Source organism: Enterococcus sp. ARL09-542 (assembly GCF_005234805.1).
Lineage (GTDB): Bacteria > Bacillota > Bacilli > Lactobacillales > Enterococcaceae > Enterococcus_D > Enterococcus_D gallinarum.
Genome location: NZ_QPQX01000007.1, coordinates 57,672 through 115,342 on the forward strand (window position 1 = coordinate 57,672; position 57,671 = coordinate 115,342).

Genomic DNA, 57,671 nt, shown 5'->3' on the forward strand with positions numbered 1-57,671 from the left:
GAAAGAGATTCTTTTACCAGTACTAAGCTATTTTGAGGATGAACATATCGCATTTACTAAGATTCACACAGGAGAAGCAACATTAAACGATGTGTTTCTGGAAATTACCGGTAAAGAATTAAGAGACTAGGAGGGAGATTATGTTTGGACACTTATATCGGTATCGCTTGAACGTTTTAGTTCGTAATAATTCCTTACTATTTTGGACATTGATCTTCCCGATTTTATTAGGGTTGATGTTTTCTGTAGCATTTAGCGAGATTGATCAAGCTGGAACGATCGAGACGATTCCCGTTGGGATTATCAAAGAAGAACAAAATCAGAAAACAAATGAGGGACAACTGACTCAGCAAGTCGCATTTATGAATGTTTTGAAGCAAACAAAATCTGGTGGAGAACCATTGTTTTCACTACAAGAAGTCTCTCCTCAAGAGGCTGAAAAACGATTAGATGCAGGGGATCTTGCTGGATATTATTCCTTTGAACAGTCATCGATCCAATTGGCTATTGCACGTACCGGTCTTTCTCAAACCATTCTAAAAAACATGATGGACCGATTTTTACAAAATACTGACCTGGCCAATAAGTTGGTGGCAATTGACTCTACTTTGACAGAAGACCAGCTCACATCTTTTCTAGTTGGAGAATCTTTTGTTCAGCAAGAAAATCAGACTAGAAACATGAGTATCAAAAGTTTTTATTTCTTTACCTTGGTGGGAATGGCTATTTTGTATGGATTCATGTGGGGGGTCAGAAACGCCCAAGACCAGCAAGCAAATCAGTCATCCAAAGGGATTCGCCTTTCGGTCATCCCTCGAAACCGATTGCTGGTTTTTTCAGCAAATATCCTTGCTGGATTCACGATATTTTTCTTAGAAGTTTTAGTGATTCTAAGTGTTTTTCATTTTATTTATCAAGTCGACTTCGGAAACCGCTGGCAGTGGTTATTCGTCCTATCCGCTTTGGGTGCATTGAATGCATTATTATTAGGGAATTTGGTTGGGAATTTGTTTCCTAATATGGGGCTGGCACAAAAAGAAGGATTGGGTGTGGCTGTTACAATGGCGATGAGTTTTTTTGCTGGTATGATGGGCTCCCAAGACATCAAATACTGGATCGATCTGCACATTCCGGTGCTAGGAAAACTGAATCTTGTCAACTTAATTAGTGAGAGTTTCTATCAGCTCTATTTTTATCGCTCACTAGAGGATTTCTATTTGAATCTTTTCTGGTTAGTAGCCTTTATGGTTATCTTAGCCTTTAGTAATCTAATGTTTGAAAGGAGGGTTCAATATGTCGCTGTATAAAGCCGTTTTGAAAATTTTAAAAGCGAACAAAACAAATTTGTTGATTGCAGTCATTGTAACTGTGATCATCACCTTCTTCTATGCGCAAAATACAGCAGCACCGGATGCAAAATTGGATCGGGGGACAATGACCATTGTTACAGAAGACAACTCCGCATTAAGTAAAGCACTGATTGACTATTTAAAAGAAGAACAAACGGTTGTGGAATTGTCTGATAAGAGCCAAAAATCGATTGATGATGCGCTGTATTTTGGAAAAATCGACTATGTTTTATTTTTGCCTAAAGATTTTACTACGAATATTGAAGCAGGTGTACCGTCAGCAATCGATGCACAATCTCGTCCCGATGCTTTTGCCAAAACATTGATTGAAGGGCAAGTAGATACCTTTTTGTCGACTTATACGGCTTTTTATCATGTAACTGGCAATAGGGAAGAGGCATTGAAAAATACGCAATCTACTTTGGCCGCAAATGGCGAAGTAACGATTAGTCGTGGATACAGTGAACGGATGAACCAGCAATTCGGCAGCTTAGTATTCAATGCACTTGCTTACGGTTTGTTTCTTTCTATTTTTAGTGGCTATGGAGTGGTCAATCTAGTGTTCAATCGGAAAGAAATCCGGAATCGCAATCAAGTATCTCCTTTATCAACACGGCGGTTGAACCGAGCCGTTTCTATTGGTATGTTGGGGTATTCACTGCTTCTGACTAGTTGTTTTACAGCGGGATTACTCCTATTTACTCGTAGCACGTGGTCCGTCATGACCGGCTATCTAGTGATTAATCTTTTGTGTTTTTTCTTGCCAATTGTCACATTTTCAACGTGTGTTACGTCATTTGTCAAAAATAGTGAGGCGTTGAATGGAATTTCGAATGTGTATATTATGGGAAGCTGTTTTTTAGGGGGAGTTTTTGTTTCATCAGATTTTTTACCAGACTTTATTAGTAAGATCGCTTCTTTTACACCGACTTATTGGTTTGTACAAAACAATCAATTGATTGGGAACACCCTCTCAGTGAATGCGGATTTCATTACGAAATTCTGGTTGAACTGCTTGATATTGGTCTTATTTGCCTGTGCCTTTTTGATAATACAGTTCGTTTTGAAAAAAGACAGCCGCTGGTTTAATCAAAAAAGGGTTGCATGAGTCATAAAAAAATGATGCCGCTGACTCAACAGCGGCATCATTTTTCTAATCTCACTATTTCTAACTCCATATCAATTGTTTGGTGGTGGTTATGGTGATATCAAATGGCCGCTTACCCATTTCTTCGCCGTCTTCTTGACCATGCTGTGGTACTGTGGAGACGATTCGGAGCTTATTCGTAGATAAATGATGGAAGTAGCGAGATCTCATTTGTTTCTTGCGGGTTAGTAAGGCTAAAAGCCAAAAAATTTTGAACAAAGCGACTCGCTCAACGAGAACGAAATCGATCTTATCTTCGTTGAGGTTTGCTGTAGGTGCGATCGCCACACCGCCACCGAAGTAGGGGTGATTTGTCGTTGTGCACAAGAAAGCCTTTGTAAAATTCAATTGTTTTCCATTGGTTTCTACCAGAATGGGAAATCCTTTTTGCCGGAACAAGACATTCACTACTGCAGACAAGTAGGCAAATGAACCTAAATTGAACTTGTTTAAGTTTGATTTCGCAGCAGAATGATTTGCTGCGTAAACGATCGATGCATCTAATCCAATACCGATATTGTTGATTGCGAACCCAGTTTCATCTTGGATTTGATCATGATACTTGATGATCGTAACCGATTGAGGAGTAGCGGTCCCAGCGATTTTCCAAAATACTTGCTCTGGTTCCTTAGGTAAACGCATTCCTCTGGCAAAGTCATTCCCTGATCCTGCCGGAATGTAGCCTAGTGGAATATTTTTTTCTGATTCTTGAAGGGAGGAAACTACTTGATGTAAGGTGCCATCGCCACCGATCACCACCAGTAAGGGGTAAAGCATTTCTGAATTTTCTCGATAGATGTCATCCCATGGCAACAATACTTGTGCCAGTAAAGAAGTAGTAAGTTCCTGTTCTTGCCCGGCATATTCTGTATAGTAGAACTGATGGGGAAAACGCCGCTTCTTGACGATTGCTTCAATTTTTTTGGCTACTTTTAGGCCACGTCCACTGCCTGCTTCAGGGTTAACAACAAAATGATAATAATATTTCATACAATAAATGCTCCATCTAATCTAAAATCAATGCTGTTTATTATAGCACGATTGCTGACAAGTTTGGCTAGTGATGCTTAACTATTTTTTGACAAAAAAATAGATTCGACGAAAGGTACGTAACAACAAGCTACTATTTTCGCTGTTGTTTTTGTGATCTAAGGTTCTTATGTCCACTATGATCACATCCGTATTGCTCACATTCGCCGAATCCTATTCAATTAGTAAGGAGTAACTCAAATTCCCACATCCTTTGTCTGTTTTTCTAAGTTGACAACAATTCTTTTCTTGCAGATCCTTCATCGTCTGCTTTACTGGGAATCCTTGCTCCTTACACTTATAGTATAGCACGAAAACGGATAGAAGCAACCGCTTACATGGTCTTTGTCACTATCTTTAGATAAATTTAAAGATATCAAAAGACAGCACTCTTGAACTTATTAGCCATTAAGTCGATGAACAATGAAGGTGTACGATTCCCCTCATAAGCAAACAGGAACTTAGAGGAAAATGAACAATTGAACGATTCACAGACATCAAGTTTACATGAAGTTGGTTTGACGAATAAAGAGACGGATGTCCGTCTCTTTGAGTTCTTTATCCAAGTTTATTCAATATAGCTGATGGAACATCATTAGGCGAGACTTCTTCCCATCCCATTACTCCTTTATGATTATTTACATGTAATACAAGGTATGCATTCTCTTTTAGTGGCTTGTCTCCATAGGAATTAAAAGACACATCTTTTTCATTATTGTCTGATGTATAGCTAGCTAAGTTGTACTGTATCTAAAGTGTTCTCTCCCGCTACCTCTACCAATCGAAACGCGTTCACCTTTCGAAGTTATCTTAGTGTAGTAATCTGTCGTTCCATAAGATTGCTTATACCAGAACCAGCCTCAACCCATCAGAAGAAGGGTTACTACAGTAAAAGATAATAGTTTTTTCATATAAAATCATTCCTTTCGAGGAATAGATTACATCTATGAATAATGAAATAAATCAATCTAAAGGCTGAGAATAAGCAAACAAAATTGTAAGGAGGACAATGAGAATTAGTAGGAGAGGAAGAACAGAATGAATTGCGAGCAAATAAATACTCAATGCTCGTCTTTGGCCTGTTTTGCTGGAAGATTCCTATTCAAAGCAGAACCACCGTTTTAATGGTTATGTATTTAAAATATTCTAGTCATTTCCGGTATCTTTTTTAGCCTCGCTGATAGATAGATCGTTCCTCTTTCTTTTTTGTTGATTTTAACACTTTGCTATTTGACAAGTGGGTTGCTTTAGAAGGAGATTGTACGACCTTGTTACTGAAGAACAGCTTGAGGGAAAATAGGTTTTTAGACTTTCATCCACAAAACATCCACATGAATTCTCCAATTTAATTGGACAATGGAAATCAATAAGAACCAAATCAATAATGTAAGCTTGATAAATCAGTAATCTTCTGTATAATAATTATTTGTGCGTAACGCATCGCGGTTCATCAACCATCCCGCGTAATCAAAACTCGGAGAAAGAAGGGATCAAATGGATAAATCATCCACTTTATCAAACCAGCGGTTGCGAGTTGTCGTCGCGAACGGTTTGATCATGGCACTGTATGTTGCAGTGACAGTCTTAGTCGCCCCAGTGGCTTCTGGTGCCATTCAATTTCGTGTCTCAGAAGGGCTGAATCATCTGGTAGTCTTTAACAGAAAACTGATGTGGGGTGTTTTTGGCGGAGTTGTATTGTACAATTTATTTTTTGGTATGGGAATTTTGGACGTCGTCTTTGGTGGAGGCCAAACCTTGCTTGCATTGTCAGCAACGGCGCTATTGCAGAAGAAAGTTCCGAATGTCTTTGTCCGTTTAGCGCTTAATACGATTTTCTTCTCGTTGAGCATGGTCTTGATTGCAATCATGCTGCATCTGACTCTCGCATTACCATTTTGGGCGACCTTTGGTACAACAGCGCTAAGTGAGTTGATTATCATGACAATCACAGCGCCTATAATGTATATCGTGAATACAGGTGTTCGCTTCGATAAGCGATTTTAATCAATCATTTATTTTTTGCTTTGATGGTTCCCAAAAAACAAATAAAAAAAGATCATCTCTACCAAAACCTACGGTAGAGATGATCTTTTTTGTTATTCTGCATTCAAATCTTCAATTTCAACAACTTTGAAGTTTTTTGCCTCTAACTGATAAATGATCTTATCGCACAGCTCTTTTGACGTATTCGCTGGTAAAGTAATCAATGTCCGACGAATAAATTCATCCTTGCCGATGTCCAATGTGATACAGCTGGCAATACTGCTGTATTTCGCGATGATTTTTGAAATGATCGCTAAATCGCCTTGTGTGCCAGTTGATGCGATAGTCAGCACGTAGCTTCCTTGTTCGACATTCCAAGATTGAGACAGCATATTCAATAATGAACTGTGGGTCAAAATCCCATAGAACTCATTGTTTTCATCTAATACGGCAATGTATGGCAACTCTTTGATCGTGAAAAAGACTTTAAAAAATGAAGAATTGACATAAATAAATTTTGTCGCGTTTTTAAGCAGGTGTGTCACTGGTAATGTCATATCTCCACCATTCGATTTGTGACGATAGATGTGCATTTTATAGATGTTTCCCCGGAAGATTTTGCCGGATTCATCTAAGATCGGTACACAGCGATAGCCAGAATCTTCTAAAATTTCCAAGGCTTCTTCTAAAGTAGCTGTTTCTTTGATCGTAGTTAAGTCGCGTTTTTTGTAAACCATTGTTTTTAGTAACATAACAATTCCCTCCCAAATACCCAATTCACATCTCTATAATACCATAAAATCAGCGGAAACTATATTTTTGCGTGTCAAAATCTAAAATTGACACTTTCACTGAAAAATGGTATTTTTAATTTTGGAAAACTTTGTATAAAGGGGGAGGACATCAGAAATGGCAACAAAAAAAGCAGCTTTGGCTTGTTCTGTCTGCGGATCCCGCAACTATTCGAAATCAGTCAGTGAAGGAAAAAAAGGCGATCGCCTTGAAATTAACAAATTTTGCAAATACTGCAATCAATACACGCTACATCGTGAAACGAAGTAAGGAGGAATCTTGATGAACTTTATGAAAAATGTTTTTGCTGAAATGAAAAATGTTTCTTGGCCATCAAGAAAGCAATTACGCAGAGATACTTTTGTTGTGATCCAAACGACAATTATTTTTGCAGTGATGTTTTTTGTGATGGATACGCTGATTCAAACTGTTTTTGATTTGATTTTGAAATAAATGCTGCTGGATTATCAGCAACTAGTCAAGTAAAACAAATCGTGGTATAATTGATTCGAGGAAAAACTTCGGTGCAACTGAGGTTTTTTTATTTTACAAAAAGATAGGGAGACCGAATACAATGGAATCTTTTGAAAAAAATTGGTATGTCTTGCATACTTACTCCGGCTATGAAAACAAGGTGAAAGCGAACTTGGAATCACGGGCGCAAAGCATGGGGATGGGCGATTACATCTTTCGTGTTGTCGTACCAGAAGAAGTCGAAACGGAAGAAAAGAATGGGAAAAAGAAAGAGATCGTTCACAAAACTTTTCCAGGTTATGTCCTCGTCGAAATGGTCATGACGGATCAATCATGGTATGTTGTTCGTAATACACCAGGAGTGACTGGGTTTGTCGGCTCTCATGGAGCAGGAAGCAAACCAGCTCCGCTTTTACAAGAAGAAATCAACTCTATCTTACGTTCAATCGGTATGAGCACTCGAACAGTTGAATTGGAAGTGGAGATTGGTGAAACAGTTAAAATCATCGAAGGTGCATTCTCTGGATTAGAAGGACAAGTCGCTGAGATCGACGAAGAAAAACAAAAATTAAAAGTCAATATTGATATGTTTGGTCGAGAAACAAGTACAGAATTGGATTTTGAACAAGTAGATAAAATCTAAGTATAAAACTGTAGTGTTTTTTGTCAAAATAAGGTAAAATAAAATTGAAAATTGGTGATAGCGGACCGTTATTGGCCCGCTGTTTTTATCTCACGAAAAGAAAGCGTTTTATAAAAAGGGGGTCCTATGAAGAAAATTCTCGCATCGATTTGTCAACGCCATTTTTTTGATCAACATTTGGAAAAAAGAGGTGTGATTTCCGTACATAATGGTTATAGTTTGTTGTTTGCTTTTAATTTGTTTTTGCTGCTTTCTGCCGTGATCTTTATGGAACCTCAAAAAGTGTTTCGTGAAATGCTTACAATCATGTTCTCGGAAAGCCATTTAGTAACGGATTACGTTGCGCTGACTTCTGTAGGTGGCGCACTGTTCAATGCGTCGATCATGACTTTTGTTGCGATCGCGGTCTGTTACCATTACCGAGTTCCGGTTACTGGAGGAATGATATCAGCCGTCTTCATGGTTACGGGGTATGGTTTGTTTGGCAAAAATCTGTTCAATTTTATTCCAATCTTCTTAGGTGTTCGTCTCTATTCCTATTTAATGAATCAACCCCTCAAAAAATATCTTCTCATTGCTTTGTACGGTTCCTCCGTTTCACCCATCGTTAGTTTTTTTGCATTCAATGACTCACTTCCAGCTTATTTCGGTAGCTTCATCGGTTATTTGATCGGTGTTTTGACTGGATTGATCATGGTTCCTTTAGCACTGCATTTTCAAGCATTATTTAAAAAAGTCAGTATCTATAGTGCCGGCTTTACTTCTGGCATGTTGTGTACGATGGTTGCAGGAATTTGCCGAATGTTTGGTTTTGATATCGAATTGCGAGCAATCGTTTCTAAAGGCTCCAATCTTCCACTGGTTATTATGATGGTGTCGCTGTCTTTATTAATGATTGGCTATGGGTTAGCAATGGCTGTTAAACGCAAGCGGTTGAACATGCGGGCAATATGGTCTCATAGCGGCAAAATCGAATACGATATTTTACGTGAAAGTGGCGTTTATAATACGATGATTAATATGGGGTTAATGGGATTGCTGTTAATGAGTTATGTGAGTATGCTAGGTGTCAATCTCAATGGTCCCATTGCAGGTGCGATGTTTTGTGTCATTGGTTTTTCTGCTTGTGGTGCCCATGTCTTTAACGCGCTGCCCTTATTTGCCGGTGTGCTATTAGCAAATACAATGAATATCTACGCAATGACTGAAACAGTAACCGTTACAGCGGCTATTTTTGCAATGATGCTCTGTGCGGTGACTAATGCTTACGGGTGGAAAGGGGGGATGATCGTGGGATTCATTCATACGTCGATGGTTTTGAATATCGATGTGCTTCATGGTGGATTGAATCTGTACAATAATGGCTTTTCCGGAGGGCTCGTTGCGATGATGATCATTCCATTGCTCGATTTTTTTCACAAATCGCGGACACCTCGATTTTTAAACGGAAGAAACAGTCCGGAGGCAAAGAAAAGGTAACCTACCAAGCAACGAGTAAAGAATGAAGTGTTCTTGAATAAAGAGTAAACATTAGCTATTGCTTGTTTCTTGTTTCAAAAGGGATTATACTAGACCCGATTTGGAGGGACTGTAAATGAAAAAATGGCTATTTCTATGTCTGGTTGTTTTGCTTAGCGGCTGTCAAGCAGCAACTCACTCAAATGTTTCAGCACAAAAAAGTACACAGAAGCCAACGGAGACAACGACTGCTTCGGCAGAAACATCAACCACCGAACCCGTTCAGAAAACGACCACGCCAACACTCTTTATTCATGGTTATCAAGGAGGTCCCGCATCATTTGGAGGGATGATACAGCGTTTTGCCCAAAAAGATTGGGTGAGCAATGAAATGGTTCTAACAATTTCACCAGATGGGACAGTTTCAACGGAAGGAGTGCTTTCTAAAAAAGCTGTAAATCCAACCATTCAGGTCTTGTTCGCTGACAATCAAAATAATGAATGGAATCAAGCAGAATGGATCCGACAAGCGTTGCTTTATCTGAAAAAGGAAGGAATAGAGCAAGTAAATTTAGTCGGACATTCCATGGGGGGAGTTAGTGGTTTTCGCTATCTCACAACATTTGGAGAGCTGAGTGCAGCTGGGGCTGAAGCACTGGATCCCGCATTGCCAAAAGTAGCTAAATTTATAGCGATCGGGGCGCCTTTCAATGAATTTATTGATACGAGTTCACGACAGACTATCACTGATTTAGTGACAAACGGACCAACGGAGGCTTCTCCACGCTACCAGGAATTTCAAGGACTATTGAAGCAAGGGGGGCATCGACTCCCGATTGAGCTGATTGCTGGGCAATTATCTGATGAAGAGCTATCGGACGGCACTGTGCCGACCACAAGTGCCTTGGCGATCAACCATTTATTGGCAGCGAATGGCTATTCTGTGACTGAAAAAATCATTAAAGGATCACAGGCACAGCATAGTCAGCTGCATGAAAATCAAGAAGTAGATGAAGACATTGCTGCTTTTTTATGGGAGAAATAACTGATAGTCGTCAAAAAGCTGTAAGAATAACTTTGATATAAGTTCTATCTGTTTTTTTAGTAGTAGCAAATAGATAAAAATATCCGAATGATCGGAGATCGCTTATTCTTCTCGTGCATAAGTAACGAGGACCTGCAGAGCCGCGGGTGCTATCTAATGATCATTCGGATATGTTATTTGTTGAGACTCTTACATCTTTTAGTGTTCAGCGGCATCTAAAATTTGCGCTTGTAGACGTTGTGCTGTAGGCGTTGTGGCCAACCCGCCCTCGGCTGTTTCTTTAAAAATACTTGGCATTTGCCGTCCTACTTGGTACATCGCGTGGACGACCTCATCCGGAGGAATCACACTTTCGATTCCTGCTAAAGCCATATCAGCAGAAATAAATGCTTGTGAGGAACCGAGAGCATTTCGCTTCACGCAAGGAACTTCGACTAACCCAGCGACAGGATCACAAATCAATCCCATCATATTCTTTAGTGTAATGGCTACTGCTTGAGCAGCTTGATGTCCGCTCCCACCCTTAGCACAGACGAGGGCTGCTGCTGCCATGGCACTGGCAGAACCAACCTCCGCTTGACAACCGCCTTCTGCTCCGGATATCGAAGCATTGTTCGCAATGACTAGTCCGAAGGCTCCGGCAGTAAAGAGGAAATCGATTTGTTGAGAACGAGACAGCTGCAAACGATCGCGAACAGCCATCAGCACACCAGAGACAACACCGGCACTCCCAGCTGTAGGAGTGGCACAAATCAATCCCATTTTGGCATTGACTTCATTGACAGCAATGGCATTTTGAACGGCTTGCAAGATCGTCTCACCACTTAGAAAATCACCAGCCTGTATATAATCATTCATTCGTGTGGCATCGCCACCGGTTAATCCCGTCACAGAGGTCACTCCAGCAACGCCCTCGGCAACGGATTGTTCCATGACCGTCAGGTTTTTGTCCATTAGTGCAATGACTTGCTCGCGAGTGCGCCCTGAGTTTTCGCATTCGACCGCAATCATCATCTCTGCAATCGATGCATAATTTTTGCTTTGAAGAACAAGATCTTCAATCGTATAAAACATGACGAATCCTCCTTTAATCGAAATAAGCCGCACTATAAACGTGGGGCAGTGCTTTGATTTGTTGTGCCAATTGATCATTTCGTTCATCCACTTCAATGATCATAATGGCTTTTTCTCCTTTGGACTCTCGGGTAACAGTCATCGTACCAATATTGATTTGTGCCTCAGAAAGTAGATTCGTGACACGTGCGATCATTCCGGGAACATCTTGATGAACGATGACATAGGTAGGGGTACCTAAAGTCAATGAGATTTTAAAACCATTCAATTCAGAAATTTGTATATTCCCACCGCCGATTGAAATGCCGGTAACGGACATTTTGCGGTCACCTTTTTTTAAAATCATTTTGACCATATTCGGATGTTCGGCTTTTTCGTTTTTCGGAACAAAGAGTACTTCTAGACCTTGCTCATAGGCTAACTTTAATGAGTCAGCAAGGCGCTGATCATCGGGCTCCATTCCTAACAAACCGCCGACAAGTGCAATATCTGTTCCGTGGCCGCGATAAGTTTTCGCGAAGGACTCATACAAAAGGATATCGACACTGTCAGGCTGTTCGCCAAAGATGTGGCGCACGATTTTGCCAATTCGAGCAGCACCTGCGGTATGGGAACTGCTGGGTCCAACCATAATTGGTCCAATAATATCAAAGACACTTCGGTATTTTAAAGGTTCCATTCTATTCACCTCATTTAATTGATGGGAGAAATCCAGATGTAGTTTAGCATAAAATATGGAGAAATAGAGCAATGAGTGGAACTGTATGGGATTTTTTTAATCTTTTTTTTGTTTTACCGATTTTCTCCATAAAAAGCAAAAAAATTCGCCAAGAGTTCTTGCAAATTTCTTTTGAGATGCTATAATATCTCAGTGTGCATTATTCACACGTTTTTTGTGTGCGCACATGATTCACTAAAGTGGGAGGAGAAATATGGATCTCCAATTAACCACATCACGGACTCAAGGAGGTATGTCTCGTGGCAAAAAAAGTAGAAAAAATCGTTAAATTGCAAATTCCTGCAGGTAAAGCAACACCAGCTCCGCCAGTAGGTCCTGCACTAGGTCAAGCGGGTATCAATATCATGGGATTCACAAAAGAATTCAATGCACGTACAGCTGATCAAGCAGGCTTGATCATTCCAGTAGTGATCTCTGTATACGAAGACCGTTCATTCACATTCGTTACAAAAACACCACCAGCAGCAGTATTGTTGAAAAAAGCAGCAAACGTTGAAAAAGGTTCAGGCGAACCAAACAAAAACAAAGTTGCAAAAGTTTCACGCGATCAAGTAAAAGAAATCGCTGAATTGAAAATGGAAGACCTAAACGCAGCTGACGTTGAAGCAGCTATGCGCATGGTTGAAGGAACTGCACGAAGCATGGGGATCACTGTAGAATAATTTTTACAGACCCTAAGGAAGTAGCTTCTCAGTCGGCTCTATATTGAAAAATATGGGACACGTGGGAGGTTCTACCGTTATAACCACATCAAGGAGGAAACAAAATGGCTAAAAAAAGCAAAAAAATGCAAGAAGCATTGAAAAAAGTTGACGCTGCAAAAGCTTATTCAGTTGAAGAAGCAGTAGCTTTGGCAAAAGAAACAAATATTGCAAAATTCGACGCAACGGTTGAAGTTGCTTACAAACTAAATGTCGATCCTAAAAAAGCGGACCAACAAATCCGTGGTGCGGTCGTACTACCAAACGGTACTGGTAAAACACAAACAGTGTTAGTTTTTGCGAAAGGTGAAAAAGCCAAAGAAGCAGAAGCAGCTGGTGCTGATTTCGTTGGAGACGACGACATGGTTCAAAAAATCCAAGGCGGATGGTTCGATTTTGATGTTGTTGTTGCAACACCAGATATGATGGCAACTGTCGGTAAACTTGGTCGTGTTTTAGGTCCTAAAGGTTTAATGCCAAACCCTAAAACTGGTACAGTTACAATGGACGTAACAAAAGCTGTTAACGAAGTAAAAGCTGGTAAAGTGACTTACCGTGTTGACAAAGCTGGTAACGTTCATGTACCAATCGGTAAAGTTTCATTTGAAGATGACAAATTAGTTGAAAACTTCAAAACAATCCACGAAACTTTAGTAAAAGCTAAACCATCTGCAGCGAAAGGTCAATACATGAAAAACATTTCTGTAACGACAACTTTCGGACCTGGTATCCATGTAGATCAAGCTTCTTTCTAATTTGAATAAAAAACAAAACTTTTGTTGACTTGGCTGCCTTATCTATGGTAAGGTAGTCAAGGTTAAAAGTTTAACTGTACCGAAGACAGTAGGTGACGTCAGTCTTAATTTCCTACCGAGGACGTTTATTGAGAAACTTCAATAGTCCCTCTATGTCTACGGTGGCATAGAGTTTTTTTGTTTTTATCTCTTGATAAAGACAAATGAAGACAGAAATGTTTTCTTGAAACTCTTCCATCAAAATCAGGAGGTGAAATTTAAAATGAGTGAAGCAGCTATCGCTAAAAAAGCCGCAATTGTGGATGAAGTGAGTGAAAAATTCAAAGCAGCCGCATCTGTAGTAGTCGTTGACTACCGTGGATTGACTGTTGACGAAGTAACTCGTCTACGTAAACAATTACGCGACGCAAACGTTGAAATGAAAGTTATCAAAAATTCTATCCTTTCACGTGCTGCTGAACAAGCTGGTCTAGAAGGTCTTGGTGAAGTATTCACTGGCCCGACTGCTGTAGCGTTCAGTAACGAAGACGTTGTCGCACCTGCAAAAATCATGAACGATTTTGCTAAAGAGGCTAAAGCATTAGAAATCAAAGGCGGTATCATCGAAGGCAAAGTTTCTTCTTTGGAAGAAATCACAGCATTGGCAAAATTGCCAAACCGCGAAGGACTTCTTTCAATGTTGCTGTCTGTGCTACAAGCACCTATCCGCAACGTGGCTTACGCTGTCAAAGCAGTGGCCGAAAAAGAAGAAGATGCAGCTTAATTGCCGCATAATCACACTATAAACTAAACTATCTAATTAAATGGAGGAAAACAAAATGGCATTGAACATTGAAAACATTGTCGAAGAGCTAAAAGGCGCGACAATCTTAGAATTAAACGACTTAATTAAAGCTATCGAAGAAGAATTTGGCGTATCTGCTGCTGCTCCTGTAGCTGTAGCTGGTGGAGCTGGCGACGCTGGTGCTGCTGAAGAACAAACTGAATTCACTGTAGAATTGACTGCAGCTGGCGACCAAAAAGTTAAAGTTATCAAAGCAGTTCGTGAAGCAACTGGTTTAGGCTTGAAAGAAGCTAAAGCTGTAGTTGACGGAGCTCCTTCAGCAGTTAAAGAAGGCATCTCTAAAGACGAAGCTGAAGCATTGAAAGCTGCTTTAGAAGAAGTTGGCGCTTCAGTAACAGTTAAATAATCATTTTTGATTTTTTTGAGCTAGAATTCCTTTTAAGTAAGGGTTCTAGCTCTTTTTTTGTTTATGATTCTAATTTCAGTTTGAGAAAATGACGCTGTCTTACTATTAGTGATCCGTATTTTTGTTGAGGCGTCGAGGACTTTTTATAAAAAAACAAGCCTAAGACTAGCGCTGAGCGCCGCTGACTTAGGCTTGTTTATTTTTTGCGAAATTGCTGAACAAGAAAAATGAAGATAAAAAAGAATAATGCTTCCCATAAAGTAGTTGTCCAACTAAAGGTACGACTGATCCCAAAAAAAAGATTCCCAATATTGGATACGACCAAATAGATGACCGTAGCAATCAATGAAAAAATTAAGCGTTTTGCCATCATAATTCCCCCTTGCCTTTGATTGTAACAATTGACTGACGAGAGAGCAATTATTTTAAGAAAAGGCTCCTGTCAAAACGAAAAAAAGATGCGCCATTCTTTAATTGTTTTGGGTGCTTTCAGGCGTGAGAGCAAAGAGGGGAGCTCTATAAATTTTTTTGATTTTCCCAATCAGTTCATTGATTAATCAAGAGGAACATCAAAAATCCAGCCAGCTGGAGCCTTGCGCTCACCAAATTGGATACCCGTCAATTCATCGTATAGCGCACGAGTTTTAGGACCGACCTCCGTTTCACTGTAAAACACATGGAAAGACTCTCCATTTTGGATTCCGCCAATAGGTGAAATAACCGCAGCGGTTCCACAAGCGCCTGCTTCAACAAAGCGATCCAGTTGATCCACATACACATCTCCTTCGACAGGTGTTAATCCTAAAGCATGTTCTGCAAGATAAAGGAGAGAATATTTGGTGATACTAGGCAAAATTGATGGCGATTTTGGTGTCACGAATTCATTTTCGGCCGTGATCCCAAAGAAGTTAGCGGACCCCACTTCCTCAATTTTTGTATGTGTTTCAGGGTCTAAATAAATGCAATCTGAAAAATTCCGTTCATGGGCTTCGTATCCTGGTAATAAGCTGGCAGCATAATTTCCGCCTACTTTTGCAGCGCCGGTACCATTTGGTGCTGCACGGTCATAATCTGAAACAATAAAGTTCGTTGGGGCCAGCTCGCCTTTGAAATATGATCCGACCGGCATGCAAAAAATAATAAACAAGTATTCTGGCGCAGGTGCAACGCCGATATTCTCGCCTACACCAATCAATAGCGGCCGTAAATATAGAGTAGCCCCGGTACCGTAAGGCGGTACAAATTCTTGGTTTGCTTTGACCACTTGATTGACCGCATCGAGGAACATCTCTTCGGGAACGAACGGCATACGCAAGCGACGAGCGCTTCGATTCAATCGTTTACTATTCTCATCTGGACGAAACAAGTTGATCCCGCCATCTGGTCGTCGATACGCCTTCAAGCCTTCAAAGCATTGTTGACCGTAATGCAATGCTGGAGAACCTTCATGAATATGCAGAATATTATCTTCAGTCAATGCTCCTTGTTCCCAAGAGCCATTTTTCCATTTTGCGACAAAGCGCCAAGGGGTTTTAATATACGAAAACCCTAAATTTTCCCAATCGATTTGCATAGAGTCACTTCCTTTTTTAATTTTTCCTAGTATAGCATGGAACGCCCATCAAGTCATTATTTTCTGAAAATTCATCGCAATGATTTTCATTTCTAACATCATGATGAAAGCTTATTACTAGAGACTTTATATTCACAGAATTTTTTTTCAAGCCTATCTGGAGCTCTGCAGTTGTTGATAAAAAGGGGGAAGGATTTTGGCAGAACGTCGAGCACTTTAGATTGTATTTACGGAACAGATATGCTTCAATAAGGGTAGAAAAAAATCGATTAGGAGGACTTTCGGTGATCAAAGAAGCGGTTTCTGAAATCCAAGGTGTCCTGGATGCTTATCAGCGACTGGCACCAATCATGATCCATACACCTGCCGCACCAAGCAATATTCTTAGCGCAGAAAAGGCAGGAGAAATTTATCTGAAACTAGAGAATCTGCAGCGTACAGGATCCTTTAAGGCGCGAGGGGCCTACAACAAATTAGCAACATTGACAGAGGAAGAGAAAAAAAGAGGGGTAATTGCTTGTTCAGCAGGTAATCATGCGCAAGGTGTTGCACTAGCAGGCGCCCTGCTAGGGATACATGTACGGATCTTTATGCCGCTTCAAGCAGCGAAGACAAAAATAGAAGCAACGAGAAATTATGGCGCTGAAGTGATCTTAGCAGGAGAGACATTCGACGATACAAAACAAATTACTTTGGAAGCGATGTCACGTAGCGGTGAGGTCTTTGTCTCCCCCTTTGATGATCGAGCGGTAATGGAAGGGCAAGGAACGATTGGGTTAGAGATTTTACAAGATTTGCCTAATGTGGATAATGTCATCGTACCGATCGGTGGAGGCGGCTTGATCGCAGGCATTGCGTTAGCAATCAAACAATTACGCTCGGAAACTAATATTATTGGTGTTCAATCTTATCAAGTACATGGGATGATTTCCTCTATATGGCGACAAGAACTGATAGCCAATCGCAGCAGTAAGACATTGGCAGATGGGTGCGATGTGGCTTTGGCTGGAGAATTGACTTATGAAACGTTGCGCTCGCGCATAGATGAAACCGTTTTAGTTGAAGAGAAAGATATCGAAACTGCCATCCATTATTTGGCTTTAAAAGAAAAAGTGATTGCTGAAGGGGCAGGTGCTCTGAGTACGGCTGCTATCCTAAGCGGACAAATCGATCATTTGCTGAAAGGCAAACGAACAGTCGCAATCGTTTCAGGCGGGAATATCGATTTCTCTGTTTTTAAAGAAATCATTTAAAAAAAGATGATCTCAGACCAACTAGTCGTCTGAAGATCATCTTTTTTAGTCCGTTTTCGATCCAGTTTTCAGAGGAGAAGAAACGTTTACTAAAAACTGCGACCGCCGCCGCCAAATGTTCCGCCGCCGGAAGAATGAGTAGTGGTGCCACCGCCAAAACCGCCGCCGCCATTATTTTTAGGTGGACGTGGGATTCGGCGAGTCGTTACGAAGGAGTTGACCAGACGATCTTCTTTTTGAGTCAATTTGATGCTGGATTTTTCTTGGTAAGGGTATTTGTATCCACCCATTTTTAATTGGTATCTTGATTTGACAATGATGAAAAAAGCAATACTGATCACTGCAGCTACCAATAAGCTAATGCCGATTTCTAAAGGGGTCAGCACTTTATAATAAGTGATCTTGCCTGTCTCACGATCCACATGATAGTGACCGCCGGGAACCCCCGCTTCTACATAGCTGGCTGCATTCTCCAAGTAGACCCGGGCGGCTTGATAGTAATTACCCGCCGTCATCTGATCATAAATATTATCCAACATATCATCAAGACGAGCGTCGTTGATATAATCGAGCATATTTCCTGAGGTGGACACATGAAGATTACGGTTGCCCATATCGATCATCAATGCCGAGCCATTCTGATCATTTCCGATGCGATCGGCGAGAAAACGGTCGGTGGTATATTCAATATCGTCAATTTTGTTATTTGTCGTTGCGATAAAAACTTCACCTTTGATTTTCTCATTCAACTGATCGGCTTGTTCGCTCAAACTCTGGATTTCGGAGGGAGTAAAAAGACCAGCGTTATCAGTAACGGTATTTTCTGCTGCCACGCCAGTGACCGTCGTCAGTAGAAATCCGGCAACCATTAGGAAAAAACAGGAAAATTTTCTCATAGGAAATATCCTCCAATCATCCCTAGAATCGCAATCACAGCAAAAATCGCTGCACTCGTAAATCCTAAGCGTTTGTAACTGATGGGCAAGACACCGCTGACTTTACCGGTTTGGCCATTCATCGCATAATAAAAAGCATTCTTATTCGGATCATCTGCCCGATAAGTGACCAGCCAGACTGGTAGTAGGACGTAATGATTGGTTTCTTTCGTGATCTCAATGTCCCGCTGGGTCCGATTGAAGCTTGTATAACCATTAACGGTACTGCTTAGGAGATTTTCAGCATAACCGGAAAGTTCCTGTTGTACTTCATTCTTAAGTGCTTGATACTCAATGTCGCGTTTTTCTGCTTGAAATCCTGCCAGATACTGGCTGCGAAAGTCAACGGCCTTATCCAATGGGAAAGGCTGGACCCCGGTAACCATTTTTTGTTGGACATTCTTGGATAAAGCGTTTTTGATCAGTTCATTGATACGCATTTTTCCGCGTCTGGAAACAGCAAATTGTTTGTGTTCTGTATATTCGATCTCGCCGACACGCCAAATTCTTAAAGAAGTTCCAGTTCCAGATAGTTGGCCATCTAGTTCGGCATCGATCCTCCAGTAGGGGAAATAAACACCGGTCAATTTTTCAACTTGCGCTTGATCGAAGAAGTCTCTTGGTACGAACCATTTTTTTTGTGCCCATTCCAGAAATTTAGCGGTTGCTTCTTCTTTTTCGATTGCAAAAGGTAAAACTTTGTTAGGTAAGAATTCTCCAGAAAGACGGCCGGAAAGGACGACTGGATTGTGGCAGAAATAACAGTAAGTAGCTGCTGTCGTAGCATCAGTGACGATCTCTGCGCCGCAGTTAGGACAAAGGAACAAGTCCATTTGGGCCGCCTTTTCTTCGGTTTTTTCTGTGATAGCTTCTTTTAGCGCCGGTTCCGTATCATCAGTGATCGGCTGATTTTCCGGCGCAGTCCCATCTGCAAGTTGGGCTTCTTTTTGTTTTTGTTCAAAGGCTGTTACTTCTGCTTCTGTAAAAATACTCAAACAGAAGGGGCAGTGGAATTTTTGATCACCAGGATCAAAGGTTAGCGCACCGCCGCAGTTGGGGCATTTATGCGTAATGACATCCATTTAAGTTCCTCCTTCATTTAGTCTAAAGGAACTCCCTTAAATGGCTTGCCGCAGTTGGGACAGAATTTCGGGATTCCATTTGCTAAATCAATTATTTCACTACATTCTGAACATTTCATTTGTAAACTTGGGGTTCCTGTAGGTTTTGCTGTACCGCAATTGCTGCAGAACTTACCCGTATTGCTTGTTCCACACTGAGGGCAGTCCCAACTATCGCCATTGTTTTGTTTCTGCTGATTTTCTTGGTTTTGCTGGATTTGTTGCTGATTGTTTTGAGCTGCTTGATTCAAGTAACCGCCAGTTGTGTTCATCCCCATGCCCATACCAACAAATCCGGTTGTTGCACCGGCAGCATTACTACCTGCGGATTCCATCCCACGTGCGATCGAACCTTGAACATACCCTTCACGAACATTTGGGTCACCCAACATGGCACCTTGATTACGCATGTTGATCAGTTTCACTGAATCATCCGTATAAGAGATGCTTGCAACAGCGACTGAAACGATTTCCATTCCTCGCAGTTCGCGCCAACTGTCGTCTAAAACCTCACCCATGTATTTGCTTAATTCCATACTTTTTGATGGAACATAGGAGATGCGCTCGCCATCCGCTGACATTTTGTTGATGGCTGTCTGTAAAGCAGTCAGAAACTCTGCTAAATATTGTTCGTTAATGTCATTGATGTCAACTTGTGTTTTATTTTTTGGAATCGCGTTGGTGTAGAATAAGATCGGATCAGTAATTCGCAATGAGTAATTTCCATGGGCTCTTAGGAATAATTCTGCATTATAAAAGTTGTCAAAATAATTTAATGGAGAAGAAGTCCCGAAGCGGATTCCTTTGATTTCTTGCAAATTGATATAGAAAACTTGTTGTTTTTGAGGTGTTACGCCACCAAATTTGAAGCGATTAAACGTTTCAGAGATGGCATCCTTTAAGGAACCGTTGAACATGGAAGGAGCCAAGTCATTTTTGACAGTATAGTAGCCTTCCTCTGCTGTATAATCAATGATTTTTCCACCATCGACCAGCAGCATCATCATATTAGGGTAGACGTGGATTACAGATCCATCTGTTATGACATCCTCCGTTCCTTTTCGGTTCGAACCGCGTTTGTCATTGCGCCGTACCTTCACACCTTTAGTCATCACTGTCGTGTCGCCCATATTGTCAGGTTCGAAGACCTCTAGCCATTGGTCGGCAAGACCTCCGCCAATCGTGCTTGTTGCAGCTTTGATAATACCCATTTTCAGTCCTCCTTACAAATTTTCATCATCCAATGGATGAATGTACATTCATTATACCATAGCTCCGTATTTTCTATGTATTAGACCAAAGTTGTAGAAGTGTAGGCAAAAGTTGAATAAAAAATCGTCTATAAAACAATACTTTTTTCAAAGTATCGTTCTCTAGGATGTGCGGATTTTTATTAAAAGATTGCTCCCTTAAAAAATCATTTCTTTTTCAGCAGATAGGCAACTCAAGGTAGTTTTTTTTGTAAATATTACGTATAATAGATAATAGCGAATTTTGAAAAGAGTGAGGAAAAATATGGCCTATCAAGCATTGTACCGTGTATGGCGATCCCAACGGTTCGAGGATGTCGTTGGACAAAAAGCAATTACGCAAACCTTGAAAAATGCGATCGAGCAAAATCAAATTTCGCATGCTTATTTATTTACCGGTCCTCGGGGAACAGGAAAAACGAGTGCTGCCAAAATCTTTGCAAAAGCAATCAATTGTCCAAACCAAGTCAATGGAGAGCCCTGCAATGAATGCGAGATGTGCCGTTCGATCACAGCTGGTACGCAAGAAGACGTTATCGAAATCGACGCAGCCAGCAACAATGGGGTCGAAGAGATCCGCTTTATCCGAGACCGTGCAAATTATGCACCAACACAAGCTGAATATAAAGTATATATCGTGGATGAAGTTCATATGTTGTCGACCGGCGCCTTCAACGCGTTACTGAAGACGTTAGAAGAACCACGAAAAAATGTAGTGTTTATTTTGGCGACGACAGAGCCGCACAAGATTCCTGCAACGATCATTTCTCGAACGCAACGATTTGATTTTAAGCGAATCAATACGCAAGATATCGTTGATCATCTAAAGACAGTTTTAGACGGCAGTCAAATTGCCTATGAAGAAGAAGCCTTGCAAGTGATCGCACGAGCCGCAGAAGGTGGGATGCGGGATGCGTTAAGTATCGCTGACCAAGCTATTGCCTTTAGTGATGGCAAAGTCACGACTCAAGACGCATTAGAAGTAACCGGCAGTTTGTCTTATGAGATGATGGACCGTTTGATGCAATTTTGCGAAGACCAAGCAGTACCAGATGCATTAGAGACATTGCGCCAGCTGCTGTCTTCGGGCAAAGAAGCACGGCGGTTGTTGGAGAACTTGCTGGTCTATTGTCGTGACTTGCTCTTATATCAGCAGGCACCACAATTATTAGAAGAAAAATCACTGCAGATCACACCAGGCTTCAAAACTTTAGCTCAGGCAGCTACTGCAGATCAAATCTACCATTGGATCACTGTTTTGAATGAGACGCAAAACGAGGTGCGATTTACCAATAATCCGACCATTTATTTGGAAGTAGCAGTTGTTAAACTAGCAAATCAGAGGAGATTGCCAGCTTCAGGAGAAGTTTCGGTGTCGAATCAAGAAGTTCAGCAGCTTCGTCAAGAAATTCAGAAGCTGCAGTCAGAAGTACGAAAACTACAAGAAAACCCATCGGCGGCCAGCAGTGAACCGGTCAATCCACCTGCCAAGAAGACCAAAAATAGCAGCACTTTCCGAGTGCCGAAAGAACGGGTCTTTCAAGTCTTGAAAGAAGCCACAAAAAAAGATCTCGCAAATGTGCGGAACATTTGGGATGATCTGTTGATGTCATTGTCGGTGACACAACGAGCAATGCTCCACGCGAGCGAAGCAAAAGCAGCCAGTGCATCTGGTGTAGTGATTGCCTTTGATTATGAGATTGTCTGTCAACGAGCAGCCAATGACCAAGACTTGCAGCTGACATTGCATAATCAAATTTCACGAATGATATCTGATTATGCACCGCAAGCCGTGTTTATCACGAAAGAAAGCTGGCCAATCTTACGACAAGAATTTATTACTGGCGGACAAACCTTCAATACAGGCGAATTAGATGAAGGGGAAGCTGAACCAGAACCAACTACGGAAGAACCTGAAAATGAAGTCGTCGTTACCAAAGCCCAAGAGCTTTTTGGTGAATTGGCGAGCATCGAAGAAAATTGAGAGAATTGGAGTGAAGAACAATGATGCGAGGCATGGGAAATATGCAAGGCATGATGAAGCAAGTACAAAAAATGCAAAAAGAGATGGTAAAAGAACAAGAAGCCCTAAACAGTAAAGAATTTATCGGCGAGTCAACAAATGGCTATGTGAAGGCAACTTTTACAGGTGATAAAAAATTACGCGATCTTTCGATCGATCAAGCAATCGTCGATCCGGAAGATGTTGACATGTTACAAGATATGCTGATCTTGGCAGTAAATGATGGATTAACTAAAATTGAAAAAGAAACCGAACGGACTATGGGTAAATACACTAAAGGAATCCCCGGTTTATAAAAGGAGAAATGTGGCGTGCAGTATCCAGAACCGATCGCACGATTAATCGACAGCTACATGAAGCTGCCAGGTATCGGACAAAAAACAGCAACTAGATTGGCTTTTTATACGATCGATATGAAAGATGAAGTCGTCAATGAGTTTGCTAAATCACTGTTGAGCGTCAAACGTGATCTGCATTTTTGCAGTATTTGCGGAAACATTACAGAAGGAGATCCCTGTGAGATCTGCAGTGACCCTTCACGAGATAAAGGCACGATCTTAGTAGTAGAAGAACCAAAGGATGTCATGGCGTTAGAAAAAGTCCGTGAGTACCATGGGCTCTATCATGTTTTGCATGGTGTTCTGTCTCCAATGGAAGGTACTGGACCAGAAGATATCAATATTGCTCCTTTGATTCAGCGTCTGCATGATGACCAAGTGAAAGAAGTGATCATTGCTACGAACGCCACGACAGAAGGTGAAGCTACCGCGATCTATCTTTCCCGACTGATCAAACCAGCGGGGATCAAAGTGACGCGGTTGGCTCACGGTTTATCTGTCGGCAGCGATATTGAATATGCGGACGAAGTGACATTGCTTAAAGCAGTGGAAGGAAGACGTGAATTATAAGAAATTGGAGGCAACAAGGGTGAGTGGACTGTTCATAACCATTGAAGGACCAGATGGCGCTGGCAAAACCAGTGTTTTAGAAGAATTATATCCTCGTTTGCAGCTAGAAGCCAAACGAGACATTGTTAAAACGAGAGAACCAGGCGGTGTAAAAATCGCAGAAAAAATTCGGCGGATCATACTGGATCCCAAAAATTCTGAGATGGATGAACGGACTGAAGCATTGCTGTATGCTGCTGCAAGACGCCAACATTTGATCCAAGTGATTTTACCAGCATTGAATGAAGGCAAAATCGTGATCTGTGATCGATTTGTAGATAGTTCTTTAGCTTATCAAGGGGCAGGGCGCCGGATCGGTATTCCTGAGATTGCACGTATCAATGAATTTGCCACCGAAGGCACGGAGCCTGACTTCACTTTGTATTTGGATGTCGATTCGGATACAGGTTTAAGAAGGATTCAAGAGCATCGGGCTCATCAGTTGGATCGCTTGGACGCGGAAGGATTAGAATTTCACCAACGAGTTCGTCATGCTTATTTGAAGCTGGCAGAAGAAAATCCTGTACGCATCCATAAGGTTGATGCTAGAATGGGATTACAAGATGTCGTTGAGACAAGTTTTTCAGCAATCGTTGAAGCATATCCTTCCTACTTCAAAACAATGTGATCGCTGACGACAATAATAAGGAGATGATCTCATGAAATTGATTATGGCAATCGTGCAAGACAAAGACAGCAACCGATTAGCAAATGAATTCATTGATGCCAACATTCGCGCTACGAAACTTTCATCTACCGGCGGATTCTTAAAAGCCGGCAACAGTACATTTATTATTGGTCTTGAGGATGAGCGGGTCCAAGACGCATTGGAACTGATCAAGAAAACCTGTCAGTCTAGAAAACAATATGTTTCCACACCAATGTCGTTAGACATCTCACTTGATGGGCAAGTACCTTATCCAGTGGAAGTAGAAGTTGGCGGTGCAACGGTTTTTGTTCTACCAGTCGATGGCTTCCATCAATACTAAAAAGGAGCAGACCATGGAGGAACTTTTTTTACAAGAATATCAACCTCTGGTTTTTGCCCAACTGAAGAAAAGTGTCGAGCATGGGCGGATTGCCCATGCTTATCTTTTTGAAGGCGATGCAGGAACGGGCAAACATGAGATGAGTTTGTGGCTGGCGAAACGTCTCTTTTGTACGAATGTTCAATCAGATGAACCTTGCGGATCTTGCAGTAATTGTTTGCGGATCGCTCAAGGGGAGCACCCGGACGTACTCATGGTGGAACCAGATGGACAGACGATCAAAGTAGATCAAATTCGTCAATTGCAAGAAGAATTTTCTAAGAGCGGCTTCGAAAGTCGCTTGAAAATCTTTCTTCTTTCTCAATCAGAAAAAATGAATACAAGTGCAGCAAATAGTTTACTGAAATTTTTGGAAGAACCTGTAGGGAATTTCTTAGCGATTTTAGAAACGGAAAGTGTTGGACGGATCTTGCCGACGATCCAGTCCCGTTGTCAAATCATTCATTTTTCACCATTGGCGAAAGAAAAATTGCAGACAAAGCTGCAAAAAGAAGGACTTTCTCAAGAGAGTAGCCGTCTTTTGAGTTACTTGACAAATAGTTATCATAAAGCAGTTGAAATCTCCCAAGAGGAATGGTTTAATGAAACTAAGGATGCTGTTGCACAATGGGTGAAGTATCTCTTGAAGAAAGATCCGCAAGCGTTTATTTTCGTTCAAAAAAAGCTGCTCGCTTTAGCAAAAGAAAAAGAACAGCAGAGAGTTATTTTTTCGATTCTGTTATTTTATTTTCAGGAAGAACGAGACCAGTTATTGGCACAAGGCTTATGGGGAAAAGAGATCAATCTTGCCATCGAAGCTGCCTTGCAAGCCCAAAAGAAACTGCAAGCGAATGTAGCTTTTCAAGGCGTTGCTGAACAATTTTCAGTGAAGATCATCTATGGCATAACAGTACCCTAAAGGGGGAGCAATGTTATGATAGAAGTAGTCGGTGTACGCTTTCGCGCTGCGGGACAAATCTATTTTTATGCGCCTGAGAAGCGAGATTACACGTCGGGGGAACGAGTGATCGTTGAATCACAAGAAGCAAAGTTTATGGCGACCGTCGCGATTCCTAAGCAGTTGATCGATTCGCAAGATTTGCCTTATGACATAAAGCCAATCATTAGACAGGCCACGCCTAAAGATATCGAGAAAGAAAAGAAAAATCGTCAAGATGCTGAAGAAGCGCTGATCATTGGCAAGCAGAAGATTCGAGCGCACAATTTACCTATGAAACTTGTTAGGGCAGAATATACATTTGAGCGGTCAAAGATGCTGTATTATTTTACAGCGGATGGTCGAGTTGATTTCCGCGAACTAGTCAAAGATTTGGCGAGTCATTTTCATACAAGGATCGAGTTGCGACAAATCGGTGTACGAGATGAAGCAAAGGCGATCGGCGGAATTGGTCCATGCGGCCGCAAGCTCTGCTGTTCGACGTTCTTAGGCGATTTTATCCCTGTCTCGATCAAAATGGCCAAAGATCAAGGGCTGTCTTTGAATCCGACGAAAATTTCCGGGTTGTGTGGTCGTTTGATGTGCTGTTTGAAGTATGAGAATGATGAATATGAACAAGCAAAACGAGAATTACCGGATCGCGGCAAAGAAGTTGAGACTCCGGATGGAAAAGGAAAAGTAGTCGGTCTGGATTTATTGCAGCGCATTATCAAAGTCCGTTTGTACGATCGACAAACGCCCATAGACTATGAATATGAAGAACTAGTGACAAAATAAGTAGGTGACCATAATGAGCATGGACAAGCGATCGATTTATGATGGATTGAATCAGTTAGAAAATGAACTGCAAAATTCGTTGAATAACTTAGCAGAGATGAAACAGTCTTTGCAAGAAATCGTTGAAAAAAATACGACGCTAGAATTAGAAAATCAACGTTTACGGGAACATATCCGTGAATTGAATCAAGTGGCCGAAGCGCCCGCAGAATCGGTCAAACAAGAATTGTCCAAATCGCGAATGAATTTGGAAAAGATATACGAAGAAGGATTCCATGTTTGTTATGACTTATATGGATCTAGAAGAGAACATGATGAACCGTGTGCTTTTTGTCTTGAAGTGATCTATCGAGAAAGCGGACGATAATAGGAAATGACCAGCGCAGGTGGCTGGTCTTTTTTTGAAAGTAGGGAAAGTATGCAGAAACAACAAAGCTATAAACAATCGAATGGAACGCTTTATTTAGTGCCGACACCAATCGGAAATTTGGAAGACATGACCGTTCGTTGTGTCAAAATTTTAGGGGAAGCCGATTTGATTGCCAGCGAAGATACTAGGAATACCCAGAAATTATTGAACCATTTTGAAATAACGACACCGCAACGAAGTTTGCATGAACACAATTTCAAGGAACGTGTGCCGCAACTCATCGATCAATTGCTAGCTGGAAAAATAATTGCACAATGTAGTGACGCAGGGATGCCATCGATCAGTGATCCTGGTCATGAATTAGTCAAAGCGTGCATTGCAGCTGATATTCCAGTGATTGCCTTGCCTGGTCCTACAGCAGGATTGACTGCTTTGATCGCTTCTGGTTTGTCTCCGCAGCCCAATCTTTTTTATGGCTTCTTACCTCGAAAAAAGAAGGAGCAAAAAGAAGCATTGGCTGAGCTGGCGAACCAGCCGGCTACGATGATCTTTTATGAATCACCTTACCGCTTGGCAGCGACGATCGAAAATATGATTACTGTTTTTGGTGCAGAACGTTCTGCAGTCATCTGTCGAGAGTTGACAAAAATCCACGAGGAATACTTGCGAGGTTCTTTAAAGGAACTGTTGGACTATCTAGGGGAAAATACAGTCAAAGGAGAGTGCTGCCTTTTGGTTGAGGGATCGACGGACTCTGTCGAAATCGTTTATGATGGAAGCCTTAAAGAGCAAGTAACAGCTCTGATGGAGACCGGGATGTCTTCTAAGGAGGCTATCAAGGAAGTGGCGAAACGCAATCAAGTAAAAAAACAAACGGTCTATCATGCCTATCACTTAGACGCTTAACCGATGCCTGTGCATCGGTTTTTTTGAATAATGAGTTTCATTTTTAGTGGCATGGATGATTGGGTGAAACCGTCACAAAAGGACATGATATACTAGTTTAAAAAGGAGAAAAAGATGAACATACGAGACATGCAAAAAGCGATCTATCAAAACAAAATTGATCATCAATTTAATGTCACCAATATTGAAAAGGAATTTTTGTCATTATATGGTGAAGTGGCTGAAGCTTTTGATGCTTATCGCAAAAAACAAAATGTGGGGGAAGAATTGGCAGATGTAGCCATCTACCTTCTCGGTTTAGCGGAGATCTTATCGATTGATCTAGACGGAGAGATTCAGAAAAAAATGAAAATCAACCAAGCCCGCCGCTATACCAGTTATGGCAATGGGTATGCAAAACGAATCGATGAATGATGGTTCGTCATTCGATTGAACTGACAATGAATTGTTAAAGGAAGTGGGAAACGAAATGACAACCAACTTAAGCATACGTGAGCTAACAGAAAAAGATTTAAAGGAAGCTGTTGAAATGTATATTGCAGTCTTTTCAGCGGAGCCATGGAATGATCAACTGACCGTTCCTCAAATTACAGAATATGTGTCATCCATGATGGCGATGAATACTTATATTGGCTATTTTCTAACGGACTCATTGACCAATGAAAAGATAGGGTACTCGTTAGGCTTTATTAAGCCGTGGTACCAAGGAAAAGAATATGTCATCGATACCTTTTTAATTGCTGGCAAGCATCAAGGGAAAGGTTTCGGCTCTGCTTTTTTAGAAAGGATCAAAGAAGAGTTGGTCAAAAAAGGCATTCCCACGATACTATTAGATACAGAAGAAAAGATCCCAGCTGCCGATTTTTATAAAAAGAATGGCTTTAAGCCTTTGACGGATAATGTGACTTTTTATGCGTCGTTTTGATCGCCATTACCCAAGAAAGCCATCAGTCGAATTGCGAATGTTAGATTTCATAACATATAAAGTGAGCTTTTTTCAGAATAATTGCAAAAATTTAAAAAAACACTAGCGATCTCCTGGATAAGATGGTAGGATATCTAACATAAAAGGGAGTGATTGGAATGGGAACAGGAAATAGTGGGTTTATTTTGGTTTGCAGTGGGATGGTTTTTTTAATGACTCCTGCGCTAGCTTTTTTTTATGGTGGATTGGAAAGGCGAAAAAATATCTTGAATACAATGATGATGGTGATTTGCACCATGGGACTAGCTTCAGTTCTGTGGGTGGCGGCTGGGTATTCGCTTTCTTTCAGTGGTACCGGTGCGTTTATCGGCAACATCGATAAGTTATTTTTCCAGCAAGTTTCCATGACGGACGGAGAAGGGATTCCTGAAGGATTGTTTGCGGCTTTTCAAATGATGTTTGCACTAATCACAACAGCGATCATTACCGGATCAGTCGTAGGACGAATGCGTTTTTCAGCTATTTTCTTATTTATTGGCTGCTGGCTGTTTTTGGTTTACTTTCCGATGGCCCATATGGTTTGGGGTGGCGGCTTCTTAGATGCTATCGGTTCGATTGATTTTGCAGGAGGCAACGTTGTCCATATTAGTTCAGGAATCAGCGGTCTCGTGCTAGCATTAGTCGTGGGTAAGAGACGCGAGTTTCATCAAACGGAGTATCGTCCCCATAATATTCCATTTGTCGTACTAGGTGCAGGGTTGCTATGGTTTGGCTGGTTTGGCTTCAATGCTGGATCAGCATTAGCTGCTGACGGGATCGCCATTCAAGCGTTGTTAACGACCAATACGGCAGCCGCAGCTGCGATGCTCTCCTGGATGTTGATTGAAAAAGTTCTATTAGGGAAGCCAACCATTGTCGGAGCTTGTACCGGAGCTGTCGTGGGTCTGGTAGCAATTACTCCTGGCGCAGGTTTTGTTTCCCTTTGGTCATCCTTTGTGATCGGGGCATTAGTGAGTCCGTTTTGTTATTACTTTATTTCGGTCATCAAGCATCGCTTAGGTCTGGATGACGCTTTGGATGCTTTTGGTTGTCATGGGATTGGCGGAATCTTTGGTGGAATCATGACGGGGATTTTCGCTGATCCTGCTGTCAATCATCAAACTGGGTTGCTCTATGGTGGAACAGAATTGTTCATTGCGCAGATCATTAGTATCGTATTTACGATTCTTTTTGCGGGGGGCATATCTTTTCTATTGATCCATGTGATCAAACGCGTGCTACCGATCCGGGTCACAGAACAAGAAGAAGCTATTGGAATGGATCGCAGTGAACATGATGAAACAGCTTATCCAACGTTCATGGGGCTGGATTCATAGATGGAGGAATGCAGATGAAAAAAGTAGAAGCGATCATTCGACAAGAAAAATTAGAAGAATTAAAGGCAGCTCTTGATCAAATAGATATGGCTGGAATGACGGTGAGTCAAGTATTGGGCTGTGGTAATCAAAAAGGGGTCAAAGAATTTGTTCGGGGACAAGCAGTGATTACGACACTTTTGCCTAAAGTAAAGGCGAGTTTTGTTGTAGAAGATGAAGAGGTTGAAGCAATCATTGAACTGATTTTGTCTATCTGCCATACAGGTGAAGTAGGTGATGGTAAAATTTTTATTTACCAAATCGAAGAAGCAGTACGAATCCGAACCAATGAACGAGGCCCATCGGCGCTGTAAGTCTAGACGTTTTTAACGAATCGAACCAAATTTGAAGTCTTAAATCATAACGGGAAGCAAAAAGAATTTCTGTCTTTTTTACAGGGATTCTTTTTGTTTGCAACAATCGCCGATGCTTAGAATGAGCCTCTTGATAGGGAACTTCTGTTCGTTTATAATAGAGGAGAATGGAGTGGTGAAGATGGCTGAGTTGCGTTTTCCGTTAAAAAACGATACGTCTCGGAAAATCATCCATATCGATATGGATGCCTTTTTTGCATCAGTAGAAGAAAGAGACAATCCTGAATTGGCTAAGCATCCCTTAGTGATTGCCCGCCACCCAAGTGATACTGGGGGTAGAGGTGTCGTCACGACTGCCAATTATAAAGCACGTCAGTATGGGATCCATTCTGCAATGAGTGCGCAAAAAGCCTTTGAATTGTGTCCTCATGCCGTCTTTATACCTGGCAACCATCAGAAATACCGCGAAATTTCTCAGCAAGTCCGAGAGATCTTTGGGCGCTATACCGATGTGATTGAACCGGTTTCTATCGATGAGGCTTATCTGGATGTGACCGTCAACAAGATCAACTGTCCTTCAGCGATCAAAATTGCTCGCATGATCCAGCAAGACATTTGGCAGACGACCCAGCTTACTTGTTCAGCAGGCGTCAGCTACAATAAGTTTTTAGCCAAATTATCTTCGGATTTTCACAAACCCCGGGGGTTGACGGTAGTGATGCCGGAAGATGCCGTGGTCTTTTTAAAAAAATTACCGATTGACAAATTTCATGGTATCGGTAAGAAGACAGTGCCGAGAATGCACGAATTAGGGATTTATAAAGGATCTGACCTTTATGAATGGAGCGAAATGGCATTGATCCAAGAATTTGGAAAAATGGGCTACTCGTTATACCGGAAAGTTCGAGGAATCCATGATTCTCCGGTCAGTGTGACGAGAGAACGCAAATCAGTCGGAAAAGAACATACGTATGGCAATGCGTTAACCACAGAAGATCAAGTCATCAGTCAGCTAAGAAACCTGGCAGAAGAAGTAGAAAGATCATTGAAACGTACGCAAAAACACGGAAAGACTGTGGTGTTGAAAGTGCGTTATGCCGATTACTCCACCATCACAAAACGGGTCACGTTGCCAGAGTATATGCACAAGAAAGAAGCTATTTTTTCACAAGCTAGTTTGATTTGGGAGGAGATTCTAGGAATCGAAAAAGGGATCCGCTTATTGGGGATCACAGTTACGAATCTTGATCCATTAGCTTATGAAAATATCGTATTGCCTTTGTGGGAAACAGAATAAAATATATGGAGGCGCATAATGACGACAAACAGTCAATGGAAAGCGTTACTAGAGGAATTCATGGCACAAGAAAATCCAGCACGAAAAGTTCAAATGCGGGCGTACATGCGGAACCAATTTGACTTTTTAGGGATTCCGTCACCTGTACGCAAACAAATACAAAGACCTTATTTTGCTGCAATGAAAAAGGCCGCCATCGATTGGGCATTTGTTGAAACCTGTTGGCAACTACCTTATCGTGAAATGCAATATGTAGCTATCGACTATCTGGTAACGATGCAGTCGGTCCTCCAACCAGACGAACTGGAGAAAATAAGTGAATTAGTCCTTCAAAAGTCTTGGTGGGATACTGTTGATGGCTTGAATAAAGTTGTTGGTGGGCTGACTATGACCTACCCGGAGTTGAGCCAAAAGATGCTTGCTTGGAGCAAAGCAGAAAATTTATGGCTCCGGCGCATCGCCATTGACCACCAACTGCTTAGAAAAGAAAAAACCGATCGCGAGCTTTTAGAGACGATCCTTTTAAATAATTTAGGTAGCGATGAATTCTTTATCAATAAAGCGATTGGCTGGAGTTTGCGCGATTATGCTAAAACAAACCCTGAGTGGGTGCAGGCTTTTCTGTTAACGCACAAAGATCAGTTAGCTCCGTTAAGTATCAAAGAAGCAAGCAAACATTTGTAATGATGGTGTGTTTTATGATCAAAATAAAAGGGAATGTGCCATAAATCTCCTACAAGTAACACTATCCGAACATTAATTATTATTGCTCCTGCGGTGCAGGGACTCCTCGTCGCAAAAGTCAGAGGAATCTATCCTAGCAACAGACTATTATTCGGTTTAACTTGTTGGATGATGACTTATGTCACAGTCCCTTTTATCTTTTGTATCAGTTTGAAAACTGAAGTTTATTCAAGTCGTCAAATACTCTTTTTGATTTGTTCATAGCTTTTTTCTGCGTCTTTGCATTTGTCCCAAATCACCGCTTCGCCTAGTGCTAGGGATTTAGGAACATCAATGATTCGTTGATTGCTGCTACCGCGAAATTGCAGATTCAAATTGCGTTTGCTCAATTCGAAACGGCCATCAACTAGGATATCGATGCGAGACAGCAACTCAAGCTTATCTTCTGTTTCCAACAGTAGTTCCTCGAAGGTGTAACCAGACCAGCTCCAAATATCTTTGCCATGACCGAACTCGGAACGGACTCTGTTTACCACTTGCAGACATACTTCAGTATTCAAAAAAGGTTCGCCGCCCAATAGTGTTAGTCCCTGAACATAATCGTGCCGCAAATCTTCAATGATCTGTTCTTCGAGTTCTGCTGTGAATGGGGTGCCATAGCGGAAATTTTGGACTGCTTTATTGAAACAGCCTTCGCAAGCAAATAAACAACCACTGACATACAGGCTATTGCGGATACCTTCGCCGTCAACAAAGTTGAAGGCTTTATAATCTGCAATATGATTTTGACTATACTCTTTTGCTTGCCATTCTTTGGGGCGAGGATTTCTCATGTGCAAAACTTCTTTCTAACTATTCGATTATTCGATAAAAATGTCCTTCGCGACTGTAGCAAAAACCATTAGAAAGCACAAATGCGCGAGCAATTCCAGCACTCGTTTTCTGCGGACTCCTGACCAACAGTTGTCAGTTAGAAAGAAGCAGAATTTGCTTACGCTTTAGTCGCGTAGGGGACACTTGTTTCAGTCATTATGTTTCATATGTTTGACACGAGCGGAAATTTCTTTGTGACGACCGTGAACCATTGGTCGAGCTTGAGGATTTCCTAGGTAACCGCATGTTCGTTTGACGACGTCACAACTCTTTGGATCGTGATTGCCACATTGTGGACATTCGAAGCCGCGTTCAGTTGGATTGAAATCACCTTCATATCCGCATTCATAACAATGATCGATCGGAGTGTTGGTTCCTAGATAAGCGACACGATCATACGCATAATTCCAAACTGCTTCAAGAGCTTTGGGATTTTGTTGCAGAACTGGGTATTCACAATAATGAATAAAGCCGCCAGAACAATACTTTGGATAGTCTTTTTCAAAATCCAACTTTTCAAATGGCGTTGGATTTTTGCGGACATCATAGTGGAAGCTATTTGTGTAATATTCTTTATCTGTGATGTCTTCAACGATGCCGAATTTTTCTGTATCTAAACGACAAAAGCGATCGGTCAAGCTTTCGCTTGGTGTGGAATAGACGCTAAAATGATAGCCGTATTCATCGCCCCAAGCATCTGCATGGGCTTTTAACTCTTTCACGATGGCTAACGTGAATTCTTTTGCTTCAGGATCATTTTCCCACTCACCACCAAAGAAAGCAGCAGCTGCTTCATACAATCCAATATACCCTAAGGAAACAGTAGCACGTTTATTTTTGAACAACTCGTTGACACTGTCTTTGCGATCGAGGCGTTTGCCGAATGCGCCATACATGTATAGGATTGGTGCATTTGCCGGACTCGCTTCTTTGCAACGTTCTACTCGGTAAACAAGCGCATCTTTGACGATTTGCAGACGCTGCTCCAGAAGAGACCAGAATTTGTCGCGATCTCCGTTAGCTTCTAGGGCAATGCGGGGAATATTCAATGTTACGACCCCAAGGTTCATCCGTCCTACATTGACTTCTTCGCCATGTTCATCTTTCCAGCCTTGCAAGAAAGAACGGCAGCCCATCGGTACTTTGAAACTACCCGTCAATTCAATCAACTTGTCATAATTCAAGACATCTGGATACATCCGTTTCGTTGCACATTCCAGAGCCAATTCTTTGATGTCGTAGTTTGGATCTGTGGGTTTCAGATTTACGCCGCGTTTGATACTGAAAATCAACTTCGGAAAGATTGCTGTCCGTTTTTCGCTGCCAAGTCCGTTGATCCGGATCTGTAAGATTGCACGTTGGATTTCTCGCTCAAACCAGTTTGTTCCCAGACCAAAGCCTAAGGAAGTGAAAGGTGTCTGTCCATTTGAAGTAAACAAAGTATTGATCTCATATTCCAAACTTTGCATCGCATCGTAAATGTCTTTTTTTGTCTTGTTCTTCGCGTAAGCTTCTTGGCGATCCTCGCCGTCGATCCATTCACGCGCATCTTGCAAGTGTTTTTGATAGTTCAATTCAGCAAAAGGTGCAAGTAATTCATCCGTCCGGTCTGCAGAACAACCGCCATATTGACTAGATGCCACATTGGCAATGATTTGAGAGATCTGAGCTGTCGCCGTTTGAATCGATTTTGGTGATTCGACTTCTGCGTTTCCGATTTTGAAACCATTGTTCAGCATGCCTTTGAAATCGATTAGACAGCAGTTAGTCATCGGAGTATAAGGATGATAATCTAAATCATGATAATGGATATCACCTTTTTGATGGGCGTTCGCCACATGAGGGGGCAGCATTTTCAAGCCGATGGATTTCCCTACGATCCCTGCAGTCAAGTCTCTTTGAGTATTGAAGACATTGCTGTCTTTATTGGCATTTTCGTTGACCACTGCTTGATCTTTATTCATTAATTTATTGATCGTAAAGTTGATATCCGTCGCTTTGCTGCGTTCAAAATCGCGACGTGTCCGATAGTTGATATACTCTTCGGCCAATGCATATTCATTTTTTGCTAATAAAATATGCTCAACGATGTTTTGGATTTCATAAATTTTAACGTTTTTGGTAAACCGTTCGGCGATCTCATGATCGATTCCTTCTACGATTTCTAAAATCCGTTCATGATCGAGGGGAGATAGTTCTCCTTTAACTTTTCTTTGGGCTTTTACTAATGCATCGTAAATTTTTTGGTCATCGAAATCTACTAAGCGACCATCACGTTTCACGATCTTTAATTGGGTTAATTGAGGATGGCTACCCCCGCTTTGTTCAGTATTTCTCTTTAAGTCCATCATTACTATCACTCCTTATCTTCTCCAATATCATAAAACAAAATATGGTTTTCGGCAACTATATATAGTGGCTTTTATTCGCTAAATAATTCAGTATGCACAATATGTAGTGTATATTCAAAAGCGGTTTTCAATAAAAACTTGATGATAACAAGGACTTGCATGTTTCACGTTTCACAAAATGAATAAAAATTGTAAAAAATTTTTATGTGTAAAAACGAATCAGGGGCGATAGAGAAGAAAATATGCTACCATAAAGAAAATATGAAGAAAAGTAGAAATAGATCAAGGAGAATTTGCATGAAAAAAATGATCGATGTGAAGCACCTGACAAAAACCTATGGAACCCGCTTCAATCAAACCAAAGTCCTGGACAATCTTTCTTTTTCCGTTGATCAAGGGGAATTTGTGGGGATCATGGGACCAAGTGGTGCCGGAAAGACGACACTGATGAATATCCTCTCCTCCATCTTACGTCCGAGTCTAGGTTCTGTTGCAATCGGAGGACAAGAAATCACCCGCTTGTCAGAAAATGAGCTAAGCGATTTTCGCCGAAAAGAAATCGGCTTTATTTTTCAAGATTTTAATTTACTAGACACGTTGACTGCCAAAGACAACATTATCTTACCACTGGCGATCGACCGTCTTTCGGTCAATGAAGTTGACCGGCGATTGGCACATTTGGCGAACTTATTGGGAATCGCTCATTTGTTAGACCGCTACCCAGAAGAACTATCGGTCGGTCAAAAGCAACGGGTGGCCGCCGCCAGAGCAATCATCAGCCGTCCTTCCGTGTTGTTTGCAGATGAACCCACGGGATCCTTAGACTCAAAAGCGGCGACAGAGCTGTTGCGTTATTTAGCTGAAATCAATCTGCAAGAAGATATGACGATTCTCATGGTGACCCACGATCCTTTCACTGCAAGTTATTGCAATCGTATTTTGTTTATTAGAGATGGTGTCTTTTTTGCAGAGGTAGTCAAAAAAGGGTCCCGCAAAGAATTTTTCGAAAAAATCATCGATATGCAAGCGACGATTGGAGGCGGGGATCGCCATGCTCTATAAAATTGGCTGGCGCAGTTTTTTGCAGCAGTTTCGCAATTATGTCGTTTACTTTGTGTGCATGATGACGGCAGTCATGATTTTTTATTCATTTAGTGCTATGATGAATGACCGTTTGCTGACTCAACGAGTGCAGCAAGACATTCGCATCGATGGCGTATTAGGTTTTGGTAGTACGATCGTTGCTGTTGTGGTGCTTTTTTTTATGCTAAGTGCCAATCATTTCTTCTTGAATCAACGGCAAAAAGAGATCAGTGTTTATCAGCTCCTGGGTTTGCGCAGAGCAAGGTTAAGCTGGCTGCTGCTGAGAGAAACGTTCCTCCTAAATCTTTTTTCCCTTGTTGTGGGCATTTTCATGGGGATTATATTCTCGAAATTTTTCTCAATGATCTTGATTCGAGTGATGGGACTATCCATCACTAGTCATTTTTTTAATTCGCCTCGTTCGATTTTGACTACCGTGTGGGTATTTTTGCTTGCCATGGTAGTTTTGAGTGGTCAAGTGGTTTTGTTTGTCTGGCAGAATCCTTTGATCGATCTAATGAAGAACAACTATACACTGCCAGTGAGCAAAATGAAGTGTCGCCCATTTCGGATGGCAATGGGGATCATCGGTTTGCTTCTGTTAGGGATCGGCTATTACTTAGCTCTGACGCTACGAACGACACTGGAGCGCTATATTAATTATACAGAAGATTATACTGCTGTTTTATGGATTCCATTGCTGATTTTATTTTGCTGTATCACAGCGACGTATTTGTTCTTTGACTGCACATTGCCAATGTTGTTGCATGTCTTAACGCTCCCCCGCAAAAAAATCAGCAAAGGCACACGCTTGATTGCATTCAACAATATCCGGGCTTATTTGCAGCGGACATGGAAAAGTTTTTCATTACTGACGATCATTACTGCGATCGCGATTTCTTTGATTGGTGGCACGATGGGGGTGATTTCCTTGAATTATCAGGCGACCAATCGTGATTATCCCGTCGATTTTCAAGTCGCAGCAGAAAATGCGGAAGAGTTAAAGCAAGTGATTCTGGAAAATCAGAGTCAGGTCGTCGCGGAGCAGACGCTCACTTTTCGTATCGTGCCGTTAAACATCAACGCGAAATACTTGGCCAATCCGATAAATACAGGACAAGAAACCGTATTGGTCAATGCGCTTTCTTTATCCGATTACCGAGCATTTCGTCGATTGGTGCCGGATGCACCTGCGGTTTCTTTAGGAGAAAATACTGCTGTTTTGTTTGATGATGATTATGATATTGCATACAACTTGAGAACTTACCAAAAAAATATTGCGCTGGAAAATGGTAAAAAACTCCTCTTAGACAACACGTATCAAGATTATTTTGGTGATATTGCGTTGCGTTACACCTTACCCAATGTATTAGTCGTCAATGACAAGGATTTTCAGGACATGTCGGGATTTGACTATCGATTGACTTATTTCAATGTTCAAACGGAGAATCAAGAGCAATTAACTCGGACGTTAGATGATCGACTTTCAGTCGAATGGACCTATCCGTTTTATTACAAGCGAACACAGGACAAAGGCCAAGTCAAGTATCAGCTGCAAACGGAGATCTCAGAGAAGCAACAATCATCGAAGGAGTTTATTACTGGTTATCGCTTGAACTTCGCCAATCGCTATCCGAATATGCGGGCCATTAGACGGCAAGGCGGTATTATTTTGTTCGTTTCTTTATTTGTCGGGGTGATCGTTTTGATCACTACGTCTAGCAGTTTGATTGTACGGCAATTTTCTAATACAGAGCGGGAAAAAAGAAATTATCGTTTATTGCGTACACTCGGTTATAGCAAAAAAGAAATTCGTTCGATCGTCTACTGGCAGAATTTTTGGGTTTTCATGCCAGGTACATTACTCGCGATTTTACATGCCGCATTCGCAATCAACACGCTGACGCAAATCATCGTGAGTCCAGGGTATTGGGTGGCACATCTGTTTGCAGGTGTTGCAGCCGTCGTATTCTTTATTGCTTATTTGATTACAGTTAAGTTATGCTTACGGATCATTGAAGAGTAAGCTGTCAGATTTTTTTCAATTTTGAGCTGGTACAAGACACGAGGAATGGTATAATTTAAGGGATAAATGAGTAGAGGAGTAGATAGGATGGATAAAAAAGAAGAGCAATTACTGATTGATCTGACAACTGCCCGTGGTGTTCCGGGGAATGAAGAAGAAGTACGGGAAGTCTTCAAAGCATATGCGAAAGACTTTGCCGAAGATATCTTTTACGATGGGTTAGGAAGCGTGATTGCCAAACATGTAGGGGATGGCGGCGGACCTAAAGTTTTTATTTCCGGACATATGGATGAAGTTGGCTTTATGGTGACAAAGATCACCGATAAAGGTTTCATCGAGTTTCAAACATTAGGCGGCTGGTGGGGCCAAGTGATGCTGGCACAAGAAGTAGAAATCAAAACGCAAGCTGGCAAATTGGTTCATGGTGTAATCGGTTCTAAACCACCTCATGTGTTGACGCCGGAAGTTCGCAACAAGCCTTATGATATCAAAGACATGTTCATTGATATCGGTGCTTCTAGTGAGGAAGAAGCAAAAGATTGGGGCGTACGTCCTGGAGATATGATTACGCCGTATATCCAATACAAACGGATGAATGACAGTAAGTTTTTGCTAGCTAAAGCGTGGGATAATCGTATTGGAACAGCAGTTTCTTTGCGTGTGTTGGAAACGTTGGCTGCTGAAGGGCATCCAAATTGCTTGTTTGCTGGCAGTGATGTCATGGAAGAAGTAGGATTGCGTGGCGCACGAACAAGTACGCACCTAGTGAATCCAGACATCGCGATTGCTCTTGATACGGGGACAGCTGGTGATACGCCAGGAATGACTCCAAAAGAAGCAGATTCTGTCTTGGGCAAGGGGCCGCAAGTTTTGATTTTTGATGCATCGATGATCCCTCATAAGAAACTCTTGAATTTTGTGATCAATGTTGCGGAAGAATTAGAGATTCCTTTCCAATATACGGTGATCACCGGTGGGGGAACAGATGCCGGTCAAATGCATCTGACCCGTGATGGTGTACCATCGATCGCGATTACAGTTCCAGTGCGCTACTTGCATTCCCATACTTCTGTCATTCATGAAGATGACTACTTAAATACAGTAAAATTAGTAACAGAAGTTGTTCGTCGCTTAGATGACAAAACCGTGAAAGAATTACGAAGCTATTAGAAGGAGTAGAGGATGAGAAAAAATAGTGAGATCCGCTCCATGGCATCACGTGCATTAAAGGGCATGTGGGGGCGGTATATTTTAGCCTTTATTGCTACGATAGCCATTCAAAGCATGGTTAGCAGTTTGGTGCTGTCATTGACAAACCATACCTTTCAACAGACACGAGAAACAATCATTGATTATATTTTGGAATACTTTGTTTTTTTCGCATTGACGATAAGTTTAAATATCATGGCACTGTTCTTGATTCGTCAGCGGGAGATCCATGTGTCGGATATTTTTCTTGTTTATGACAAGCGTTATTACGTACCTTTTCTATTGCTGAATTTGGTGAATGCTCTCGTAAATTATCTGATTAGTTTTGTGACGTTTTTACCCCATTTAGTTGTTGGCGGAATGAATCAGTACCTTGATTTAGTCTTGAATGTCAACAGTCGGATCACTGTAGACTGGAGTCTCTTCCGTTCGTCGATTTCCTTCATCATCAGTTTTCTTATTTCTGTGGTCCTTTTCTTATTTGTCTCCCAGATCATAAGCGGATTATTTCAGTTTGCGATCTATGTACGATACGACCATCCAGAAATGACGACGCTACAAGCGATAAAAGGAGCTTGGCATTTAATGAAGAATCATATCGGTCAGTATATTTTGCTGCAGATTTCTTTATTAGGATGGATGGTTTTAGGTTTGTTTGCTTTTGTTATCGGTCTATTTTGGGCGCTGGCCTACGCAAACACTGCGAATGCCGCCTTTTATCAAGCGTTGATCGAAAAAGAAAATGATCGCGTTCTTAGCTAAAGAACACCTCTTGTAAAGATATGATTCACGGTTGTGACGTTGGGTGACTCAATGCAGCAATGAGAGAGAAAATCATCGATTTCTTTTGCTAATGAGCTCCAGCTGTCGCAGCCGTTTTTGCTGTTTATTTTTGAGTAATCCAATGCTTTTGTGATAGCATAGGGATAAGGAGGCGGAAGTATGAAACTAACAGTTTTAGGATGTTTAGGCGCATATCCCTATAAGGGTGAGGGAACTACTGGCTATTTATTAGAGTCTGAGGGATATCATTTGTTGCTGGATGCTGGCAGCACGACACTGATTCAATTGGAAAAAATCTTGGATCCGTTAGCATTGGATGCTGTGATTTTGAGTCATTACCATCACGATCATATCGCAGATCTGGGTGTCTTACAGTATTATTGGCAGCTATTTCCTAAGCAAGCAGAGCGGAACGTATTGCCCATTTATGGGCATGGAGAAGACAGTATTCATTTCAATGAGTTGACCATGGCGGGAGTTACAGAAGGGCATGATTATTTACAAACAAAACAGTTGGAATTGGGACCGTTTTCTGTTACATTTATGAAGACGATTCATCCTGTAACTTGTTATGCCATGCGCTTTGTGGAGAATAGTACAGGTAAAATATTTGTATTCACAGGCGATTCCGGCTACTTAGAAAGTTTTGTCGATTTTGCCAAAGATGCCGACTTATTTTTAGCAGATACCTACCTCTTTGCAGGGAATGAGCGCCACAAAGCTCATTTTACTTCTCAAGAGTCTGGAGAAATTGCTGCCGCAGCGAAGGTCAAAAAACTGGTTTTGACTCATCTCCCACAGCATGGTGATCTGGAGCAACTGAAAGAAGAGGCAGCAGCGGCGGCCAACGGGATACCGGTTGAATTGGCAGCAGTTCAAAAAATCTTTGAGATTTAAACCCGAGGAGGAGTAGCAGATGCTTTTTGTACCAAATGAAAACAACGACCCAAGAATCAACCTAGCCATTGAGATCTTTTTGCTGCAGGAAATGAAGGTGGATGAACCGATCCTGCTGTTTTATATCAATGAGCCGTCGATTATTATTGGACGAAATCAAAATACGATCGAAGAAATCAATAAAGACTATGTCGATGCTCATGGAATCCATGTGGTTCGCCGTTTTAGTGGCGGTGGGGCTGTCTATCATGATTTTGGAAACTTGAATTTTAGCTTTATCATGCCGGATGACGGTAATTCATTCCGTGATTTCGAAAAATTGACGAAACCAATTGTTCAGGCGCTTCATGAAATGGGCGTCGAAGGGGCACAATTAAAAGGCCGCAACGACCTAGTCATTGATGATATGAAGTTCTCTGGGAATGCAATGTACGCCACCAATGGTCGAATGTTTGCTCATGGGACCATCATGTTTGACAGTGACATTAATGAAGTGGTCAATGCGTTGAAAGTGCGCAAAGATAAAATCGAATCAAAAGGGATCAAATCGATTCGTTCTCGCGTGACGAATATCAAACCTTTCTTACCAAAAGACAAACAAGATATGACGACCGAAGCGTTTCGTGAAGAGATTCTTTTGAAGATTTTTGGTGTGGATTCAGTCGACCAAGTCAAGACCTATACATTGACTGAGGAAGATTGGGTCAAAATCAACGAAATTTCCGACAAGTATTATCGAAGCTGGGATTGGAATTACGGGAAATCTCCTGCGTTTGATATTGAACGCCGCAAACGATTTCCAATTGGATCGATCGAAGTTCGCTTTAACGTTCAAGAAGGCAAGATTACAGAAGCAAAGATTTATGGAGATTTCTTTGGATTAGGAGATATTGCTGACGTTGAACAAGCTTTTATCGGCACCCGCTATGATAAATCTGCATTGAAAGATGTGATTGATCAAATTGATGTCAAAAAATATTTTGGCAATATTACCCCTGAGGATTTGTTGGAATTAGTTTATTGATTTTCCAGCAAATCAAAAAAAGATGTGGATATAACGAAAATCTATAGAATAACTGAAATGCACTAAGAAAAAGCAGCCACAGATCCTACGATCTGTGGCTGCTTTTTCTTTTAGTGAACATGCCGTTTTTTTACGGGTTGCGCTTTTTTCTTTTTGCTCTTTGCTTAGTAAGCTCGGGCAATCCAAACGGTGTGTTTAGCAGGTTTCCCGCTGACGATGTCAACTGTTTTTTCCATAGGAGCTTCAAATGGGATATTTCTGGTAGTAAAGCCAGTTTCTTCTTTGATCTTGGCTTCAGTTTCTTCTGTCCCGTCCCAACCAATTAAGACAAAACCAGTGACTTTATCTTCTTTTTTGCAGGTTTCGATATGTGCTTTTAACTCTTCCAGTGTTTCGATATCGTAATACTCGTTCTCTTTATTTCTGTTACGAGCTGCTTCAAGCAAACGTGGTGTCATCGCAGCCAATTGCTGATCCACGAAATCAGCAAGGTCATCAAATGCTACGGTTTGTTTTTCGGCAAGATCACGGACTTTGACCATTACATGCCCATTTTCTAAATCTCTTGGACCACATTCGATTCGTAAGCAAGCGCCCTTTAATTCCCACTCGTTAAATTTGTAACCTGGCGAATTGTCAGAATCATCTAAGCGAACACGAATACCTTTGGCTTTGAAAGATGCAAACAACTCTTCCAATTTTTCTAAAATGGCAGGATTTTTCTTCCAAGGTCCGACTGGCATCAAGACGATTTGCGTAGGGGCGATCGTTGGTGGGAAAACCAATCCGTTTTCATCACCGTGAGTCATGATCAATGCGCCTAACAAACGTGTAGAAACACCCCAAGAAGTTGTATGTGCATAGGTATGTTTGTTTTCTTTCGATAAATAAGTAATATCGAAAGCTTCCGCAAATTTCGTCCCCATATAATGGCTCGTACCGGCTTGGACAGCTTTTCCATCTTTCATCATGGCTTCGATGGAGTAGGTATCCACCGCGCCAGCAAAACGTTCAGAAGGTGTTTTTTGTCCTTTGTACACTGGAATGGCTAAAAATTCTTCGCAAAGACGTGCATATTCATCCAAAATTCCTAACGTCCGCTTTCTTGCACCTGCTTCATCTTCATGGGCGGTATGTCCTTCTTGCCATAAGAATTCAGAAGTGCGGAGAAAAGGCAGTGTTTTCTTTTCCCAACGAAAAACATTGGCCCATTGATTGATTTCATATGGTAGATCACGGTAAGAATTGATCCAATCAGAAAAGGCTGAACCGATCATAGTTTCAGAAGTAGGACGCAATGCTAATGGTTCTTCTAATTTTTCATTACCGACTTCTGTCACCCAAGGCAATTCAGGAGCAAATCCTTCAATGTGATCCGCTTCTTTCGTGAAAAAACTTTGGGGGATCAGCATTGGGAAATACGCATTGCGAATGCCTTCTGCTTTTAAAAAGCGATTAAATTCTTCTTGAATATGTTCCCATAGCTCAAAGCCATCAGGACGGAAGATGATTGATCCTTTAACTGGCGAATAAGCCATCAATTCGGCTTTTTGAATGGTCTGAATGTACCATTCTGTAAAATCATTTTTTTGTGTCATTGTTTTTCCTCCTTAAAAAATAAAAAAGCATTCCGTCCTATAAAAAGGACGAAATGCTTGGATTTCGCGGTACCACCTTTGTTGACTATTGCTAGTCCAACTCATGAAGGATAAGGTCTTCACACCGACCGTTTTGCGGTCACTACCATTGGCAGGTTCTTCTTATTAGCGGGTATTGGATTTCCAGCTTGCTCCAACTCTCTTTAACCATCATAAGAATACTGATCCAAATCTTACATTCATGCTAAATCGAAACTCGGAAAAAAGCAAGCTTTTTTTGTCATTTTGTTATTCATTACTGACTAGCTCTAGGTAATCTGGCAACCCATCTGAAGAAAATGTCAGAGAAAAACGAGTGGCTTGTTCCTCATGTAAGACCGAGCAAGACCCAAAATTTTGCTGGGTCAGTTTTTCAATAATCTGAAGATCAAAATAGTTTTCTTCTTCAAAGGTTTCAATATTCGGCATGGCTTCTTTTTCCGAAGTAGCCAAAGTTGGAAACTGACAGCTGACGAACAATTGATTCTGCTGTTTGATAGCACTTAGATGAATCTTCCGCAGGGCGCGATCTTTGAGTAGATACGTTTCCCGAATTGCATAGTCCATTAAATGAGCAAATAATTGTAGAAAATCTTCTTCAGCTAGTTCTTTGATTGCGGGAATATCCACATCATAAGAGAATTCAATGCTTTTTTGCTGAGTCAATTGCTGATAACTTGTCAATAGCAGGGTTGTTAGAGAATGATCTTCACTTTTGATTGGACAGGATTCTTCTAGCGTCTGCTCGATTAGGTTGATTTGATCAAAAGCTCCCAGCAAACTGTTGTCTTCCAGCATGACTTTTGCAGTATTCAACTGTTTGCGAAAACCGAGAAAAGCTTGTTGCCATTGATTGATTTGTTGTTGAATTATCGGTTGTTGTTCTTCATACAAGCGAATCTTGAGTCCTGCGATATCCTGTTTTTTTGTTTTCCCCTCATTATAGAAAAACAAACGCAGCAAATCATAGCACCAGCAGACAATAATCAAGAGTACGAAGAAAATCGTATTCCAATTGATTTTTGATTGATCGCTGTTTAGGACATCTTGAATGTAGATAAAGCAGTGACCAATCGCGGATAAAACGATCCAGGGAGAACAAAGAACAAAAAATTGATTCTTTTTAACCGCTTCATAGATGGCAGCAAAGGATGTCACAAGAGTGCTAAAAATATTCAGTAAATGGATATAATCCATAATTTCCGGCAAGTGGAGTTGATGGGAAAAGACAGATAAAATGGCTGCTGCACCACAAATGCCATGGAAGATCACCTAAATCTTGTACTTCTGTTGAAGAACTTCCATTTTCGATAAATAAAAGCCGATCAAGAACATTGGGGTAATGATCGATAAGACATTCAACATCACTGAATTTATGGTGGGGTTAAAGAGCAACCCTCCAAGAATATCGCCAAAACCGGCTTCTAGTCCAGCTGACAGTGCAAAAGCACTGAATAATAATTTCGAAACGAGTAATTTTCGTTTCTTAACTAATTTAATCCCTACATAAATCAAATTAAGCAAGCTGATAAAACCTGTCAGAAGAAGCATGAAAATATTGGGAATCGAATGACGAAAGACATAACTGACTAAAGCGTTTGAAGAACCAAGAAAGACCTCAGCGGGATATCCTGAATAATTTTTGAAAGGACTAGATACATAGATACGTAGTGTTTGGCCTTGGTAATTTTCTGGCAAGGTGACAAAAGAGAGGGTTTTCCCAGGATTCACAAGACCATCTGCTACTTCTTTTTTATTGGTATATAAAAGTTTATCATTTAAATAAACCGTCATTTTCTGATGATCGCCCACCAACAGCAATGTCGGGTAGTAGTGCTCATTGGTGATTTTACGTTCCATTACCAAATTTTCATTGGTAGGAATATTAGGCAAAAAATTCACATAGTTACTGTCGAAAGTTGTTTCTGGTTCTGCTGCAGAATAATACAGCCAATCTTCCTGTTTTTCAATAGAAGGAAGACTGATCACTGGATTAATCAGAGCAGAAATATAGAACAAGATAATTCCCAGAGAAAAAGCAGAAATCGTTAAGAAGGGAATTGCATTCTTCAAGTTTAGTTTGTTATTTTTTTAAACATATATGAATTCTCCTGTTTTTTATCCACGTCTAGAATAAAACAAAACAATTGATTAAGTCAAATGATAATGGGTGTTATACCAGAAATAATAAAATAACTAATAAAAAAAATCATTTAAAAAAGCGGACTCATATTATTTGAAAAAATCATTAATCGTTATAATATAAACGTAATATACAAAAATATCAAAAATAGAGGAGAACTGTGATGAAAAAAATTTCTAAAACAAGTATCCTTCTTTCTTTTACAACATTAATTATTATGCTTCTGCCTTTACTCATGATTGTTATTCCAAAAATGTTAGGGTTACCCATCGCTATTGTGAAGAGTGACGCAATGGAACCAACATATTCCTCTGGAAGTTTATTATTTGTTAAAAGTGTGGATGCAGAAAATTTGATTGTCGGCGAGGCAATCACTTATTTTGTGAATCAAGGGGAACAAATATACACGCGGCGAATTGCTGCAATTGATCAAAATGAGCAAGTGATGTATACGATCGGAGACATTCAAGACCACATGGAAACGACCAAAATCAGAAAAAGTCAATTACTTGGCCAACCTTTGTTTCATTTGCCTCGAATCGGTCATCTAGTCACGAGCGAAACTGTTTCTATTGTAAAAAAGCTTTATTTGGTTTTCACCATTTATATTACAGCAACCACTTTTTTGGTGATGATTTCTCAGATCAAACAAGGGAAACGAATGGTAATGTAAGTTCCACTAATCAATAACAAATACCGCAAACAAGTTCAGCAAGTGCTGTCCTGTTTGCGGTATCTTTTTGTTTAGAATCAGATTTGTTGTTTATTCTATCCCTTTTTTTAGCTTCATACTGGAAGCAAAGTAAGGATCAATCCAGCGCCAAGAAGTCCAAGTCCAAACAACCAATCCTTAAGGGTGACTGAATAATTCACTGCATAGGTTCGAGGTGCATCACCGACAAATCCGCGAGATTCCATGGCTGCAGCTAGAAGTTCTGACCAGCGGATCGATTTGACCATCAGTGGAATCAGTGGTTTTAAGGATAGTTTGGAATAAGTGATTCCTCGAGATTTCAGACTAAACTGGATGTTGCGGTACTCTTTAGGAATCATAGGTGCCATATGAAAGGCTGCCATTAAGCCATAAGCAAAAACAGGAGGCAAGCGAAGTTGCTGTTGTAAAGAATAGATCAGCTCTGTTAGTGAGGTCGTAGCGGCAAAGACACTTCCTAATGTCCCAAAACAATAAACGCGACTGGCGAGACGAATGCCATAGGCATATGCCGCTGTCGTGCTGCCGTTTTGACCTTCTTGGAAAAATAATAGCCCGGTAAAAAAGATCCCGACTGCACTTAAAGACAAGAGAAAAAGTAACTTGAGCAATTTTTTCAGAGGCAGATAAACCAAGAGCAGCAACAAGAAAAATAAAGTCAAACTGCTATTTAGCAACAAATTATCTTGAAAAGAGACGAGCAAAGCCAGCGCGGATAAAGTCAGCAGCTTGACTGTTGGGTTTCGGTACTTCATTGGAAGACTCCTTTACAAAATGATTGAAATCGAATGTTCGGTCACAAAAATCTGACAGAAGACGCAAATCATGGCTAATGATGAAGACCAGTGTACCGCTGGCCGCTTTGTCTGCCAATAACGACATCAATTGCCAAGACTGCCGCAAATCTTGTCCATAGGTTGGCTCATCAACAAGCAAAATCGGGATCTCACGATCGATCAAACAGGCAACAGCTAATCGCCGTTGTTGTCCTTGGCTTAATAGGAAAGGAGAATCTTCCTGTTTCTCCCATAGTCCCAATTGGTTCAGCTTTTCAGAGAGATCCTCTCTTTCTTGACCATTGGCTAATTCTTGTGCCACGGAGGAAGCTAGAAACTGATCCTGCGGGTTTTGCATGACCCAGCTCATCCGATCGAAAGGACGACTGCGAGAGGTCAAGCATTGCTCTTGGTAATAGATCGTTCCATCATAGGGAACTTGCTGCAACAGGGCTTTAAAAAAGGTTGATTTTCCTATCCCGCTTTTTCCTGTGATGCCTATTCGTTCTCCGGTCGAAAAGACTTCGTCTTTGATCAGCAGAGAATGTCTGCCAATTGGCAGACGAAAATTTTCAAACCGCAAGAGGGGCTGCGGCTCAATAGGAATGAGGGACGGTTTAATCATAGTTTGTCTTAGCTGCTCTTCTTGCTCTAAAAGCAACTGAGAAGGAACCGACTGAAAAGCATCTGTTAATAGGAGCCATTCCTGCACCCAGTCAGCGACCGGTGCGACTTGATGGTCGATTAAAAGAATTCCGATTTTCTTTTTTTGTTGAATTTCTGTTAATTTTTCAAGCAATGATTGGGCGGTCAGCGAATCGAGATTAGCGAAAGGTTCATCTAATAGAAGATAGCGGCTTTCTAAAACAAGACAGCATGCTAACGCTACTAGTTGTTTCTCCCCACCTGAGAGGGTTGTCAGCACTCGATCTTCTAAATGACGAATCTCGCAAAAATCGAGTGCCGTCTCAATACGACGAGTCATTTCGTTTAATGGAATGGCTCTGTTTTCCAAACAAAATAACAGCTCTTCTCGGGGAGTTCGCATACAAAACTGCGTATCGGGATTTTGAAACATCAAACTAACGGACGCAATCCGTTGTACAGGGGATAAATCAGTAAAATCTTTCTCATCGATCACATAGTGTCCAGATTCGAACCCTTGATCCGACAAACCGGCTAATAAGCGAAAAAACGTACTTTTTCCTGAACCAGAAGGACCATAGATCCCTTTGATTTCCCCAGGAGCTAATTCAAAGGTAGCGGTAAGTTTTTGCTCATCAATCGTAAAGACACAGGAGTCTAGTGCTAAACTCATTCTTTCACACGGCTTCGTTTGAAGCAAGTATGTTGAGCAATCGGATAGCTATTCAAAACCCCCATTTTTGCTAAGTGATCACAAACCACTTTAACAAGGACAGCTGAAAAAAGGAGCGCGGAAAGCAGACGGATCACGAAAATAGTCAGCAGTAATTGCCACTTTAAATCAAGAAAGCTGGAACGGATCATGCCCCAAATAAAACTGGTGACAGTCGCTCCCAAAGCTCCCAGGATCAAAGAAGACCAGCCGAATTTTCGATAGCGAAAAGCGGCAAAGCCAGCCTCTGTGCCGATTCCTTGAAGAAAGCCGCTGACAAAGATAATTGGACCATAAAAGTTACCCATGAAAACCTCCAACAAAGCGGCGATCATTTCAGTAATCGTGGCTGCACCTGGTTTTCTTAGTACGTAACCGGCAAATGCAGACGCTATAAACCAAATCCCAAAGAGAAATTCATTCGCTAGAATGGCGAGGCCAAATGGAGTTAACAAGGTGCTGAGTAAAACCCCCAAGTGAACGGCCCCTAAATAAACGACACCGAATACGAGAGAAACGATGCCTACCATGATCACATCCTTTAATTGCCACTTACTCATGCAAAGAGGCCTCCTTCAACGAGGGACTATTGACTGAAACGGTTCCTTCAAGAACATAATGAGGCAGCTTTTCGTGTGCATAGGCCAGTGCTTGTTCAAAATAGGCGAATAATTGAGCGGCTGTGCCAGATAGCAGCGTCACGTAATGGGCCGATTGCGGTTGTAAGCCCATGGCATCCGCCAACGAGACGATATGCGCAATTTCTTCCATATAATCTTCACGTCCAAAGACATAAAAAGAATATTTGCACTGAACGATGAACGTACCTTTTGCAGTAATTTGCTGATGATTTGGCCGTTCATGCTTGCCGCTGAGAAAGGCATCACCAGCCAGATCTCCTGGACAGCCTTTCGAAAAAGTGAACTCACCGACCAAATGTGTTTTTGGGTCATAGGCATTGACAAAAAGAGCTGCTGCCGCATCAATCACACTGGCAGCTTCACCACGGTAGAGTGTACTGAAAAGATCTGTCTGCTGCCAAACGGCTGTGGTATCGGTCTCTTTGATGCTTCGAAGAATGTGAGAGGCAAAATCATCTTTCATTGGATAAAGACTGATGCGGCATCCCGTGATATCGATTTGATTCATTGAACAATTTTCCATAGTATTCTTCCTTTCGAATGATTTTCTGTCTACAAAAAAAGCGTTCCTCCTTTTCTATCCACGGGTAGACAGAAAAATGGGAACGCGAAATAAGCTGCGCAACCACTTCCCTACGTTGGTATTAACCAAATCAGGTTCAAAGGGACCAGACAAACTGTCTATCTCAGCATAAAGCGCCCCTAGTGGATAATTCGATTCAATTACTTTCTGAGTGTAGCACAGACGATTTGAAAGAACAAGTCAGACAGCGCGAGCAAAAAGACAAATGAATCACTGCAGATATGAAAGAATAGACATATAAAAAACATCTTTTTAGGTGTTGACAGATTGTTTTCCCTTGTGTAAAGTAAATAATCGAAAGTAAAACGTAAGTGTTACGATTTGTGAAAATCAAATCGTAACAGGCTCTCTGGTGTTTTTTTAGGAGAAATGATCGTTTTGCTAAATCAAAAAGGGGTGCTGGTAAAGAGATGAAGAAATTTTTAAAAATAACAGGTATTTCGCTTTTAACCATAGGGTTGGCTGCTTGCAGTGTGACAAAGGAATCAGCGAATGAACAGACAGAACAATCAAGTGATCCAACGATTCAAGTCCTCGCTAGTTTTTATCCTATGTATGATTTTACTCGCAATGTGGTGGGAAATGAAGGCAATGTCGAATTGTTGATGCCGGCAGGGACAGACTCACATGACTATGAACCATCGGCTAAAGATATGGCAAAAATCCAAGAAGCGGATGCCTTTGTTTACAATAATGAGAACATGGAAATGTGGGTTCCTGCCATTGAATCTACATTGAAAGAAGGAGATGTCACCATTGTGAAAGCTACGGAGGGGATGGTGTTGCTGTCGGGTGATGAAGAGCATGACCACGATCACGAGCACGATCATGAAGAAGGGCACTCTCATGAATTAGATCCTCATGTCTGGCTAGCACCAAGCCTTGCAATCAAACAAGTAGCAAGCATTCGTGATCAGCTAAGCAGGGCTTATCCAGAAAAGAAAGCTGCTTTTGAAAGGAATGCTGCGGCCTATTTAGAAAAATTGCAGTCATTGGATGATTCTTATCAGTCAGCATTTAAGAATGCCAAGCAAACGCATTTTGTCACCCAGCATGCTGCTTTTGGCTACCTCGCTTTGGAATACGGATTGACACAAGTTCCGATTGCTGGACTGTCTCCCAATGAAGAGCCTTCAGCGGCACGTATTGCTGAGTTGAAGCATTTTGTAGAAGATACCGGGATCAAGACGATTTACTTTGAAGAAAATGCCAAAGACAGTATTGCCAAAACACTGGCAACAGAAGCTGGTGTCGATTTATCCGTTTTGAATCCGCTGGAAGGATTGACACAGGAACAAATGGATCGTGGGGAAGATTACATTTCTATCATGGAACAAAACCGAGACGCATTGATGCTGACTACTTCACAAGCCAATGAGAAAGAAGTGAAAGAAGCAGAGAAAGAAAAAACCGTTTATAATGGGTATTTCGACGACGCAGATGTTCAAGACCGCTCACTCACGGACTGGAAGGGACAGTGGCAATCGGTCTATCCTTATTTGAAAGACGGCACGCTGGATCAAGTTTTTGACTACAAAGCAAAACAGAATAAAAGCATGACGGCCGAGGAATACAAAGACTATTATACAACTGGCTACCAAACAGATGTTGCAGAAATTACGATCACAGGAGATACGATGGCATTTACCTTTGAAGATGGCACAACCAAGAAAGCAACCTATCAATATGTAGGCAAAAAGATCTTGAATTACCAAGCAGGGAATCGCGGCGTCCGTTATTTGTTTGAATCAAAAGATAACGATGCAGCCTTCAAATATATCCAATTTAGCGATCACTCGATTGCACCAACTGATTCCCATCATTTTCACCTTTATTTTGGCAATGAAAGTCAAGAAGCATTATTGTCGGAAATGGATCATTGGCCAACGTTCTATCCGACTGATCTGTCTGGATTAGAAATTGCACAGGAAATGCTTGCTCATTAAAAAAAAGATTGACAATTACTGCTCTTTTCGTCAAAGTTAAACTGATAGAAAGGAGCGGTATTTTTTGGAAAAAACATTGAAAAAATTAGCAAAAGTAATCGATCACATGATGGATCATGTCGCGTTGTTCGGTGGTCCGAGTGTTGTCAGTAATGATGATTTAGATCATTACTTAGATCCGGTTTTTTATTTGATTTTTTGTGCAGAACAAAAGACGAATAAAAGAATGCTGACAGACAAAGAGTTTATCGAATGGGTCTATACGGAAATGATGCCTCAAGAGATTCCTTATGATTTGAATTTCCTCCCCTTTGCTAAATTAGCTATTGAAGATTTTTATTATTGCATGTATAAAGAACAGCACATCACAAAAGAACAATACCAAGAGATTATCTTTGTTCTTGCAGAAAAACAGCCTGTGTTTTACTCTCGCATGTCAAAACCGCATTTCTGGTCTTCAGAGAAGAAAGCGGCAATGCTAGAGATGCTTCATGATGTCGAACCGGAAGATCATGATTTGGTTCCGATCGAACATCCCTATGAAAATCAACGATCGCCAAAAATCGTCCCTTTTCCAATAAAAAAAGTTCCTGAAGCTAGCGAAGAAAGAATCGCTGCATATCAAATCCGTATTGATTTGGAAGGTTTCAAGCCGCCGATTTGGCGAAGGATGCTCATTCCTGCAGGCATTAGTTATGAACAACTCCATAATATGATCCAAATTGCTTTTCAATGGCAGGATTCACAGCTCTACCTTTTTCTTGCCGGCAATAATTCAATCGATGTGCCGAACACGGAACCTACAAATGCATTAGTGATCGACCATGATTTCCAAACCTGCCAAACTCTGACCTACATTTATGACATGGGTGCTGACTGGACCCACAAAATAAAAATCGAGAAAATACTGACGGCTGCTGAAGCAGGTGAAACAGTCACGCCTGATTGTCTAAAAGCGGTTGGTGATGTGCCAAACGAAGAGCAACCAGAGGAACAAAGAGAATCAGTGAATGTTGAAACAATCAATGAAGAACTCCGGGATTACTGGGAATCTGATCCGTCCGACTAATTTTTTTCTCGGAATAAGTGCAATAATCGATTCATACGATGGTGTGACGAATCTGTTTAACAGTTCGTGACATCTTTTTTGATCGGTCCTTGTTTGATTAAGGTGTTGACCATTCATGAACTACATCAAGTTAGCTGATATAGAAATACTCATTTCTGTGGCGACACGCCTGGTTTGATACAGATTCTAACTTTTTAACTCTAGAGCCAATGATTCAGCAGATTGATTTTCGAGTACATTCGAGTACAATAGTTCGTAATGATACTGGACAAGCGACGATGCTCTATCTGCTGTGAGGTGCATCTTTCAATCGCTCTAGAAGATGGACTATCTGTTCTGGCGACAGCTGAGAGCAAGTGAGGGGAGTTTTTATGAAAAAACGAGAATTTATCGTTCAAGATTTGCTTAGTAAAATTTATCAGGAAGAATTTATTGAAGGAAAATTACCGAATCAAAGAGAACTTGCCAGAAATTATGGCGTTTCCCGCTTTACGATTCAACAAGCAATCAAAAATTTAGAAGAAATCGGCATCGTTCGTGTGGTCCAAGGATCGGGAATCTTTATCCATGAGAAGTGGGTCAAAAATCCCATGATCTTTAATTCCTTGACACGGACTCCTTACGATCGGATCCACTCCAAAATGATTTCTTTGAGTAAAGCACCCGCTACCCCAGATGAACAAAAAATCTTTCAGTTAGCAGACAATGAAGAAGTTTGGACTTTTGAACGGGTGCGAATCGTCAATTATAAGATTGAACAGCTAGAAACGTCGAAGCTACCGGTAGGATTATTTCCTAATGTCACTCAAGAGGTAGTAGAACATTCAATTCAGCGCTATGTTGAGAGTTGCGGATATCGGATTTCCCACTACATCAGCAGTTATACCCCGATTGCGACTTCAATGGCCCAGTCGGCAATCTTGCTGTGCAAACGGGGGACACCAGCGATGCAAATCACGAATCGGGCAATTTTGGAAGATGGGCGGGTCTATGAATTCAGCAACATCATCGCCATCGACTATGCAGTCACCTATATTCGACCTTTCGATCGAGAAATCCATCGTTCACGCATCGATTGATCGGCAGAGGAAGAGCCACAAATTTCCTAGACGATAAATCAAAAAAAACTCAGAGCTCTGATTCAACAATTTGAGTCAGGCTGCTGAGTTTTTTAGGATTATTATTTAAGGTGTGATTAGTGTACCATCCGGCGTTCTGCTTTGTGTCCACTCATGGGGGCGGTAAACGACCGGAAAATCAGCCGCAGCTTCTTCATCAAATGTAATACCGATCCCGCTTTTTTCCATTGGATAGAAGAAGCCGCCTTTGGGTTGGGGACTGCCAACAAACACGGATTGGGTATTTGCCGGCAACTCGATTGTTTCTTGGATCGCGGCATTGTGCAGATGGATATTCAAATGCGTATTGACTGCCAAGCCGACTGGACTGATATCAGAAGGCGTATGCCAGGCAATTCGAACCCCCATCGCATCGCAAAAATGAGCTAGCTTCAATGCTGGCGTAATGCCGCCAATCTGTGATACATGGGCCCGCATGAAATCGATCTGCCGATTTTTGACTAGTTCTTGCCATTCCATTGGATTATTGAACAATTCACCTGTTGCAATGGGGGTTGCTGACTGACTGCGTAATTGTGTCAGCCAGTGACTTTGGTCAGGCGGCAGAATATCTTCCAAGAAAAAGAGCTGATAAGGTTCTGCTGCTTTGGCGAACTGAATGGCTTGATTCGGATGGAGGCGTTCATGAACATCATGCAGCATTTGAAATTGGTTGCCATATTTTTCTTTGATCGCTGCGAACATCTTCAAAGTCGTTTCCATATAATCTGTCTGATCAAAGTAAGAGCCGGAGATTGGTTCTTCGGGTGTTTGCAGCTGGCTTGGATTCCCGCCATAGAACCCGAGCTGGCAACGAATATAGCGATAACCGGCTGCCAAAAAGCGATCGATTTCGTGATAGAGATCGTCTAAATTATCTGCTACCGCATGAGTATAAGCAGGGATCGCGGTTCTTGCTTTTCCCCCCAGCAGTTGATACAGAGGCATATCAGCTAACTGTCCCTTGATATCCCATAATGCCATATCAATACCAGAGATGGCATTGTTTGTGATCGGACCGTTGCGCCAATAGGAATTGACATTCATGACTTGCCAGATGTCTTCGATTTCATTCGCGTCTCTACCCATCAGAAGGGGACGTAAATATTCGTCAACGACTGTTTTGACTGCTAAAGGACGAAATTGAAACGTACTACAGCCTAGTCCGGAAATTCCTTTATTGGTTTCTACTTTAACGACAACAAGGTTATGGCGATCAGGTTTGATCGCAAAGGATTTGACGTCGGTGATGATCGTTGGTGTCATTTTATTCACTCCAATTTTTGTATCTAGTTGATATAGCCATTGAAACACGCAGAGCAACCGCTGTCAATTTGGTCCAAAAAAAGATGGCTATGGCTCATAAAACCAGTCCAATTTTAGATGGATTCTTATTTATTTGTTGATACATAGCCTTTTTGGTCTGTTTTTTTAATAAAAGGACTGGTTTTACAAGCGGGTGCAGCCATGCTACTATGTGTGTGAAAACGGACCCACTTGAAAAGGCGCCTCAAGATTCAAGTCCGTTAGCAAACAACAGGAGGAAAAAATGATGATGAAAGAAGACATCGTAAAACAGATCATAAAAGATGTTGGTGGATCCGAGAATATCAATAATGCTTGGCATTGTATGACGCGGCTTCGTTTTGATTTGAAGGATGAAAAGAAAGTTGACTATACTGCTTTAGAAAAAATACCTAAAGTGGTGGGAACGAAACATCAAAGCAATCAGCTCCAAGTGGTGATCGGTACAGATGTAGCGGATTATTATGCTCCATTAGCCAAAGAACTTGGTTTGGATGAAAAGAGTCAAGAGTCTTCAGAGAAAAAAGGCGCTGTCTCGTTGTTTATGGATACAGTCTCCGGTGTATTCGGACCAATTGTTCCAGCAATCGCTGGGGCAGGAATGATTAAAGGGTTGATGGCAGGATTGGTTGCCTTAAATGTGATTTCCAATCAAACAGATACGTATTTAGTCATTGATATGATCGCCAGCGGCGTATTTACCTTCTTGCCATTTTTTGTTGCTGCTTCTGCTGCGCGCATCTTTAAAACGAATCAATACTTGGCGATCGCCATTGCTGCAATATTACAATTTCCAACGATGACGAATGCAGTTGCTGAAGGCAATATTTCGGCCTTTCGACTGTTTGGGGTTTTACCAGTTCCCGTTTTCAATTATGCGGGTACCGTTATTCCAATCATTTTTGCTGTTTTAGCATTAAGCTACATTTATCGCTGGGTAGACAAGGTATTGCCGCAAGTTCTGCGGACCGTCTTTACACCGACGATTTCCTTGTTTGTGGCTGGACTGATTACACTAACAGTTATTGGTCCAATCAGTATTCATTTAGGCAATTTGCTTGCAGATGGTGTAGCTGGCTTGTTTACGATTTCTCCTGTATTGGCAGGAATTGTTGTAGGTGCTATTCGTCCAATTGCGATCTTTACCGGATTACACCATGCAATGACGCCAATCGCATTACAAAACTTTGCCAATCAAGGGTATGATATGTTGATGCCAATGATGTTCATGGCAAATATGGCGATCACCGGCGCAACCGCAGCGATCTACTTTAAAGTAAGATCAAAAGAAGAAAAATCAATCATTTTGTCCTCAGCTGTGTCAGGATTGCTGGGCATCACTGAGCCAGCATTGTTTGGGATTTTATCAAAATATAAAAAAGCATTTTTAGCAGCTACCATCGGTAGTTCGATTGCATCAGCGTTCATCAGCTTTTTTGGCGTAAGGATCTATGGCTATATTTTATCCAGTATCTTTAGTTTGCCGGCTTATATTGGTGAATACTTTATCTATGCGGTCCTAGGCATTGTCTTGGCGATCGGTTCCTCTTTTGCTCTGACTTATTTCCTAGTCCCTAATCAAGCAGAAACAGAAACCTTCACCAACGAACTTGATTTGCATGTTGTAACGCAAGGAGAATACATTCCATTGGAAGATGTACCCGACGAAGTGTTTTCAACAAAAATGATGGGTGAAGGGTATGCCATTCACTCTAAAGACGGCCAAATCTATTCGCCAGTCAGTGGTGAAGTCACTTCGGTTTTCCCTTCCAAACATGCGGTGGGAATCACCACATCGAATGGTGTGGAAGTTCTAGTCCATATGGGAATCGATACAGTTTCTCTTGATGGCAAAGGCTTTGAAGTATTCGTAAAAGTAGGAGAGCAAGTAACCCCACAATCGAAACTAGCAGCGATGGACTTGCCTTATATCGAACAACAAGGCAAAGAAACGATGGTCGTCGTCCTAATCACGAACATGGA

60 protein-coding genes, 1 riboswitch and 2 other annotated features (2 of these 63 cut by a window edge) are annotated in these 57,671 nt (G+C 41.3%); of the genes, 40 read left to right on the forward strand and 20 right to left on the reverse strand.

All coding sequences use genetic code 11. The features are described 5' to 3' along the window. The 3 genes in view from DVW06_RS09275 to DVW06_RS09285 are tightly spaced (at most 10 nt apart) and all read left to right on the forward strand, a layout consistent with a single transcriptional unit that may run on beyond the window. On the forward strand, positions 1–130 hold the 3' end of the coding sequence (locus tag DVW06_RS09275) for an ABC transporter ATP-binding protein (protein WP_003127061.1). It extends 803 nt beyond the left edge of the window; 130 of the gene's 933 nt are visible here — the last part of the coding sequence; the start codon falls outside the window, past its left edge; the stop codon is at positions 128–130. 10 nt (positions 131–140) lie between these two features. Continuing rightward, positions 141–1,307 (forward strand): ABC transporter permease, encoded by a 1,167-nt coding sequence (locus DVW06_RS09280; RefSeq protein ID WP_003127062.1) that lies wholly within the window; start codon positions 141–143, stop codon positions 1,305–1,307. Continuing rightward, on the forward strand, positions 1,294–2,457 hold the full coding sequence (locus DVW06_RS09285) for an ABC transporter permease (protein ID WP_005472361.1): 1,164 nt from the start codon (positions 1,294–1,296) through the stop codon (positions 2,455–2,457). The genes DVW06_RS09280 and DVW06_RS09285 overlap by 14 nt, the downstream gene beginning before the upstream one ends. A 60-nt stretch (positions 2,458–2,517) precedes the next feature. Here DVW06_RS09285 and DVW06_RS09290 read toward each other — a convergent pair whose 3' ends face one another. Both DVW06_RS09290 and DVW06_RS17485 read right to left on the reverse strand, forming a co-directional pair. Then, the gene (locus tag DVW06_RS09290; protein WP_003127064.1) at positions 2,518–3,486 is read right to left on the reverse strand and encodes a diacylglycerol/lipid kinase family protein; all 969 of its coding nucleotides are present in this window, start codon (positions 3,484–3,486) and stop codon (positions 2,518–2,520) included. A 597-nt stretch (positions 3,487–4,083) separates the two neighbouring features. Continuing rightward, positions 4,084–4,227 (reverse strand): DUF1093 domain-containing protein, encoded by a 144-nt coding sequence (locus DVW06_RS17485; protein ID WP_231130318.1) that lies wholly within the window; start codon positions 4,225–4,227, stop codon positions 4,084–4,086. Between the two features lie 792 nt (positions 4,228–5,019). Between DVW06_RS17485 and DVW06_RS09300 the strand changes: the two genes are divergently transcribed. Then, positions 5,020–5,529: a QueT transporter family protein gene (locus DVW06_RS09300; RefSeq protein WP_003127067.1), complete on the forward strand. Its 510-nt coding sequence runs from the start codon at positions 5,020–5,022 to the stop codon at positions 5,527–5,529. 92 nt (positions 5,530–5,621) lie between these two features. On the opposite strand, the gene cbpA is transcribed toward DVW06_RS09300, so the two are convergent. After that, on the reverse strand, positions 5,622–6,260 hold the full coding sequence (cbpA, locus tag DVW06_RS09305; protein ID WP_003127068.1) for a cyclic di-AMP binding protein CbpA: 639 nt from the start codon (positions 6,258–6,260) through the stop codon (positions 5,622–5,624). Positions 6,261–6,417: 157 nt separating this feature from the next. Between cbpA and rpmG the strand changes: the two genes are divergently transcribed. From rpmG to DVW06_RS09330, 5 genes are all read left to right on the forward strand, one after another. Beyond that, the gene (gene rpmG / locus DVW06_RS09310) at positions 6,418–6,570 is read left to right on the forward strand and encodes a 50S ribosomal protein L33 (RefSeq protein ID WP_005472365.1); all 153 of its coding nucleotides are present in this window, start codon (positions 6,418–6,420) and stop codon (positions 6,568–6,570) included. Between the two features lie 12 nt (positions 6,571–6,582). Next, entirely contained in the window at positions 6,583–6,753 is a 171-nt protein-coding gene (gene secE / locus DVW06_RS09315; protein WP_003127070.1) for a preprotein translocase subunit SecE, read from the forward strand. Between the two features lie 121 nt (positions 6,754–6,874). After that, positions 6,875–7,417, forward strand: a complete 543-nt coding sequence (gene nusG / locus DVW06_RS09320; protein WP_003127071.1) for a transcription termination/antitermination protein NusG — start codon at positions 6,875–6,877, stop codon at positions 7,415–7,417. A 126-nt stretch (positions 7,418–7,543) separates the two neighbouring features. Beyond that, positions 7,544–8,896, forward strand: coding sequence for a DUF1576 domain-containing protein (locus tag DVW06_RS09325; RefSeq protein WP_137264578.1), 1,353 nt, complete (start codon positions 7,544–7,546; stop codon positions 8,894–8,896). A 115-nt stretch (positions 8,897–9,011) separates the two neighbouring features. Continuing rightward, positions 9,012–9,920 (forward strand): alpha/beta hydrolase, encoded by a 909-nt coding sequence (locus tag DVW06_RS09330; RefSeq protein WP_005472371.1) that lies wholly within the window; start codon positions 9,012–9,014, stop codon positions 9,918–9,920. 198 nt (positions 9,921–10,118) lie between these two features. Here the strand turns inward: DVW06_RS09330 and sdaAA are convergent, their stop codons facing one another. Further along, the gene (gene sdaAA, locus DVW06_RS09335) at positions 10,119–10,994 is read right to left on the reverse strand and encodes an L-serine ammonia-lyase, iron-sulfur-dependent, subunit alpha (RefSeq protein ID WP_003127075.1); all 876 of its coding nucleotides are present in this window, start codon (positions 10,992–10,994) and stop codon (positions 10,119–10,121) included. A 13-nt stretch (positions 10,995–11,007) separates the two neighbouring features. Continuing rightward, positions 11,008–11,673, reverse strand: coding sequence for an L-serine ammonia-lyase, iron-sulfur-dependent subunit beta (gene sdaAB / locus DVW06_RS09340; protein ID WP_021151063.1), 666 nt, complete (start codon positions 11,671–11,673; stop codon positions 11,008–11,010). Between the two features lie 299 nt (positions 11,674–11,972). Here sdaAB and rplK point away from each other — a divergent pair, with 299 nt between their 5' ends. From rplK to rplL, 4 genes are all read left to right on the forward strand, one after another. Next, positions 11,973–12,395, forward strand: a complete 423-nt coding sequence (gene rplK / locus DVW06_RS09345; RefSeq protein WP_003127077.1) for a 50S ribosomal protein L11 — start codon at positions 11,973–11,975, stop codon at positions 12,393–12,395. Positions 12,396–12,499: 104 nt separating this feature from the next. Next, a complete protein-coding gene (gene rplA, locus DVW06_RS09350) occupies positions 12,500–13,189 on the forward strand; it encodes a 50S ribosomal protein L1 (protein WP_003127078.1) in 690 nt (229 codons plus the stop codon). 61 nt (positions 13,190–13,250) lie between these two features. Beyond that, positions 13,251–13,377: a sequence feature (ribosomal protein L10 leader region), on the forward strand. A 74-nt stretch (positions 13,378–13,451) separates the two neighbouring features. Further along, entirely contained in the window at positions 13,452–13,952 is a 501-nt protein-coding gene (gene rplJ, locus DVW06_RS09355) for a 50S ribosomal protein L10 (RefSeq protein WP_003127079.1), read from the forward strand. Positions 13,953–14,007: 55 nt separating this feature from the next. After that, the gene (gene rplL / locus DVW06_RS09360; RefSeq protein ID WP_003127081.1) at positions 14,008–14,379 is read left to right on the forward strand and encodes a 50S ribosomal protein L7/L12; all 372 of its coding nucleotides are present in this window, start codon (positions 14,008–14,010) and stop codon (positions 14,377–14,379) included. Positions 14,380–14,575: 196 nt separating this feature from the next. Here rplL and DVW06_RS17205 read toward each other — a convergent pair whose 3' ends face one another. Then, entirely contained in the window at positions 14,576–14,749 is a 174-nt protein-coding gene (locus DVW06_RS17205) for a hypothetical protein (RefSeq protein ID WP_005472376.1), read from the reverse strand. A 183-nt stretch (positions 14,750–14,932) separates the two neighbouring features. Beyond that, positions 14,933–15,952 carry a branched-chain amino acid aminotransferase gene (locus tag DVW06_RS09365; protein WP_003127083.1) on the reverse strand — a complete coding sequence of 340 codons (1,020 nt, stop codon included), beginning with the start codon at positions 15,950–15,952 and terminating at the stop codon, positions 14,933–14,935. Positions 15,953–16,236: 284 nt separating this feature from the next. Between DVW06_RS09365 and DVW06_RS09370 the strand changes: the two genes are divergently transcribed. After that, the gene (locus tag DVW06_RS09370; protein ID WP_003127084.1) at positions 16,237–17,205 is read left to right on the forward strand and encodes a pyridoxal-phosphate dependent enzyme; all 969 of its coding nucleotides are present in this window, start codon (positions 16,237–16,239) and stop codon (positions 17,203–17,205) included. Between the two features lie 89 nt (positions 17,206–17,294). Here the strand turns inward: DVW06_RS09370 and DVW06_RS09375 are convergent, their stop codons facing one another. Genes DVW06_RS09375 through DVW06_RS09385 form a run of 3 tightly spaced genes read right to left on the reverse strand, consistent with a single transcriptional unit; the run spans position 17,295 to position 20,472 of the window. Beyond that, a complete protein-coding gene (locus DVW06_RS09375) occupies positions 17,295–18,101 on the reverse strand; it encodes a TPM domain-containing protein (RefSeq protein WP_003127085.1) in 807 nt (268 codons plus the stop codon). Beyond that, a complete protein-coding gene (locus DVW06_RS09380) occupies positions 18,098–19,222 on the reverse strand; it encodes a hypothetical protein (RefSeq protein ID WP_003127086.1) in 1,125 nt (374 codons plus the stop codon). Before DVW06_RS09380 ends, DVW06_RS09375 begins: the two co-directional genes overlap by 4 nt. Positions 19,223–19,239: 17 nt before the next feature. Beyond that, positions 19,240–20,472, reverse strand: coding sequence for an SPFH domain-containing protein (locus DVW06_RS09385; protein ID WP_005472382.1), 1,233 nt, complete (start codon positions 20,470–20,472; stop codon positions 19,240–19,242). A 304-nt stretch (positions 20,473–20,776) separates the two neighbouring features. Between DVW06_RS09385 and dnaX the strand changes: the two genes are divergently transcribed. The 15 genes from dnaX (at position 20,777) to DVW06_RS09465 (ending at position 32,155) form a co-directional block, all read left to right on the forward strand. Further along, positions 20,777–22,495 (forward strand): DNA polymerase III subunit gamma/tau, encoded by a 1,719-nt coding sequence (gene dnaX, locus DVW06_RS09395; protein ID WP_137264579.1) that lies wholly within the window; start codon positions 20,777–20,779, stop codon positions 22,493–22,495. A gap of 20 nt (positions 22,496–22,515) precedes the next feature. Beyond that, positions 22,516–22,830, forward strand: coding sequence for a YbaB/EbfC family nucleoid-associated protein (locus DVW06_RS09400; protein WP_003127089.1), 315 nt, complete (start codon positions 22,516–22,518; stop codon positions 22,828–22,830). Between the two features lie 15 nt (positions 22,831–22,845). Continuing rightward, positions 22,846–23,442, forward strand: a complete 597-nt coding sequence (gene recR / locus DVW06_RS09405) for a recombination mediator RecR (protein ID WP_003127090.1) — start codon at positions 22,846–22,848, stop codon at positions 23,440–23,442. A 19-nt stretch (positions 23,443–23,461) separates the two neighbouring features. Then, positions 23,462–24,109, forward strand: coding sequence for a dTMP kinase (tmk, locus tag DVW06_RS09410; RefSeq protein ID WP_003127091.1), 648 nt, complete (start codon positions 23,462–23,464; stop codon positions 24,107–24,109). Between the two features lie 31 nt (positions 24,110–24,140). After that, positions 24,141–24,470 carry a cyclic-di-AMP receptor gene (locus DVW06_RS09415; protein ID WP_003127092.1) on the forward strand — a complete coding sequence of 110 codons (330 nt, stop codon included), beginning with the start codon at positions 24,141–24,143 and terminating at the stop codon, positions 24,468–24,470. A 13-nt stretch (positions 24,471–24,483) separates the two neighbouring features. After that, a complete protein-coding gene (gene holB, locus DVW06_RS09420) occupies positions 24,484–25,428 on the forward strand; it encodes a DNA polymerase III subunit delta' (RefSeq protein WP_003127094.1) in 945 nt (314 codons plus the stop codon). Between the two features lie 15 nt (positions 25,429–25,443). Next, on the forward strand, positions 25,444–26,244 hold the full coding sequence (locus tag DVW06_RS09425) for a PSP1 domain-containing protein (RefSeq protein ID WP_003127095.1): 801 nt from the start codon (positions 25,444–25,446) through the stop codon (positions 26,242–26,244). 19 nt (positions 26,245–26,263) lie between these two features. Beyond that, positions 26,264–26,611 carry a DNA replication initiation control protein YabA gene (locus DVW06_RS09430; protein WP_003127096.1) on the forward strand — a complete coding sequence of 116 codons (348 nt, stop codon included), beginning with the start codon at positions 26,264–26,266 and terminating at the stop codon, positions 26,609–26,611. A gap of 51 nt (positions 26,612–26,662) precedes the next feature. Beyond that, positions 26,663–27,520 carry a 16S rRNA (cytidine(1402)-2'-O)-methyltransferase gene (gene rsmI, locus DVW06_RS09435; protein WP_003127097.1) on the forward strand — a complete coding sequence of 286 codons (858 nt, stop codon included), beginning with the start codon at positions 26,663–26,665 and terminating at the stop codon, positions 27,518–27,520. A gap of 114 nt (positions 27,521–27,634) precedes the next feature. Further along, entirely contained in the window at positions 27,635–27,934 is a 300-nt protein-coding gene (locus DVW06_RS09440; protein ID WP_003127098.1) for a MazG-like family protein, read from the forward strand. Between the two features lie 55 nt (positions 27,935–27,989). After that, positions 27,990–28,445: a GNAT family N-acetyltransferase gene (locus DVW06_RS09445; RefSeq protein ID WP_137264580.1), complete on the forward strand. Its 456-nt coding sequence runs from the start codon at positions 27,990–27,992 to the stop codon at positions 28,443–28,445. A 158-nt stretch (positions 28,446–28,603) separates the two neighbouring features. Beyond that, positions 28,604–29,821: an ammonium transporter gene (locus DVW06_RS09450; protein ID WP_005472395.1), complete on the forward strand. Its 1,218-nt coding sequence runs from the start codon at positions 28,604–28,606 to the stop codon at positions 29,819–29,821. 14 nt (positions 29,822–29,835) lie between these two features. Then, positions 29,836–30,174: a P-II family nitrogen regulator gene (locus DVW06_RS09455; protein ID WP_086269243.1), complete on the forward strand. Its 339-nt coding sequence runs from the start codon at positions 29,836–29,838 to the stop codon at positions 30,172–30,174. 181 nt (positions 30,175–30,355) lie between these two features. After that, on the forward strand, positions 30,356–31,471 hold the full coding sequence (gene dinB / locus DVW06_RS09460; protein ID WP_005472399.1) for a DNA polymerase IV: 1,116 nt from the start codon (positions 30,356–30,358) through the stop codon (positions 31,469–31,471). A gap of 18 nt (positions 31,472–31,489) precedes the next feature. Then, positions 31,490–32,155 (forward strand): DNA alkylation repair protein, encoded by a 666-nt coding sequence (locus tag DVW06_RS09465; RefSeq protein ID WP_021151044.1) that lies wholly within the window; start codon positions 31,490–31,492, stop codon positions 32,153–32,155. Positions 32,156–32,391: 236 nt separating this feature from the next. Here the strand turns inward: DVW06_RS09465 and nrdG are convergent, their stop codons facing one another. Next, positions 32,392–32,988, reverse strand: coding sequence for an anaerobic ribonucleoside-triphosphate reductase activating protein (nrdG, locus tag DVW06_RS09470; protein ID WP_003127104.1), 597 nt, complete (start codon positions 32,986–32,988; stop codon positions 32,392–32,394). Positions 32,989–33,177: 189 nt separating this feature from the next. Further along, positions 33,178–35,379, reverse strand: coding sequence for an anaerobic ribonucleoside-triphosphate reductase (nrdD, locus tag DVW06_RS09475; protein ID WP_137264581.1), 2,202 nt, complete (start codon positions 35,377–35,379; stop codon positions 33,178–33,180). A 297-nt stretch (positions 35,380–35,676) separates the two neighbouring features. Between nrdD and DVW06_RS09480 the strand changes: the two genes are divergently transcribed. From DVW06_RS09480 to DVW06_RS09505, 6 genes are all read left to right on the forward strand, one after another. Continuing rightward, entirely contained in the window at positions 35,677–36,441 is a 765-nt protein-coding gene (locus DVW06_RS09480; protein WP_003127107.1) for an ABC transporter ATP-binding protein, read from the forward strand. After that, the gene (locus DVW06_RS09485) at positions 36,431–38,488 is read left to right on the forward strand and encodes an FtsX-like permease family protein (protein ID WP_137264582.1); all 2,058 of its coding nucleotides are present in this window, start codon (positions 36,431–36,433) and stop codon (positions 38,486–38,488) included. The genes DVW06_RS09480 and DVW06_RS09485 overlap by 11 nt, the downstream gene beginning before the upstream one ends. An 87-nt stretch (positions 38,489–38,575) precedes the next feature. Then, positions 38,576–39,658 carry a M42 family metallopeptidase gene (locus DVW06_RS09490; protein ID WP_003127109.1) on the forward strand — a complete coding sequence of 361 codons (1,083 nt, stop codon included), beginning with the start codon at positions 38,576–38,578 and terminating at the stop codon, positions 39,656–39,658. Between the two features lie 12 nt (positions 39,659–39,670). Then, on the forward strand, positions 39,671–40,459 hold the full coding sequence (locus DVW06_RS09495) for a DUF975 family protein (protein WP_003127110.1): 789 nt from the start codon (positions 39,671–39,673) through the stop codon (positions 40,457–40,459). A gap of 180 nt (positions 40,460–40,639) precedes the next feature. Further along, complete coding sequence (locus tag DVW06_RS09500; protein WP_003127111.1) at positions 40,640–41,377, forward strand: MBL fold metallo-hydrolase; 738 nt, start codon at positions 40,640–40,642, stop codon at positions 41,375–41,377. Between the two features lie 19 nt (positions 41,378–41,396). Beyond that, a complete protein-coding gene (locus DVW06_RS09505; protein WP_137264583.1) occupies positions 41,397–42,401 on the forward strand; it encodes a lipoate--protein ligase in 1,005 nt (334 codons plus the stop codon). A 164-nt stretch (positions 42,402–42,565) separates the two neighbouring features. Here DVW06_RS09505 and proS read toward each other — a convergent pair whose 3' ends face one another. The 3 genes from proS to DVW06_RS09520 form a co-directional block, all read right to left on the reverse strand. Continuing rightward, positions 42,566–43,999: a proline--tRNA ligase gene (proS, locus tag DVW06_RS09510; protein ID WP_003127113.1), complete on the reverse strand. Its 1,434-nt coding sequence runs from the start codon at positions 43,997–43,999 to the stop codon at positions 42,566–42,568. Positions 44,000–44,040: 41 nt separating this feature from the next. Further along, positions 44,041–44,243, reverse strand: a binding site (T-box leader). 44 nt (positions 44,244–44,287) lie between these two features. Continuing rightward, a complete protein-coding gene (locus DVW06_RS09515) occupies positions 44,288–45,310 on the reverse strand; it encodes a hypothetical protein (protein ID WP_003127115.1) in 1,023 nt (340 codons plus the stop codon). Continuing rightward, positions 45,311–46,111, reverse strand: coding sequence for a hypothetical protein (locus DVW06_RS09520; protein ID WP_003127116.1), 801 nt, complete (start codon positions 46,109–46,111; stop codon positions 45,311–45,313). Positions 46,112–46,344: 233 nt separating this feature from the next. On the opposite strand from DVW06_RS09520, the gene DVW06_RS09525 reads away from it, so the two are divergent. Beyond that, positions 46,345–46,854: a signal peptidase I gene (locus DVW06_RS09525; protein ID WP_021151036.1), complete on the forward strand. Its 510-nt coding sequence runs from the start codon at positions 46,345–46,347 to the stop codon at positions 46,852–46,854. A 113-nt stretch (positions 46,855–46,967) separates the two neighbouring features. Here DVW06_RS09525 and DVW06_RS09530 read toward each other — a convergent pair whose 3' ends face one another. The 4 genes from DVW06_RS09530 to DVW06_RS09545 are packed head-to-tail and all read right to left on the reverse strand — an operon-like array spanning position 46,968 to position 50,190. Then, the gene (locus tag DVW06_RS09530) at positions 46,968–47,648 is read right to left on the reverse strand and encodes an energy-coupling factor transporter transmembrane component T (RefSeq protein ID WP_040013728.1); all 681 of its coding nucleotides are present in this window, start codon (positions 47,646–47,648) and stop codon (positions 46,968–46,970) included. Further along, a complete protein-coding gene (locus DVW06_RS09535; RefSeq protein WP_029486921.1) occupies positions 47,575–48,987 on the reverse strand; it encodes an ATP-binding cassette domain-containing protein in 1,413 nt (470 codons plus the stop codon). Before DVW06_RS09535 ends, DVW06_RS09530 begins: the two co-directional genes overlap by 74 nt. Next, the gene (locus tag DVW06_RS09540) at positions 48,984–49,586 is read right to left on the reverse strand and encodes an ECF transporter S component (protein WP_081131343.1); all 603 of its coding nucleotides are present in this window, start codon (positions 49,584–49,586) and stop codon (positions 48,984–48,986) included. The genes DVW06_RS09535 and DVW06_RS09540 overlap by 4 nt, the downstream gene beginning before the upstream one ends. Further along, positions 49,579–50,190 (reverse strand): YkoF family thiamine/hydroxymethylpyrimidine-binding protein, encoded by a 612-nt coding sequence (locus tag DVW06_RS09545; protein ID WP_003127122.1) that lies wholly within the window; start codon positions 50,188–50,190, stop codon positions 49,579–49,581. The genes DVW06_RS09540 and DVW06_RS09545 overlap by 8 nt, the downstream gene beginning before the upstream one ends. A 90-nt stretch (positions 50,191–50,280) precedes the next feature. Then, positions 50,281–50,381, reverse strand: a riboswitch (TPP riboswitch). A gap of 279 nt (positions 50,382–50,660) precedes the next feature. Here DVW06_RS09545 and DVW06_RS09550 point away from each other — a divergent pair. From DVW06_RS09550 to DVW06_RS09560, 3 genes are all read left to right on the forward strand, one after another. Then, on the forward strand, positions 50,661–52,196 hold the full coding sequence (locus DVW06_RS09550; RefSeq protein ID WP_081131345.1) for a zinc ABC transporter substrate-binding protein AdcA: 1,536 nt from the start codon (positions 50,661–50,663) through the stop codon (positions 52,194–52,196). Between the two features lie 64 nt (positions 52,197–52,260). Next, positions 52,261–53,265 carry a plasmid pRiA4b ORF-3 family protein gene (locus tag DVW06_RS09555; protein ID WP_081131346.1) on the forward strand — a complete coding sequence of 335 codons (1,005 nt, stop codon included), beginning with the start codon at positions 52,261–52,263 and terminating at the stop codon, positions 53,263–53,265. Between the two features lie 371 nt (positions 53,266–53,636). Beyond that, the gene (locus tag DVW06_RS09560) at positions 53,637–54,344 is read left to right on the forward strand and encodes a GntR family transcriptional regulator (RefSeq protein ID WP_137264584.1); all 708 of its coding nucleotides are present in this window, start codon (positions 53,637–53,639) and stop codon (positions 54,342–54,344) included. Positions 54,345–54,449: 105 nt separating this feature from the next. On the opposite strand, the gene DVW06_RS09565 is transcribed toward DVW06_RS09560, so the two are convergent. After that, on the reverse strand, positions 54,450–55,649 hold the full coding sequence (locus DVW06_RS09565) for a D-galactonate dehydratase (RefSeq protein WP_003127127.1): 1,200 nt from the start codon (positions 55,647–55,649) through the stop codon (positions 54,450–54,452). Positions 55,650–55,935: 286 nt separating this feature from the next. Between DVW06_RS09565 and DVW06_RS09570 the strand changes: the two genes are divergently transcribed. Then, on the forward strand, positions 55,936–57,671 hold the 5' portion of the coding sequence (locus tag DVW06_RS09570; RefSeq protein ID WP_137264600.1) for a glucose PTS transporter subunit IIA. Its footprint extends 88 nt past the window's final position; only the first 1,736 of its 1,824 coding nucleotides appear in the window; it begins with the start codon at positions 55,936–55,938; its stop codon lies beyond the right edge, outside the window.

Coding starts and splice junctions, on each gene's coding strand:
- dnaX (WP_137264579.1), top strand. CDS start 20,777: ATGGCCTATCAAGCATTGTACCGTGTATGGCGATCCCAACGGTTCGAG.
- holB (WP_003127094.1), top strand. CDS start 24,484: ATGGAGGAACTTTTTTTACAAGAATATCAACCTCTGGTTTTTGCCCAA.
- sdaAB (WP_021151063.1), bottom strand. CDS start 11,673: ATGGAACCTTTAAAATACCGAAGTGTCTTTGATATTATTGGACCAATT.
- nrdG (WP_003127104.1), bottom strand. CDS start 32,988: ATGAGAAATCCTCGCCCCAAAGAATGGCAAGCAAAAGAGTATAGTCAA.
- DVW06_RS09385 (WP_005472382.1), bottom strand. CDS start 20,472: ATGGGTATTATCAAAGCTGCAACAAGCACGATTGGCGGAGGTCTTGCC.
- proS (WP_003127113.1), bottom strand. CDS start 43,999: ATGACACAAAAAAATGATTTTACAGAATGGTACATTCAGACCATTCAA.
- DVW06_RS09490 (WP_003127109.1), top strand. CDS start 38,576: ATGGATAAAAAAGAAGAGCAATTACTGATTGATCTGACAACTGCCCGT.
- DVW06_RS09400 (WP_003127089.1), top strand. CDS start 22,516: ATGATGCGAGGCATGGGAAATATGCAAGGCATGATGAAGCAAGTACAA.
- DVW06_RS09540 (WP_081131343.1), bottom strand. CDS start 49,586: ATGAGTAAGTGGCAATTAAAGGATGTGATCATGGTAGGCATCGTTTCT.
- DVW06_RS09365 (WP_003127083.1), bottom strand. CDS start 15,952: ATGCAAATCGATTGGGAAAATTTAGGGTTTTCGTATATTAAAACCCCT.
- DVW06_RS09425 (WP_003127095.1), top strand. CDS start 25,444: ATGATAGAAGTAGTCGGTGTACGCTTTCGCGCTGCGGGACAAATCTAT.
- rplJ (WP_003127079.1), top strand. CDS start 13,452: ATGAGTGAAGCAGCTATCGCTAAAAAAGCCGCAATTGTGGATGAAGTG.
- DVW06_RS09525 (WP_021151036.1), top strand. CDS start 46,345: ATGAAAAAAATTTCTAAAACAAGTATCCTTCTTTCTTTTACAACATTA.
- DVW06_RS17205 (WP_005472376.1), bottom strand. CDS start 14,749: ATGGCAAAACGCTTAATTTTTTCATTGATTGCTACGGTCATCTATTTG.
- DVW06_RS09430 (WP_003127096.1), top strand. CDS start 26,264: ATGGACAAGCGATCGATTTATGATGGATTGAATCAGTTAGAAAATGAA.
- DVW06_RS09495 (WP_003127110.1), top strand. CDS start 39,671: ATGAGAAAAAATAGTGAGATCCGCTCCATGGCATCACGTGCATTAAAG.
- DVW06_RS09500 (WP_003127111.1), top strand. CDS start 40,640: ATGAAACTAACAGTTTTAGGATGTTTAGGCGCATATCCCTATAAGGGT.
- rpmG (WP_005472365.1), top strand. CDS start 6,418: ATGGCAACAAAAAAAGCAGCTTTGGCTTGTTCTGTCTGCGGATCCCGC.
- DVW06_RS09465 (WP_021151044.1), top strand. CDS start 31,490: ATGACGACAAACAGTCAATGGAAAGCGTTACTAGAGGAATTCATGGCA.
- DVW06_RS09380 (WP_003127086.1), bottom strand. CDS start 19,222: ATGGATGTCATTACGCATAAATGCCCCAACTGCGGCGGTGCGCTAACC.
- DVW06_RS09415 (WP_003127092.1), top strand. CDS start 24,141: ATGAAATTGATTATGGCAATCGTGCAAGACAAAGACAGCAACCGATTA.
- DVW06_RS09455 (WP_086269243.1), top strand. CDS start 29,836: ATGAAAAAAGTAGAAGCGATCATTCGACAAGAAAAATTAGAAGAATTA.
- nrdD (WP_137264581.1), bottom strand. CDS start 35,379: ATGATGGACTTAAAGAGAAATACTGAACAAAGCGGGGGTAGCCATCCT.
- DVW06_RS09290 (WP_003127064.1), bottom strand. CDS start 3,486: ATGAAATATTATTATCATTTTGTTGTTAACCCTGAAGCAGGCAGTGGA.
- DVW06_RS09445 (WP_137264580.1), top strand. CDS start 27,990: ATGACAACCAACTTAAGCATACGTGAGCTAACAGAAAAAGATTTAAAG.
- DVW06_RS09485 (WP_137264582.1), top strand. CDS start 36,431: ATGCTCTATAAAATTGGCTGGCGCAGTTTTTTGCAGCAGTTTCGCAAT.
- DVW06_RS09530 (WP_040013728.1), bottom strand. CDS start 47,648: ATGAAGTACCGAAACCCAACAGTCAAGCTGCTGACTTTATCCGCGCTG.
- DVW06_RS09560 (WP_137264584.1), top strand. CDS start 53,637: ATGAAAAAACGAGAATTTATCGTTCAAGATTTGCTTAGTAAAATTTAT.
- dinB (WP_005472399.1), top strand. CDS start 30,356: ATGGCTGAGTTGCGTTTTCCGTTAAAAAACGATACGTCTCGGAAAATC.
- DVW06_RS09285 (WP_005472361.1), top strand. CDS start 1,294: ATGTCGCTGTATAAAGCCGTTTTGAAAATTTTAAAAGCGAACAAAACA.
- DVW06_RS09375 (WP_003127085.1), bottom strand. CDS start 18,101: ATGAGAAAATTTTCCTGTTTTTTCCTAATGGTTGCCGGATTTCTACTG.
- secE (WP_003127070.1), top strand. CDS start 6,583: ATGAACTTTATGAAAAATGTTTTTGCTGAAATGAAAAATGTTTCTTGG.
- rplL (WP_003127081.1), top strand. CDS start 14,008: ATGGCATTGAACATTGAAAACATTGTCGAAGAGCTAAAAGGCGCGACA.
- DVW06_RS09450 (WP_005472395.1), top strand. CDS start 28,604: ATGGGAACAGGAAATAGTGGGTTTATTTTGGTTTGCAGTGGGATGGTT.
- DVW06_RS09535 (WP_029486921.1), bottom strand. CDS start 48,987: ATGAGTTTAGCACTAGACTCCTGTGTCTTTACGATTGATGAGCAAAAA.
- DVW06_RS09545 (WP_003127122.1), bottom strand. CDS start 50,190: ATGGAAAATTGTTCAATGAATCAAATCGATATCACGGGATGCCGCATC.
- DVW06_RS09280 (WP_003127062.1), top strand. CDS start 141: ATGTTTGGACACTTATATCGGTATCGCTTGAACGTTTTAGTTCGTAAT.
- DVW06_RS09325 (WP_137264578.1), top strand. CDS start 7,544: ATGAAGAAAATTCTCGCATCGATTTGTCAACGCCATTTTTTTGATCAA.
- rsmI (WP_003127097.1), top strand. CDS start 26,663: ATGCAGAAACAACAAAGCTATAAACAATCGAATGGAACGCTTTATTTA.
- DVW06_RS09300 (WP_003127067.1), top strand. CDS start 5,020: ATGGATAAATCATCCACTTTATCAAACCAGCGGTTGCGAGTTGTCGTC.
- cbpA (WP_003127068.1), bottom strand. CDS start 6,260: ATGTTACTAAAAACAATGGTTTACAAAAAACGCGACTTAACTACGATC.
- DVW06_RS09440 (WP_003127098.1), top strand. CDS start 27,635: ATGAACATACGAGACATGCAAAAAGCGATCTATCAAAACAAAATTGAT.
- sdaAA (WP_003127075.1), bottom strand. CDS start 10,994: ATGTTTTATACGATTGAAGATCTTGTTCTTCAAAGCAAAAATTATGCA.
- DVW06_RS09505 (WP_137264583.1), top strand. CDS start 41,397: ATGCTTTTTGTACCAAATGAAAACAACGACCCAAGAATCAACCTAGCC.
- DVW06_RS09480 (WP_003127107.1), top strand. CDS start 35,677: ATGAAAAAAATGATCGATGTGAAGCACCTGACAAAAACCTATGGAACC.
- DVW06_RS09550 (WP_081131345.1), top strand. CDS start 50,661: ATGAAGAAATTTTTAAAAATAACAGGTATTTCGCTTTTAACCATAGGG.
- DVW06_RS09330 (WP_005472371.1), top strand. CDS start 9,012: ATGAAAAAATGGCTATTTCTATGTCTGGTTGTTTTGCTTAGCGGCTGT.
- rplA (WP_003127078.1), top strand. CDS start 12,500: ATGGCTAAAAAAAGCAAAAAAATGCAAGAAGCATTGAAAAAAGTTGAC.
- DVW06_RS09565 (WP_003127127.1), bottom strand. CDS start 55,649: ATGACACCAACGATCATCACCGACGTCAAATCCTTTGCGATCAAACCT.
- nusG (WP_003127071.1), top strand. CDS start 6,875: ATGGAATCTTTTGAAAAAAATTGGTATGTCTTGCATACTTACTCCGGC.